This is a genomic window from Micromonospora citrea (assembly GCF_049629545.1).
In the GTDB taxonomy this organism is placed as follows: Bacteria; Actinomycetota; Actinomycetes; order Mycobacteriales; family Micromonosporaceae; genus Micromonospora; species Micromonospora citrea_A.
On the sequence record NZ_JBNADX010000015.1, the window covers coordinates 54,430 to 110,125 of the forward strand.

General features: G+C 73.8%; 53 protein-coding genes, 1 tRNA gene and 2 pseudogenes (3 of these 56 only partly in view). 35 read left to right on the plus strand and 21 right to left on the minus strand.

The genetic code is table 11. The features are described from left to right. Both ACPFP2_RS17475 and ACPFP2_RS17480 read left to right on the plus strand, forming a co-directional pair. Positions 1-209: the 3' portion of an SCP2 sterol-binding domain-containing protein gene (locus ACPFP2_RS17475; protein ID WP_424090236.1), read on the plus strand. Its footprint begins 163 nt before the window's first position; 209 of the gene's 372 nt are visible here — the last part of the coding sequence; its start codon lies off the left edge, out of view; its stop codon occupies positions 207-209. Beyond that, on the plus strand, positions 209-2,269 hold the full coding sequence (locus ACPFP2_RS17480) for a glycogen debranching N-terminal domain-containing protein (RefSeq protein WP_424090237.1): 2,061 nt from the start codon (positions 209-211) through the stop codon (positions 2,267-2,269). The genes ACPFP2_RS17475 and ACPFP2_RS17480 overlap by 1 nt, the downstream gene beginning before the upstream one ends. A gap of 25 nt (positions 2,270-2,294) precedes the next feature. Here the strand turns inward: ACPFP2_RS17480 and ACPFP2_RS17485 are convergent, their stop codons facing one another. After that, the gene (locus tag ACPFP2_RS17485) at positions 2,295-2,669 is read right to left on the minus strand and encodes a VOC family protein (protein ID WP_424090238.1); all 375 of its coding nucleotides are present in this window, start codon (positions 2,667-2,669) and stop codon (positions 2,295-2,297) included. Between the two features lie 84 nt (positions 2,670-2,753). Here ACPFP2_RS17485 and ACPFP2_RS17490 point away from each other — a divergent pair, with 84 nt between their 5' ends. From ACPFP2_RS17490 to ACPFP2_RS17500, 3 genes are all read left to right on the plus strand, one after another. Continuing rightward, a complete protein-coding gene (locus tag ACPFP2_RS17490) occupies positions 2,754-3,503 on the plus strand; it encodes a lysophospholipid acyltransferase family protein (RefSeq protein WP_424090239.1) in 750 nt (249 codons plus the stop codon). A gap of 598 nt (positions 3,504-4,101) precedes the next feature. Next, entirely contained in the window at positions 4,102-4,710 is a 609-nt protein-coding gene (locus ACPFP2_RS17495; protein WP_424090240.1) for an isochorismatase family protein, read from the plus strand. A gap of 5 nt (positions 4,711-4,715) precedes the next feature. Continuing rightward, positions 4,716-5,663, plus strand: a complete 948-nt coding sequence (locus tag ACPFP2_RS17500) for a GlxA family transcriptional regulator (protein WP_424090241.1) — start codon at positions 4,716-4,718, stop codon at positions 5,661-5,663. Here ACPFP2_RS17500 and ACPFP2_RS17505 read toward each other — a convergent pair. From ACPFP2_RS17505 to ACPFP2_RS17520, 4 genes are all read right to left on the minus strand, one after another. Beyond that, positions 5,618-6,337, minus strand: a complete 720-nt coding sequence (locus ACPFP2_RS17505) for a hypothetical protein (RefSeq protein WP_424090242.1) — start codon at positions 6,335-6,337, stop codon at positions 5,618-5,620. The two genes, ACPFP2_RS17500 and ACPFP2_RS17505, sit on opposite strands and share 46 nt — an antisense overlap. A 74-nt stretch (positions 6,338-6,411) precedes the next feature. Then, positions 6,412-7,128 (minus strand): response regulator transcription factor, encoded by a 717-nt coding sequence (locus ACPFP2_RS17510; RefSeq protein ID WP_424090243.1) that lies wholly within the window; start codon positions 7,126-7,128, stop codon positions 6,412-6,414. Further along, positions 7,098-8,273 carry a hypothetical protein gene (locus ACPFP2_RS17515; RefSeq protein WP_424090244.1) on the minus strand — a complete coding sequence of 392 codons (1,176 nt, stop codon included), beginning with the start codon at positions 8,271-8,273 and terminating at the stop codon, positions 7,098-7,100. The genes ACPFP2_RS17510 and ACPFP2_RS17515 overlap by 31 nt, the downstream gene beginning before the upstream one ends. After that, positions 8,263-9,441, minus strand: coding sequence for a sensor histidine kinase (locus ACPFP2_RS17520; RefSeq protein ID WP_424090245.1), 1,179 nt, complete (start codon positions 9,439-9,441; stop codon positions 8,263-8,265). Before ACPFP2_RS17520 ends, ACPFP2_RS17515 begins: the two co-directional genes overlap by 11 nt. A gap of 255 nt (positions 9,442-9,696) precedes the next feature. On the opposite strand from ACPFP2_RS17520, the gene ACPFP2_RS17525 reads away from it, so the two are divergent. After that, complete coding sequence (locus ACPFP2_RS17525) at positions 9,697-10,218, plus strand: hypothetical protein (RefSeq protein ID WP_424090246.1); 522 nt, start codon at positions 9,697-9,699, stop codon at positions 10,216-10,218. 184 nt (positions 10,219-10,402) lie between these two features. On the opposite strand, the gene ACPFP2_RS17530 is transcribed toward ACPFP2_RS17525, so the two are convergent. Together ACPFP2_RS17530 and ACPFP2_RS17535 are read right to left on the minus strand one after the other, a co-directional pair. Continuing rightward, the gene (locus ACPFP2_RS17530; protein WP_424090247.1) at positions 10,403-11,245 is read right to left on the minus strand and encodes an alpha/beta fold hydrolase; all 843 of its coding nucleotides are present in this window, start codon (positions 11,243-11,245) and stop codon (positions 10,403-10,405) included. 44 nt (positions 11,246-11,289) lie between these two features. Further along, a complete protein-coding gene (locus ACPFP2_RS17535; RefSeq protein WP_424090248.1) occupies positions 11,290-11,829 on the minus strand; it encodes a DUF4240 domain-containing protein in 540 nt (179 codons plus the stop codon). Between the two features lie 286 nt (positions 11,830-12,115). On the opposite strand from ACPFP2_RS17535, the gene ACPFP2_RS17540 reads away from it, so the two are divergent. The 3 genes and pseudogenes from ACPFP2_RS17540 (at position 12,116) to ACPFP2_RS17550 (ending at position 13,073) form a co-directional block, all read left to right on the plus strand. Then, positions 12,116-12,463, plus strand: a complete 348-nt coding sequence (locus ACPFP2_RS17540) for a VOC family protein (protein ID WP_424090249.1) — start codon at positions 12,116-12,118, stop codon at positions 12,461-12,463. Positions 12,464-12,516: 53 nt separating this feature from the next. Further along, positions 12,517-12,876 (plus strand): annotated as a pseudogene (locus ACPFP2_RS17545) (NUDIX domain-containing protein); the annotation flags it as partial. Next, positions 12,873-13,073, plus strand: coding sequence for a hypothetical protein (locus ACPFP2_RS17550; protein ID WP_424090250.1), 201 nt, complete (start codon positions 12,873-12,875; stop codon positions 13,071-13,073). The pseudogene ACPFP2_RS17545 and the gene ACPFP2_RS17550, both read left to right, overlap by 4 nt. Before the next feature lie 206 nt (positions 13,074-13,279). On the opposite strand, the gene ACPFP2_RS17555 is transcribed toward ACPFP2_RS17550, so the two are convergent. Beyond that, positions 13,280-13,352, minus strand: a tRNA-Arg gene (locus tag ACPFP2_RS17555). A 155-nt stretch (positions 13,353-13,507) separates the two neighbouring features. On the opposite strand from ACPFP2_RS17555, the gene ACPFP2_RS17560 reads away from it, so the two are divergent. Continuing rightward, positions 13,508-14,179, plus strand: a complete 672-nt coding sequence (locus tag ACPFP2_RS17560) for a hypothetical protein (protein WP_424090251.1) — start codon at positions 13,508-13,510, stop codon at positions 14,177-14,179. Between the two features lies 1 nt (position 14,180). Here ACPFP2_RS17560 and ACPFP2_RS17565 read toward each other — a convergent pair whose 3' ends face one another. Then, complete coding sequence (locus ACPFP2_RS17565; protein ID WP_424090252.1) at positions 14,181-15,224, minus strand: alpha/beta hydrolase; 1,044 nt, start codon at positions 15,222-15,224, stop codon at positions 14,181-14,183. 95 nt (positions 15,225-15,319) lie between these two features. Continuing rightward, on the minus strand, positions 15,320-15,742 hold the full coding sequence (locus tag ACPFP2_RS17570) for an HPF/RaiA family ribosome-associated protein (protein ID WP_424090253.1): 423 nt from the start codon (positions 15,740-15,742) through the stop codon (positions 15,320-15,322). Positions 15,743-16,133: 391 nt separating this feature from the next. Between ACPFP2_RS17570 and ACPFP2_RS17575 the strand changes: the two genes are divergently transcribed. The 3 genes and pseudogenes from ACPFP2_RS17575 (at position 16,134) to ACPFP2_RS17585 (ending at position 19,779) form a co-directional block, all read left to right on the plus strand. Further along, entirely contained in the window at positions 16,134-16,949 is an 816-nt protein-coding gene (locus tag ACPFP2_RS17575; protein WP_424090254.1) for a single-stranded DNA-binding protein, read from the plus strand. Positions 16,950-17,089: 140 nt separating this feature from the next. After that, a pseudogene (locus ACPFP2_RS17580) lies at positions 17,090-18,058 on the plus strand (cobalamin biosynthesis protein); the annotation flags it as partial. A 176-nt stretch (positions 18,059-18,234) separates the two neighbouring features. Continuing rightward, positions 18,235-19,779, plus strand: a complete 1,545-nt coding sequence (locus tag ACPFP2_RS17585) for a cobyric acid synthase (protein WP_424090255.1) — start codon at positions 18,235-18,237, stop codon at positions 19,777-19,779. A 35-nt stretch (positions 19,780-19,814) separates the two neighbouring features. On the opposite strand, the gene ACPFP2_RS17590 is transcribed toward ACPFP2_RS17585, so the two are convergent. Next, entirely contained in the window at positions 19,815-20,216 is a 402-nt protein-coding gene (locus tag ACPFP2_RS17590; protein ID WP_424090322.1) for a rhodanese-like domain-containing protein, read from the minus strand. A 112-nt stretch (positions 20,217-20,328) separates the two neighbouring features. Here ACPFP2_RS17590 and ACPFP2_RS17595 point away from each other — a divergent pair, with 112 nt between their 5' ends. From ACPFP2_RS17595 to ACPFP2_RS17610, 4 genes are all read left to right on the plus strand, one after another. Continuing rightward, positions 20,329-20,991, plus strand: a complete 663-nt coding sequence (locus ACPFP2_RS17595) for a uridine kinase family protein (protein ID WP_424090256.1) — start codon at positions 20,329-20,331, stop codon at positions 20,989-20,991. Positions 20,992-21,027: 36 nt separating this feature from the next. Then, complete coding sequence (locus tag ACPFP2_RS17600) at positions 21,028-22,380, plus strand: dipeptidase (protein WP_424090323.1); 1,353 nt, start codon at positions 21,028-21,030, stop codon at positions 22,378-22,380. Between the two features lie 144 nt (positions 22,381-22,524). Beyond that, positions 22,525-22,731: a hypothetical protein gene (locus ACPFP2_RS17605; RefSeq protein WP_088975693.1), complete on the plus strand. Its 207-nt coding sequence runs from the start codon at positions 22,525-22,527 to the stop codon at positions 22,729-22,731. A gap of 120 nt (positions 22,732-22,851) precedes the next feature. After that, on the plus strand, positions 22,852-24,444 hold the full coding sequence (locus ACPFP2_RS17610; protein WP_424090257.1) for an ATP-dependent DNA ligase: 1,593 nt from the start codon (positions 22,852-22,854) through the stop codon (positions 24,442-24,444). A gap of 74 nt (positions 24,445-24,518) precedes the next feature. On the opposite strand, the gene ACPFP2_RS17615 is transcribed toward ACPFP2_RS17610, so the two are convergent. Next, a complete protein-coding gene (locus ACPFP2_RS17615) occupies positions 24,519-25,337 on the minus strand; it encodes an SURF1 family protein (protein ID WP_424090258.1) in 819 nt (272 codons plus the stop codon). Between the two features lie 172 nt (positions 25,338-25,509). Here ACPFP2_RS17615 and ACPFP2_RS17620 point away from each other — a divergent pair, with 172 nt between their 5' ends. Both ACPFP2_RS17620 and ACPFP2_RS17625 read left to right on the plus strand, forming a co-directional pair. Next, positions 25,510-26,886, plus strand: coding sequence for a cobyrinate a,c-diamide synthase (locus ACPFP2_RS17620; protein WP_424090259.1), 1,377 nt, complete (start codon positions 25,510-25,512; stop codon positions 26,884-26,886). Then, positions 26,883-27,452 carry a GNAT family N-acetyltransferase gene (locus ACPFP2_RS17625; RefSeq protein WP_424090260.1) on the plus strand — a complete coding sequence of 190 codons (570 nt, stop codon included), beginning with the start codon at positions 26,883-26,885 and terminating at the stop codon, positions 27,450-27,452. Before ACPFP2_RS17620 ends, ACPFP2_RS17625 begins: the two co-directional genes overlap by 4 nt. A gap of 114 nt (positions 27,453-27,566) precedes the next feature. Here ACPFP2_RS17625 and ACPFP2_RS17630 read toward each other — a convergent pair whose 3' ends face one another. Then, positions 27,567-29,699: a transglycosylase domain-containing protein gene (locus ACPFP2_RS17630; protein WP_424090261.1), complete on the minus strand. Its 2,133-nt coding sequence runs from the start codon at positions 29,697-29,699 to the stop codon at positions 27,567-27,569. 148 nt (positions 29,700-29,847) lie between these two features. Between ACPFP2_RS17630 and cobC the strand changes: the two genes are divergently transcribed. From cobC to cobA, 3 genes are read left to right on the plus strand one after another with little or no spacing between them, the layout of a single operon-like run. Next, entirely contained in the window at positions 29,848-30,969 is a 1,122-nt protein-coding gene (cobC, locus tag ACPFP2_RS17635; protein ID WP_424090324.1) for an Rv2231c family pyridoxal phosphate-dependent protein CobC, read from the plus strand. Beyond that, positions 30,969-32,039, plus strand: a complete 1,071-nt coding sequence (gene cobT, locus ACPFP2_RS17640; protein ID WP_424090325.1) for a nicotinate-nucleotide--dimethylbenzimidazole phosphoribosyltransferase — start codon at positions 30,969-30,971, stop codon at positions 32,037-32,039. The genes cobC and cobT overlap by 1 nt, the downstream gene beginning before the upstream one ends. Then, the gene (gene cobA / locus ACPFP2_RS17645) at positions 32,036-33,259 is read left to right on the plus strand and encodes a uroporphyrinogen-III C-methyltransferase (RefSeq protein WP_424090262.1); all 1,224 of its coding nucleotides are present in this window, start codon (positions 32,036-32,038) and stop codon (positions 33,257-33,259) included. Before cobT ends, cobA begins: the two co-directional genes overlap by 4 nt. A gap of 238 nt (positions 33,260-33,497) precedes the next feature. Here cobA and otsB read toward each other — a convergent pair whose 3' ends face one another. Together otsB and ACPFP2_RS17655 are read right to left on the minus strand one after the other, a co-directional pair. Then, positions 33,498-36,059 carry a trehalose-phosphatase gene (gene otsB / locus ACPFP2_RS17650; RefSeq protein ID WP_424090326.1) on the minus strand — a complete coding sequence of 854 codons (2,562 nt, stop codon included), beginning with the start codon at positions 36,057-36,059 and terminating at the stop codon, positions 33,498-33,500. Between the two features lie 100 nt (positions 36,060-36,159). Continuing rightward, positions 36,160-37,560, minus strand: coding sequence for an alpha,alpha-trehalose-phosphate synthase (UDP-forming) (locus tag ACPFP2_RS17655; protein ID WP_424090263.1), 1,401 nt, complete (start codon positions 37,558-37,560; stop codon positions 36,160-36,162). Between the two features lie 322 nt (positions 37,561-37,882). On the opposite strand from ACPFP2_RS17655, the gene ettA reads away from it, so the two are divergent. The 4 genes from ettA to ACPFP2_RS17675 all read left to right on the plus strand — a co-directional run bounded on the left by ettA (position 37,883) and on the right by ACPFP2_RS17675 (position 41,421). Then, a complete protein-coding gene (gene ettA, locus ACPFP2_RS17660) occupies positions 37,883-39,559 on the plus strand; it encodes an energy-dependent translational throttle protein EttA (protein WP_424090264.1) in 1,677 nt (558 codons plus the stop codon). 13 nt (positions 39,560-39,572) lie between these two features. Further along, entirely contained in the window at positions 39,573-40,019 is a 447-nt protein-coding gene (locus tag ACPFP2_RS17665) for an acyl-CoA thioesterase (RefSeq protein ID WP_424090265.1), read from the plus strand. Continuing rightward, entirely contained in the window at positions 40,016-40,705 is a 690-nt protein-coding gene (locus ACPFP2_RS17670; protein ID WP_424090266.1) for a hypothetical protein, read from the plus strand. The genes ACPFP2_RS17665 and ACPFP2_RS17670 overlap by 4 nt, the downstream gene beginning before the upstream one ends. 131 nt (positions 40,706-40,836) lie before the next feature. Continuing rightward, positions 40,837-41,421 carry a YbjN domain-containing protein gene (locus ACPFP2_RS17675; RefSeq protein ID WP_424090267.1) on the plus strand — a complete coding sequence of 195 codons (585 nt, stop codon included), beginning with the start codon at positions 40,837-40,839 and terminating at the stop codon, positions 41,419-41,421. Positions 41,422-41,475: 54 nt separating this feature from the next. Here the strand turns inward: ACPFP2_RS17675 and ACPFP2_RS17680 are convergent, their stop codons facing one another. The 3 genes from ACPFP2_RS17680 to ACPFP2_RS17690 form a co-directional block, all read right to left on the minus strand. Next, positions 41,476-41,898, minus strand: coding sequence for a globin (locus ACPFP2_RS17680; protein WP_424090268.1), 423 nt, complete (start codon positions 41,896-41,898; stop codon positions 41,476-41,478). Positions 41,899-41,961: 63 nt separating this feature from the next. Beyond that, on the minus strand, positions 41,962-43,359 hold the full coding sequence (locus ACPFP2_RS17685) for an MFS transporter (RefSeq protein WP_424090269.1): 1,398 nt from the start codon (positions 43,357-43,359) through the stop codon (positions 41,962-41,964). A gap of 247 nt (positions 43,360-43,606) precedes the next feature. Beyond that, positions 43,607-44,662 (minus strand): mechanosensitive ion channel family protein, encoded by a 1,056-nt coding sequence (locus ACPFP2_RS17690; RefSeq protein WP_424090327.1) that lies wholly within the window; start codon positions 44,660-44,662, stop codon positions 43,607-43,609. Between the two features lie 321 nt (positions 44,663-44,983). On the opposite strand from ACPFP2_RS17690, the gene ACPFP2_RS17695 reads away from it, so the two are divergent. Beyond that, positions 44,984-45,529 (plus strand): HNH endonuclease, encoded by a 546-nt coding sequence (locus ACPFP2_RS17695; RefSeq protein ID WP_424090270.1) that lies wholly within the window; start codon positions 44,984-44,986, stop codon positions 45,527-45,529. A 38-nt stretch (positions 45,530-45,567) separates the two neighbouring features. On the opposite strand, the gene ACPFP2_RS17700 is transcribed toward ACPFP2_RS17695, so the two are convergent. From ACPFP2_RS17700 to ACPFP2_RS17710, 3 genes are all read right to left on the minus strand, one after another. Further along, positions 45,568-46,383 carry a class F sortase gene (locus tag ACPFP2_RS17700; RefSeq protein ID WP_424090271.1) on the minus strand — a complete coding sequence of 272 codons (816 nt, stop codon included), beginning with the start codon at positions 46,381-46,383 and terminating at the stop codon, positions 45,568-45,570. Positions 46,384-46,395: 12 nt separating this feature from the next. Then, positions 46,396-46,872 (minus strand): hypothetical protein, encoded by a 477-nt coding sequence (locus tag ACPFP2_RS17705; RefSeq protein ID WP_424090272.1) that lies wholly within the window; start codon positions 46,870-46,872, stop codon positions 46,396-46,398. 229 nt (positions 46,873-47,101) lie between these two features. Next, complete coding sequence (locus ACPFP2_RS17710) at positions 47,102-47,578, minus strand: Lrp/AsnC family transcriptional regulator (RefSeq protein ID WP_424090273.1); 477 nt, start codon at positions 47,576-47,578, stop codon at positions 47,102-47,104. A 146-nt stretch (positions 47,579-47,724) separates the two neighbouring features. Between ACPFP2_RS17710 and ACPFP2_RS17715 the strand changes: the two genes are divergently transcribed. Continuing rightward, a complete protein-coding gene (locus tag ACPFP2_RS17715; protein WP_424090274.1) occupies positions 47,725-48,627 on the plus strand; it encodes a tryptophan 2,3-dioxygenase in 903 nt (300 codons plus the stop codon). 14 nt (positions 48,628-48,641) lie between these two features. Beyond that, entirely contained in the window at positions 48,642-49,919 is a 1,278-nt protein-coding gene (gene kynU, locus ACPFP2_RS17720; protein ID WP_424090275.1) for a kynureninase, read from the plus strand. Further along, entirely contained in the window at positions 49,916-51,250 is a 1,335-nt protein-coding gene (locus tag ACPFP2_RS17725; protein ID WP_424090276.1) for an FAD-dependent oxidoreductase, read from the plus strand. The genes kynU and ACPFP2_RS17725 overlap by 4 nt, the downstream gene beginning before the upstream one ends. A 20-nt stretch (positions 51,251-51,270) precedes the next feature. Further along, positions 51,271-52,752: a 2-hydroxymuconic semialdehyde dehydrogenase gene (locus ACPFP2_RS17730; protein WP_424090328.1), complete on the plus strand. Its 1,482-nt coding sequence runs from the start codon at positions 51,271-51,273 to the stop codon at positions 52,750-52,752. A gap of 56 nt (positions 52,753-52,808) precedes the next feature. Further along, positions 52,809-53,603, plus strand: coding sequence for a 2-keto-4-pentenoate hydratase (locus tag ACPFP2_RS17735; RefSeq protein WP_424090277.1), 795 nt, complete (start codon positions 52,809-52,811; stop codon positions 53,601-53,603). Positions 53,604-53,640: 37 nt separating this feature from the next. Further along, positions 53,641-54,573 (plus strand): acetaldehyde dehydrogenase (acetylating), encoded by a 933-nt coding sequence (locus ACPFP2_RS17740; RefSeq protein ID WP_424090278.1) that lies wholly within the window; start codon positions 53,641-53,643, stop codon positions 54,571-54,573. Beyond that, positions 54,570-55,696, plus strand: partial view of a 4-hydroxy-2-oxovalerate aldolase gene (gene dmpG, locus ACPFP2_RS17745; protein ID WP_424090279.1) — the 5' portion only. It continues 1 nt past the right edge of the window; 1,127 of the gene's 1,128 nt are visible here — the first part of the coding sequence; the start codon lies at positions 54,570-54,572; the stop codon is cut by the window's right edge — 2 of its three bases fall inside, at positions 55,695-55,696. Before ACPFP2_RS17740 ends, dmpG begins: the two co-directional genes overlap by 4 nt. After that, on the plus strand, positions 55,694-55,696 hold the 5' portion of the coding sequence (locus ACPFP2_RS17750; protein ID WP_424090280.1) for a 2-keto-4-pentenoate hydratase. Its footprint extends 771 nt past the window's final position; only the first 3 of its 774 coding nucleotides appear in the window; the start codon lies at positions 55,694-55,696; the stop codon falls past the right edge of the window. The genes dmpG and ACPFP2_RS17750 overlap by 4 nt, the downstream gene beginning before the upstream one ends.

Here is a 55,696-nt window from a genome sequence, read left to right on the forward strand (position 1 = left end):
AGGACCGCGAGGCGGACACCGTCATCGTGATCAGCCCGGCGCTGTTCGAGGAGATGGCCGCCGGCCGTGAGCACGGGCTCGCGGCGGTGCTGCGGGGCGACATGACCGTGACCGGTGACGCCCGGTTGGTGGTCCAGATCGAACGGATCTTCCCCGGGCCGCCGGACTCCAAGGGACCACGACGGCTCTTCCACGCGGAGGTGCACTGATGGGGCAGAGCAACACGATCCGGATCCTGGACGGCAACACCTTCGTCGTGTCGGAGGACACCGGCGACATCGAGGCCACCCCCAGCGAGCCGACCGGCCTGTTCTCCATCGACACCCGGTTCCTCTCCCGCTGGGTGCTGACCGTCAACGGTGAGCGCCTCAACTCCCTCTCCTACGACGACCTCCAGTACTACGAGGCCAGGTTCTTCCTCGTACCCGGGATGGCCACCCACTACGTCGACGCCAAGTTGTCGATCATCCGGGAGCGGACGGTCGGTGGGAGCTTCCGGGAACAGGTGACCATCCTCAACCACGACGAGCGGCCGGTGGACCTGGAGATCCGGATGGACGCCGGCTCGGACTTCGCCGACCTGTTCCAGGTCAAGGACGAGATCCTGAACAAGAAGGGCGAGATCTACGCCGAGGCGGGGCCGGACCGGCTGCGGCTGGGCTACCGGCGGGGCAGCTTCATCCGGGAGACGGTCATCTCGTCGTCCGAGTCGGCCCGGTACGACCGCAACGGCTTCTCGTACAGCGTGCACCTGGAGCCGAACGAGCAGTGGGAGACCCGCATCGACGTGCAGACCCACGCGATCGGCCCGGGCGGGCGCGACCTGCGGATGGGGCTGCGGGTGCACGGCACCGAACGGCTCGCCCTCCAGCACGACCTGGAGGAGTGGATCGCCAAGGCGCCCAAGGTGAACACCGAGCACGAGGATCTGGCGGCCACCTACCGGCGCAGCCTGGTGGACCTCGCCGCGCTGCGCTTCTCGCCGCTCTCCCTCGGCGGCCAGACGCTGCCCGCGGCCGGCCTGCCCTGGTTCATGACGATGTTCGGCCGGGACAGCATCCTGACCTGCCTCCAGGTGCTGCCCTTCGCGCCCGAGATGTCCAAGACCACGCTGCGGATCCTGGCCTCGCTGCAGGGCACCCGGTTCGACGACTTCCGGGACGAGGACCCGGGCCGGATCCTGCACGAGATGCGTTACGGCGAGACCGCCGCGTTCGAGGAACAGCCGCACTCGCCGTACTACGGTTCCGTCGACGCCACCCCGCTCTTCGTGATCCTGCTCGACGAGTACGAGAAGTGGAGCGGGGACGTCTCCCTGGTCCGGGAGTTGGAGCAGGAGTGCCGGGCCGCGCTGAAGTGGATCGACGACTACGCCGACCTGGTCGGCAACGGTTACATCTGGTACGAGCGGCGCAACACCGACACCGGCCTGGAGAACCAGTGCTGGAAGGACTCCTGGGACTCGATCTCGTACTCCGACGGGACGCTGCCGCCGTTCCCCCGGGCCACCTGCGAGGTGCAGGGGTACGCGTACGACGCGAAGGTGCGCGCCGCCCGGATGGCCCGGGAGTTCTGGGGCGACCCGGCGTACGCCGACCAGTTGGAGCGGGAGGCCGCGCAGCTGAAGGAACGCTTCAACCGGGACTGGTGGGTCGAGGACGGGGAGTACTACGCGCTGGCCCTGGATCCCGACGGCCGGCAGTGCGGCATCCTCAGCTCCAACGTCGGGCACCTGCTGTGGAGCGGCATCGTCGACCACGACCGGGCCGAGAAGATCGCCCATCATCTGGTCGGGCCACGGCTCTTCACCGGTTGGGGGGTGCGCACCCTCGCCGAGGGGGAGATCCGCTACAACCCGATCGGCTACCACAACGGCACGATCTGGCCGTTCGACAATTCCTTCATCGCCTGGGGTCTGCGCCGGTACGGCTTCACCGAGGAGGCCGCCACCATCGCCAACGGCATCCTGGACGCGGCCCGGTACTTCGACGGGCGGCTGCCGGAGGCGTTCGGCGGTTACCCCCGGGAGCAGACCAAGTTCCCGGTGGAGTACCCGACCGCGTGCAGCCCGCAGGCCTGGTCCACCGGCACCCCGCTGCTGCTGCTGCGGACCATGCTGGGGCTGGAGCCGCACGAGGGGCACCTGGCCGTGGAGCCGGTGCTGCCGGTGGGCATGGGACGCATCGAGGTGCTCGACATCCCGGGCCGGTGGGGCCGGGTGGACGCCTTCGCCCGGGGCCGGCTCGACCTGCACAAGCTCGCCGACTGACCGCCGGTCTGCTCCTCTGCTGGCCTCAGGGCTGGTGGGGGAGCAGGCAGAACTCGTTGCCCTCCGGGTCGGCGAAGACGGTCCAGCGCGGCAGTTCACGTACCACGGTGGCACCCGCCTCCAGCACGGCGGCACGCTCCTCGGCGTCGCCGACCAGGTCCAGGTGGATCCGGCCGGGTCGGGGCAGTTCGGTTCCGTCCCGCACCGGTGAGATCCAGACCTGGGGCCGGTGCCGGTGGTGCGGGTCGCGCAGCAGGACCGCCTCGCCCGGGGTGAGCGACCGGTCGGCCAGCCTCGCCTCGTCCTCCGGCGTCACGGGCAGGCCGGTGACCAGGCTCCAGAACGGCGCCAGCAGGTACGGGTCGCGACAGTGGATCACGATGGCGTGCAGCTCCGGCATGCGCCGACGGTATCCGCCGCGCCCCGCCCGGCGCGGGCGTTCGGCCCCTACGGGTGCGTAACCTACGCGGGGTAAAGTTACGGGATGCCGGAACTCGTGTACCCACCCGTGATCACCGCCGCCAAGACCATGTTCCGGGTCCTCGACCTGCGACTGACCGTCGAGGGCAGCCACCACGTCCCCCGTACCGGCGGGGCGGTGCTGGCCAGCAACCACGTCAGCTACCTGGACTTCATCTTCTGCGGTTTCGGGGCGCACGAGTCCCGCCGGCTGGTCCGCTTCATGGCCAAGCACGAGGTGTTCGCGCACAAGATCTCCGGTCCGCTGATGCGCGGCATGAAGCACATTCCGGTGAACCGCGCGGCAGGCGCCGGGTCGTACAACACGGCGGTGGACGCGCTGCGCCGCGGCGAGGTGGTGGGGGTCTTCCCCGAGGCGACGATCAGCCGGTCGTTGACCGTCAAGGAGCTCAAGAGCGGGGCCGCCCGGATGGCGCAGGCGGCGGAGGTGCCGCTGCTGCCGGTGGCGCTCTGGGGCACCCAGCGGATGTGGACCAAGGGCCGCCCGAAGGACCTGACCCGCCGGCACACCCCGATCACCATCCTGGTCGGCGAGCCGATGGACCCGGCCGACTACCCGGACGCCAACGCCATGACGGCCGAGCTGAAGATCCGGCTCTCCGCGCTGGTGGACCGCGCCCAGCAGGAGTACCCGGAGAAGCCCGCCGGCCCGGAGGACGCCTGGTGGCAGCCGGCGCACCTGGGCGGCACCGCCCCGACCCCCGCCGAGGCCATCGAGCTGGACCGGCGCGGACGCCGCACCGCCACCTCCTGACCCGTCCAAGGACGCCGCCCGCCGGCCACTCGTCCGGCGGGCGGCTCACTCGGGACCGCTCACTCGGCCCGGACGCCTCACCCGGGGGTATCGACCCGAGCCGGGGCCGCTCACCCGTCTGCGGCGGCCCCAGCCGTCAAGGATCACGGCCGGAACCGCAGCCGGTACGGTCCCCAGGTGCCCCGGCCGGGTGGTGTACGGACGCTACAGACTTGATCTCACAGATGAATCACCCCCGGCCCCCGCCGGTGCCGGTGCCGGTGCCGGTTGCCGGATGTGGGACACCGGTCTCCGGATGTGGGGGCCAGCCTCCGACGGACGCTGATCCAGATGTGCCATCAGGTCCGTAGCGTCCCGACGTCTCCACCGCTCCTCCGGGCGGTCGCCTCCCCGCCGGGTCCGGAGCGACCCCCGTCGGCAGGGCGAGCGGGTGATCGCCCCCGGCCGGGTCCGGCGTGCTCCGTCGGCGGGCGACCGGGCGGCCGGCCCCGGGCTGCCGGGCCCGGGCTGCCGGGCCCGGGTGCGATGGCCGGATCGTTCCGCATCCGGGCATGATGGTGCCTGCCGCCCCGGCGTCCACCCGGCCAGGATCTCTTCCATGAGCAGAGCAGCACTCGTCGTCATCGACGTCCAGGAGTCCTTCCGTCAGCGCCCGATCTGGGCCCACGGCTCCAACCCCGACATCGTCGGCCAGGTCGGCCGGCTGGTCGACGCCGCCCGCCGGCGCGACGACCTGGTCGTCTGGGTCCTGCACGCCGAGCCCGGCAGCGGGACGGTCTTCGACCCGGCCTCCGGACACGTGCGGCTGATCGACGGGCTGTCCGTCCGGCCCGGCGAGCCGACCCTGGTGAAGACCTCGCACAACGCCTTCACCACCACCAACCTCCAGCAGATCCTCACCGTGGCCGGCATCCGCGACCTGACCGTCTGCGGCATCCGGACCGAGCAGTGCGTCGAGACGACCACCCGGGTCGGCTGCGACCTCGGCTACCGGATGACCTTCGTGACCGACGCGACGGTGACCTTCCCGACCCCGCACCGGGACCTCCCCGCCGACGCGAGCCTGGCGGAGATCCTCGCCGACCCGCGCACCCTGTCGAACGAGCAGATGATCGCCCGCACCGAGTACGCGCTCGCCGGTCGGTTCGCCGTCGTACGTACCGTCGACGAGGTCACCGGCGTGGTGCCGGCCGGCGCGGGAGCCTGACCAGCGTGGCCCGGGTCGTCTTCCTGCTGGTGCCGCAGCTGCACCTGCTGGACCTCGCCGGCCCGGCGCAGGTCTTCTCCGCCGCCGCCGACCTCGGGTACGACTACCGGCTGCACTACGTCGCCGAGCGGGACGCGGTGCCGACCGTGCAGGGCGTACCGCTGGGAGCCGTCACCGAGTGGCCGGAGCTGGCCGTCGACGACCTGGTGGTCGTACCCGGCTGGCGGTACCGCGCGCACGGCCCGGCGGGGCCGGTCGGCCGGGACGACCTACGGCGCCTCGCCGACCACCACGCCCACGGCGGCACCGTGGCCAGCGTCTGTGCCGGCGCGTTCGCGCTCGGCCGGGCCGGCCTGCTCGCCGGCCGGCGCTGCACCACCCACCACGACCTCCAGGACCACCTGGCCCGCGTCTTCCCGACCGCCCGGGTCGTGCGCGACGTGCTCTACGTGGTGGACGACCGGGTGGTCACCTCCGCCGGCATCGCCAGCGGCATCGACGTGGCGCTGCACCTGGTGGCCACCCGGCACGGCCCGGCGGTGGCCGCCCGGATCGCCCGCACCCTCGTCGTCCACACCCGGCGCAACGGCCACGAACAGCAGGCCAGCGCGATGATGCGGTACCGGTCGCACCTGTCCGACGCGGCCCACCGGGTGCAGGACCTGATCGACAGCCGGTTCTCCGAGCCGCTGCCGCTGGCCGACCTGGCCGCCACCTGCGGGGTGGCCGAACGCACCCTCACCCGGCTGTTCCGCCGGGCCACCGGGCTCACCCCGCTCGGCTACCAGCAACTGCTCCGCCTCGAACGGGCCGAGCACCTGATCGGGCACGGCGCCACCGTCGAGTCCGCCGCCCGGGCGGTCGGCTTCACCGACGCGCGGATGCTGCGCCGGCTCCGCGCCCGCGGTCACCCACCGACCGCGTCCCACGCCGACGTGGCCGGCGTCCGGTAGTAGTCGTCGCGGGAGAGGAACTCCACCGGCAGCGAGCCGGGGAGCGCGACCCGGGACTGCCCGGCCAACGGCACCGGCCCGGCCCGGCGGACCAACTCGTCGTGCTCGGGCGGGGAGAGCTCCACCAGTTCCGGGCGGGTGATCCGGAACCGGGCCACCGACCGGCGGACCAGCCGGGCCAGCTCCACCACGGTGGGACCCGGCCCGGCGAGGGCCAGCGCCGGCTGCTGGATGGTGCGCAACGAGTCGCAGACCATCAGCATCTCCGGTTCGGACCCGCCCGGCACCGTGGTCGGCGACGGCAGCTCCAACCGGGACGGCCACTGCCAGCGGATCTGCCCACTGACCAGGCGGGACGGCCAGAGACCGCGCCGGTGCCGGGCGCTGCTCCGGCCGTCCCGCCCGGCGACCACGGACAGCTCCGCGCCGGCACAGACGTACGCCAACCGCCGGTCGGTGACCGTGACGGTGGCCGGCGCGGGCAGCACCCACTGCCGCCGGGTGCCGGTGGGGCTGAGCAGGCAGCCCGCCACCGACGCCCGGACCCGGCGGAGCACCTGCTCACCCGGCTCCGGGACGAGTTCGTCGTCGCGGTTCAGCATCGGCCGGCACTCGTCGTCCGGCGCGTCGAACCGGTGCGGTGCGATGAAGAAAGGGGTCGCGTCCTCGCGCATCGGCATCACCTCCGGGCGGTTGGTCCGTGCCTGATGAGCCTGGTCGAACCGGCCTTGTGCTGTCATGACACCCGTTAGGGGGTCGGCCGGTCGGCCGACGCCTGCGACCGGTAGATACCGATCTCCTCCGGTCGGACGAGTCCGTCCTCGATCGCGCGGGCCAACAGCGCCGCCTTGGTGGCCGCCGGTCGCCCCGCCCGGGTGTACTTGATCCGCGCCCGGTCGACGTACTGCTTGACGGTGTGCTCGCTGATCCGCATCCGGCGGGCCACCGACGCCTTCGACATCGACTGGAACCACAGCAGCAGCGCCTCGCGCTCCTTGTCGGACAGTGCCGGCCGGTCCGGCCGTGGGTCACCGACCATCGCCCCGGCCAGCGTCGGCGGCACGTACGGGCGGTCGCTGGCGGCGGCCAGCACGGTCGCCACACAGTGCTCCCGCCCCTCGTGCTTGGCCAGGAACGCCGCTGCCCCCGCGTCCAGCGCGGCCAGCATCGTCGCCGGATCGGTGTGTTCGGAGTAGACGACCACCCGGTGCCCGCCGGCGCTCAGCTCGGCCAGCTTGTCGATCACCATCCGCCCGTGCAGGCGCAGGTCCAGCAGGACCACGTCGGCCTCCGGGGCGGCCCGCAGCACCTCGTCCGGGTCGTCCCCGGTGGCCAGTACCCGCAGCCTCGGCTCGGTGTCCAGCCAGGCACGTACCCCGTCAATGACCACCGGGTGGTCGTCCACGATGGCCACCCCGACCGGCCGTTGCCCACTCACGTCCTGCGCCACCGGGTCTGCGTCCATCTGATCTCCCCGTCCCGCTCGTCCGTGTGCTCCACCTGGCCGTCGTCGGCCGGCACCCCGGTCGTCCCCGGGCCGGCCACCTCCGGGGTGACCAGGCTGACCGCCACCTCGTCCGGGCCGGCGACCACGGTCAGCCGGGCCCACCCCGACGCCTCCGCCAGCGCCGCGGTGGGCGGATCGACCAGCCGGCGGCGGACCTGAACCGGCAGCGGCGGGGGCGTGCCGACGGTGACCATCTCGATCGGCAGGCCGTTGCGTTCGGCCAGGTCCGCGGCGGCGCGCAGCTCGTGCAGCAGCGGATCCGGCACGTCGTCGGACTCGGCGATCAGCCGCCGCAGCCGGCCCGCCGCCAGCACGCAGCGGCGCTGCACCAGCGGGTCGGCCGGGTCGGCGCGCCCGTCGGCCAGCTCCGCCAGGACCGTTCCGGCGGCGCCGCCGGCCAGTGCGAGCCGCTCCCGCCGCTCCCGCCGGGCCCGCTCGGCCGCCTCCCGCTCGGCGGCCACCGCGAGGCCGGCCGCCGCCGCGTCGGCCCGGCTCCGGGCCAGCGTGGCGATCACCGCCGCGCCGGCGAAGACCGCCACCGGCAGCGACGACGTGCCGTAGACGTACATGGCGTACCGGGTCAGGTCGGCGGGGGCGGTCGCGTCGTGGCCGAGCAGCGCCGCCAGCGCGATCAGCGAGTGGGCGGCGAGCAGGGTGAGCAGCCATCCGATCCGCCGCCCCCAGGCCACCACCACGAAGAACCAGCCGAGGGTGCCCCACACCCAGTTGGCCGCGGTGAAGAGCTGCCCCGGGCCGGCCGCCACGAAGACCGCCGCGTCCACCACCAGCAGCACCACGACCAGGGGCAGCGTTGGCGGGAGGGCCCCGCGCAGCAGGCGGGCCCCGGCGTACCCACCGACCGCCGCGGTCACCAGCCAGCCGCCGGCCACCACCGCGGGCGCGGCCAGTTCGGCGCGGGCGCCGACGAGCGCCGGCAGCCCGATCGCCACGTGCCAGACCCCGGCGATGGCCACCGCCGCGATCCGGGCGCCCCGGTCGGAGGCCCGACCGACGTCCACCACCGGACCGTCGTCCGGCCGCGCCCGCGCCGGCCCCAGCGGAGGTACGACCACCGCGGCAGCGGTGTCGAGATCAGCGGACATGCGGCCATTCCAACCGGATCCGGGTGCCCCGGCCAGGGGCGGAGGTCACCTCTGCCCGCCCACCGACCTCGGTCACCCGGGCGCGGATCGACTCGCGCAGCCCGTACCGGTGGGCGGGGACGGTGGCCGGGTCGAACCCGGGGCCGTCGTCGACCACCTCGACCACCACGAGGTTCCCGGCCCGGGACAGGCGGAGGGTGACGGCCGCGCCGGGGGCGTGCCGCGCGACGTTCGCCAGCGCGGCGGCGGTGGCGTCGGCCAGCGCCGCCGCCACCTCTGCCGGCACGCCGCACGGGGCCAGCTCGACATGCGGCGACAACTCCGCCCGGGCCTCGACGACCGCCTGCAGCCGCTCGTCGAGCGCGACCGGGCCGGCGGCCGGTGCGCTGCCGTCTCCGACGAGCCCGACGAGGGTACGCAGGTCCGCCGCGGCCCGCCGCCGCAACGCGGGCGAGCCGTCCGGCACCGCGCCCAGCCCCACCATGGTCAGGGTGGCCAGCACCGTGTCGTGCAGGTCCCGGTTCTGCCGCCGCTCCGCCTCCCGGGCGGCGCGGGCGACCAGCGCGTCGCGGCGCAGCCGCTGGTAGTCGGCGAAGGCGCGGTCCGCCCGACCGATCCACCGGCGCATCACCCCGGTCATCAGCGCCGCCAGGCCGGTCTGCCCCAGCAGGGTCGCCGCGTGCGCGCCCGCCTCCGTCGGGTCGCCCGCCGCCCACGCCCCGGTGGCGTACCCCGCGGTGACGAGCAGGCCGGCCGGAACCGACCAGCGCGCCGGTGCGGTGGCCTGCGTGTTGATCACCGTGGTGCTGGCCAGCACCGCGATCCAGCTCCCCTCACCGGGCAGCACCTCCGGCGCGACCAGGGCGGGCATGAGCAGGCAGGCCGCCACGGTGAGCGCGAGATCCCCGGCGACCAGCCCGGTGCCGATCCCGACCCGGAAGGCCCGGACGGCGTAGAACACCGACCAGCCGGTGAGCAGCACGACGACCGTGACCAGCAGCCCGGTCCGTACCGGTGGGGTGCGCACCGCCAGGGCGGCCACCGCGCCGGCCAGTCCGCAGGTGAGCCGCAGCAGCGCCGGCAGAGTGGTGAAGATGAGGTGGAACGCGCCCCCGGCCGGCCGATCCGGCAGCGACGGCGGCGAGGTCGGAGCGGGTACGGCCGACATCGGGGGAGGCGTCCTTCGGGCAGCGGCCAGTCCAGGTCCGCGCGGCAGTGGATCGACGCAGGAGAATACCACGCGGACGGCGGCCATCGTGACCGACAGTGCACGTCACGACACCGGACGGTCGTCCGGCGCCCGACGTCTCCGACCGGTGTGACGCCTGCGCCGCTGCCGGCGCTGAGGGGCACGGAAGGTGTTGATCCGGAAGGCGCCCCGGATCGCACCGCTGCTCCGTCGCCCCCAGAACCGGAGAGGTCCATGCTCGAAACCGCCCTGGCGAAACTGCTCACCCTGAAGGCCGGCGCCACGGTGCTCGCCGTGACCGCCACCGGCGGGGTGGCGGTCGCCGCCGCGAACGGCGCCCTGCCCAACCCGCTGACCGAGGCCGGCGCGAAGCCGTCCGCGCACGCCACCGGCACCCCCGACGACAAGGAGGAGAAGACCGGCGCGACCGGCGCGAAGGGAACCCCGTCGCCGTCGCTGGTCGGTCTCTGCCGGGCGTACGTCGCCAAGGCCGCCGACAACCCCGGCAAGGCGTTGGAGAACCCCGCCTTCACCGTGCTCGTCACCACCGCCGGTGACAAGGAGAAGGTCGCCGCGTACTGCGACACGCTGCTCGCCACCGAGAAGGGCCGGCCCTCCGGCCGCCCCTCGACGCGTCCCTCGGTCACCCCGAGCCGGCCGGCCGGCAAGCCGGACGCCCGACCCGGCGCCCCGGAGACCCCGCGCGCCGAGAACCCGGGCGGCGGCCACCGGCCGAGCACACCACCCACCAACTGAACTCCGACGCCGGGCGGGGCACCTCCCCACACTCCCCCTCGCCCCGCCCCGGCGTCGGCCAGGCCGCGTCGCCTCGGACGGCACCCACCCCCCTCGGGTCGACCGAACGACGCGTGCCGACCCTGTGCCCCTACGGGCACGCCGGGGCGGCGGCCGGTCCCGCGGCCGCCGCCCCGCTGACCTCTCAGCCGGTGCGGTGGCGGAGCCACTCCAGCGCGGCCTCGCTGCCGTTCAGGACCGAGATGTGCCCGTCCTGCGGACCCAACCGCAGCTCCGCCGACGGACAGCGGCGGGCCAGCCAGGCGCTGTGCGCCGCCGGCACCAGCCGGTCCCGCTCCCCGTGCAGCAGCAGCACCGGCACGGTGACCTGGGCCGGGTCGAAGCCCCACGGCGTGACGTAGGCGATGTCGTCGTCGACCAGCCCGCCCGGGCCACCCTGCACGGCCGGACCGACCACACTCTCCAGCCAGGACCACGGCCCCCGCAGCGCGGCCAGGTCGGCGGGGGTGAACTCCGGGTCGTACTCGACGCCGGAGGTCTCGTACCGCTCCTTGGCCTCGCGCCCCTCGACGGCCGCCCGCAGCGACGCCACCCCCGAGGCGGTCATGCCGGCGAACCAGTCCAACCCCTCGGCGTCGTACGGCGCCGGACCCGCCCCGCCCACCACCGCGAGCACCCGGTCCGGCAACAGCGCCGCGCAGGCCAGGGCGTGCGGCGCGCCGCCGGAGTGGCCCATCGTGGCGAACCGTGCGATGCCCAGCGCGTCGGCGACCCGGGCGGTGAACTCCGCCGCCGAGGCCACGTCCCGCCCCGGGCGGCGGGTCGACCCGCCGTAGCCGGGCCGGTCGTACGACACCCAGCGCAGACCCAGCCGGTCGGCGGCGGCGAAGAGCGGCGCCGGTGGGGCGCCGACGTTCGGCGTGCCGTGGTGCCAGAAGACGGCGAGCCGGTCGCCGGCGTCGTCGCCGGAGTCGTAGACGTGCAGGGTGTCCCCGCCCGGCAGCGCGAGCTCGGTCTCCGTCACCATGCGGCCGAGCCTAGGTCGCGGCACCGACAGTCCGGCCGAGCCCGTCACTCCTCCGGCCAGCCCACCGGGTTGCTGACCGACTCCCGGGAGATGCCCGAGCCCGTGTCGGGCCAGTCGCCGAAGCGCTCGGAGTGCAGGTGCGCGAAGAAGTAGCACATCTGCTCGCAGTCGGCGTCCAGCACGGCCATCGCCGGGTCGGCGCGCACCGCCTCGTAGAACTCGCGGCCGAGGGCGACGATCCACCCCCGGCAGTAGAGGAACCCGTCGTCGGAGCCGTCGGTCACGTCGTGGACGTCCTGCCGGTCGATGTCGTACAGCTTCCGCTCCACCACCCGGTCGAGGTCGGTCAGCTCGCGGCTCGACAGGTCGGCACAGAGGGCGCGGAGACGGGCGAGGAACGGGTCCAGCCAGGCGTCCAGGGCGTACGGGTCGACGTCGTCGGCCTCCGGGTCGCGGGTGGCCACGGCCCGGCGCAGCGCCACCGGCTCCGGCCCGAGCGACGCCCAGGCCGCCTCCACCAGGGCCCAGAACCGGGCCTCGTCCTCCACCGTCGGCACCCGCGTCAAGTCAGCAGTCTCGGTCACGCGGCGGAGGGTAGCGAGCCGGACCGACACCGGAGCCGGCCGGGAGTCGGGCCTTCCGCACGTATCTCCCGGCCAGCGATGACGCCGCCCCCGCCACGAGGCGAGACTGAGACGTGCGGCCGTCCTTCATCGACGCCGGGCCCGTCACGCTCGCGGCCTTCCACCCCCAGCGCACCGGCCCCTGTCGGACCTCGTCGGTAGCCTCCCGCGCACTAGTCCATCGGCGTCGGAGCCACCGGATGTGCGGCGTCTCCCGGACGGCTCCGACACAAGCCAGGAGGATCGTGTGATCAAGCCCCCGTCGAACATGGTGACCTGGTTCCAACTTCCAGCGGACGACACGCGCCGCGCTTGGGGCTTCTACGGAAGGGTCTTCGGCTGGAGCCCGGAGAGCGCTTATGCGGGAGCAACTCAGGCGGGCGCCATCAATGGCGAGATCGCAGAGCGTGGCGCAGACCTGCCGCATCCCCGACTTGTGATTCGGGTCGACGACCTGGATGAGAGTCTGCGAAGGATCAAGGAAGCCGGCGGGAGAGTGCTGGTCGACCGTACCGAAATCCCCACCATCGGTATGGTCTACGCCACGTTCATCGATACCGAGGGCAACAGCGTGAATGTCGTCTCCGATCTATGAGGACCGCCTTCTCTCGCCTGAACTGCTGATGCAGGGATCTACAAGCCCTCGCGCGTGAGATGCGCGAGGAGCTCGGTGTTCACATCGTGGCGGAGTCCGCTTCACGGTTGGGCGACTTGCATGCCGGCAGTGGTGAGGACGCCGTTCACGTGGGCGTCTGGCACATCGGAGACTGGGTCGGCTCTCCCACCAACCGTGCACCTGACGAGCATGACGACATCGCATGGGTCGGGATCAGCGAGTTGGGCAGCCTTCCCCTCGTGCATGACGACCTGGCGGCATTGGTTGGTTCTCTGCCCGAGCCTGACCGGCTGCCTCGTCGCGACGAAGCACGGACAGCCGCATCGCCGAGCGGTCCGGAGAGATGCACCCAGACAGATCGCCTCTCGGCAACCGAGGAGTACGCGGCATGAGCGGCAAGCGGCGTCGGTCCCACGGCGAGGGATCGGTCTTCAAGTACCGGGACGGCTTCGCGGCGGTGCTCGAAATCGGCTGGGGTGAGGTCAAGCGGTCGCGGAAGTGGGTCTACGGCAAGACGGAGCGGGAAGTGCTCGACAGGCTGGTCGACCTGTGCACCGTAACGCCGCCAAGTCGGTCCGTCCGCCTGTGATGAGGCAGGTCGAGCGGCGCGCCCTGGGCGTGGGTGAAGCCAAGCGGTTGCTCGATGTGCTGCAAGGTCACCGCCTGGAAGCGCTGTACGTCTGCGGGCCGCCGTGGACGAGGCCGCAAAGCACCAATTCGGCTGACTCGGCTGTACGAGAGCCTGGTGATCGACGGGCCCGGGCGCGTAAAGCCGCTGACCTGTGGTGGGGAGGGTGCGCCCGGCAGGATTCGAACCTGCGGCCTTGGGATTAGAAGTCCCCTGCTCTATCCGCTGAGCTACGGGCGCGCAACATGCAACTCGCGCCAAGAGGGTACCGCCGCACCCCCGCCCGGCGGGGGAACGGGTGGCCGTCCCGGCACGGTGATCAGCGTCGCACGCCTCCGCCGCCGTGGTCACCAGGGTTCCGCGCCGGACCTCACCCGCCCCGTACCCTCGGTGCCGTGCTGCTGGAACCGGATGCCGAGAACGACGTCGCCTACGAGCTGTGCCAGTTGCTCGGGCGGGCGATCCTGCCGATCCGCCCGGCCGGCGACGGCCCGGCCGGCACCGCGTTCCTCTTCCGCCATCCGGCCGGGGAGTACCTGCTCACGGCGGCGGACGTGCTGGCGTACGCCGAGGTCGCGGAGATCGGGTTGCGGCCGAGCGTGACCGAGCCGGCAGGGGTGGCCGCCGACACGCTGGCCCTGCCCGGCCCGTGGTGGGCACACCGGCCGGAAGGCGGGGTGGCGGTCCTGCCCACCGACAGGCTCCACGACCGGGCGGCGCGGGAGGGCTGGCGCTGGCGTACCCAGTCGGTGCCGGACGCGATCGCGGCCGGCGCGGACGACGTGGGCCGGATGGGCGCGGAGCCGGTCTCGGCGATCGTGCTCGCGCTCGGTGTCCGCGACGACGGATCACGGCCGCTGGAGGTGGCGGTCGAGCGGGTGGTCCGCGCGGGTGACGGGCTGCGGCTCACCGGCGAGCTGCCGGCCGGCTACGTCGGCGCGCCGGTCTTCGGCGTCCGGGCCGACGCGGCGGGCGAGGTCGGGCTGCGCTGCTGGGGTGTGGTGCTGCCCGGCGAGGGCGGCCACCCGGTGGCCGCCCTCGACCGGATCGTCACGGGCCTGGGCTGACTCACCCGCCCTGGGCCGCTGTGGCGGGCTCGTCCGCGTCGGCCGGGGAGCGGCTGCCGGGCACCGTCGCGGGCGAGGTCGGGTCGGCCTCTGTCGGGCCCGCGCCGAGGAACGCCTCGGCCCACCGGCCGACCTCGGCGAAGACCTGCTCGCGTACGGCGGGGCCGGAGAGCGTCAGGTCGTGCATGCCGCCGTCGAAGCGGGCCAGGGTGACGTGCCGGCCGAGCCGGGGCGCCCAGCGGACCATGTGCTCGACGTCGAGCACGGCGTCGGCGAGGGCCGCCGAGTCGTGCCACTTCGTGCCCTTGAAGCTCCGGGTCGAGCAGGCCAGCAGCACCGGCACGGGGATGTCCAGCCCGGCGCGCAGCTGCCGCTGGGCGGAGCGGATCGCGCGCAGCCAGCCGGCCCGGACGGGGAACCCGGCCAGCGGCTTCCAGGTCAGGTCGTACGTCCACTCGCCGCGGTGCTCGGCGTGCAGGCTCTCGCCGTACACGGTGCCCAGGCCGAAGGGGAGGACCCGGTGCGGCGCGCGGCGGCCCAGGCGGGAGACGGCGGCCGCGAGGGGGCGACGGACCATCCAGGGGGCGTTGATGTCGAAGAAGGGGCTGTTCAGGAAGAGCCCGTCGACCAGGCCGGCGTCGCGTCGGGCGTGCGCCCAGAGCGAGATGATCAGGCCGCCGGTGGAGTGGCCCATGGCGAGTACGGTGTCGTGGCCGTCGTCCTCGCGGATGATCTTCGCGGCGGCGTCCAGCTCGGTAAAGTAGTCGCTCAGGTCGCGGCAGAAGTTCGGGGTCTGGTGCGCCAGCAGGCTACGGCCGTACTTGCGCAGGTCGAGGGCGTAGAAGTCCCACCCGCGCTCGGCGAAGAAGTCGGCCAGGTGGGTCTGGAAGAAGTAGTCGACGTAGCCGTGCACGTAGAGCACGGCCCGCCGGGTCGGGCGGTCGGCACGCCGCCGCACCAGGGTGGCGACCACCGCACCCTCGTCGTCGGTGCCCAGGTCGATCGTCTGCCGCTCGTACGGCGGCCCCAGCACGTCCGGTTCCACGAGGGCGACGGTACGCCCGGAAGCTACCGGGCGGTAGCCCCCGGTCCGCCCCCGCCCGCCCGAACCGGACGAACGGGGACGAACCGGTGTGCCGCTCAGGCCGTCTCGGCGTCGACCCGGTCGAGGGCGGCGGCGGGGTCGGCCGCCTGCCCGGGACCGGGCTGCCCGATCTCCCGAATGTGCTTGTTGTGCCGGGGCTCCTGCTTCGTCTTCGCGTCGTTGAGCCGTCGGCGCAGGTCGTCACGGGCGTCGTTCAGCGCCGCGCGCAGGTCCTCCTCGCCGGAGGTGGTCACGATCTTCTGTCGGCCGGCGATCCAGCACTCCAGCGTGACCTTCTGCCCCCGCGCCTCCCGGTCCTTGACCGACACCTCCAGCTCGGTGGCGTCGGCGTGGAACGCGGCCAGCCGCGCGTCCAGGGTCGCGAACTGCTCCACGATCCAGTTCCGGTCGCCCTGGGAGAAGCCGGCGCCGACGCGCAGGCACTCGGCGACGGTCGCCGGGTTGGTCACCGCGCTCATCGCCGCACCTCCCGCTCGGTACGGACGGAGCCGGTCGTACGCGGGCTGAGAATCATCTCGCTGACCTTTCTCATCTGACCTCGTGCCGTGCGGCGCTCGGTCGACGTGCCGTGGTGGCCGTGGTGGTGGCCGCCTCTGGTTGATCAACTCCTTACCCAGTCGGGATCCTCCTCACTCCCGGTGATCCCGTACCTCGATCCTGGTCGCCCCCGACGCCACCACCCAGGGCCGGTCGGCCCTAGCAGATCAGGACCTTGATCAGGTTTTTGTCCACAGGCGGATCCGTCGTCCACAGGGCGGCCGTGCGCTGCTGCGCCCGGACCCGCGTACCGGCCAGGCTCGGCGGCGAGTCGACTCACCACGGCAGGCCCTGGACCCCTGGGAGGGGACGATGTTCGATACGTACGTGACGATTGTCGGTAATGTTCTGACAGCTCCGGAGTGGCGGCGTACCACGCAGAGCAACACCCTGGTCGCCAACTTCAAGGTCGCCTCGACCGCCCGCCGTCTCGACCGGGACAGCGGCCGGTGGGTGGACGGCAACAGCCTCCGCGTCCGGGTCAACTGCTGGCGCAAGCTGGCCGAGGGGGTGGCCGCCTCGGTGATGGTCGGCGACCCGGTGGTGGTGGCCGGCCGCCTCTACACCCGCGACTGGACCGACGACGCGGGCAACCACCGCACCCTCTACGAACTGGAGGCGATCGCGGTCGGGCACGACCTGTCCCGAGGCCGGGCCCGCTTCCTGCGCAACCGCCCCACCATGACGACCAGCGCCGTGGAGGACGCCGAGGCGGCCGTCCGGGTGCACGGCGAGCCGACGGAGCCGGTGCCGCACGGACAGGCCCCCACCTCACCGGAGGACCGGCCGTTCGACGAGGACTTCGAGTTCGCCGGGTTCGCCGTGCCGCACGCCGGCCACGGGCTGCCCGACGGTCCCGGCTCGCCCGGCGACGACCTGCCCGGCGGCGTCGGCGTCCCGGCCGGCGACGAGCTGACGGGCTCCGGCTTCGACGGCACGGTCGACCCGTTCGACGACGAGGACGACCGGGCCCTCGACGACGACCTCGCCCCGGAGCCGGGCGACCGGTCAGCCGACGGCGCCGACGTGCAGCAGCCGGGCGAGCTCGACCCGGCGTCGACGGATGCCGCCATCGGCCGGTCCGGCCGAGGGCGACGCACCCGGGGTCGGGCGCCGGTGCCGGCCTGAGCCGGTGACCGGAGCCCGGTGACGTGCGCGGTCGTGGCACCGGCGATCCGGGGCGGGCGACGCGGGACGGGGGGCGGGGTGGCGACGGCGACGTGGCCACCCCGCGTACGGCTAGGCTGGCCGGCCGGAGGTGGTGACAGGTGCGTCAGGCGACCGCCGCGGCGAACGCGACCGGACTGCTGGTGGGGTACGCCCTGGACAGCCTGCTCGGTGACCCCGCCCGATGGCACCCGGTGGCCGGGTTCGGTCGCGCCGCCGGTGCCCTGGAGCGGCGGATCCATCGCCCCGACCACGCCGCCGGTGCGGCCTTCACCGCGCTCGCGGTGGGTGCCCCGGTGCTGCTCGGCGCAGCCGCCGCCGTGGCCACCCGACGTCGCCCGCTGGCCCGCGCCCTGCTGATGGCGGCCGGCACCTGGACAGTGCTCGGCGGACGTACGCTGCGCCGCGAGGCCGGGCTGATGGGGGCGGCCCTGCGGGGCGGCGACCTGCCCGCGGCACGCGGCCGGCTGGGCAACCTCTGCGGCCGGGACCCGTCCGCCCTCGACGAGCCCGAGCTGGCCCGGGCCACCGTCGAGTCGGTCGCCGAGAACACCTCCGACGCCGTCGTGGCGCCCCTGCTCTGGGGAGCGGTCGCCGGCCTGCCCGGCCTGCTCGGCTACCGGGCGGCCAACACCCTCGACGCCATGGTCGGCCACCGTTCCCCCCGGTACGCCCGCTTCGGCACCCCCTCGGCCCGCCTCGACGACCTGCTCAACCTGGCGCCCGCTCGGCTGACCGGCCTGCTCACCATCGCCGTGGCCCCGGTCGCCCACGGCGACCGGAGTCGGGCCTGGCGCGTCTGGCGACGGGACCGCAACGACCACCCCAGCCCGAACGCCGGTCAGTGCGAGGCGGCCATGGCCGGCGCCCTCGGCGTCCGGCTCGGCGGGCGCAACGTCTACTTCGGCCGTTCTGAGGTGCGCCCGTTCCTCGGTGACGGGCCCCGGCCCGAAGCGCGGCACCTGAAGCGGGCCGCCCGGATCTCCGGCGCGGTCGGCCTCGCCGCACTCGGCATCGCGGCGGCCTGGCCGCTCACCGGGGGCAGGCTGGTGGGCGTCGTGGGCCGACGCGGAGCGGCCGTCCTCGCCGCCACCGTCGCCTCCGCCCTCGGCGGCCCGGGAGCCGCAGTGACCCGTGCCGGCGGTCCGGGTGTCGTCGGCACCGGCCGCACCGCCGGTGCCGGCCTGCCCGGGGCGGTCGGGCCGGCGAAGCCCGATGCCGCCGGCCCGCGGCGGGGGAGGGGCCGGTGAGCGGCGGTCTGCTGGTCGCGGGCACCACCTCCGACGCCGGCAAGAGCGTGCTCACCGCCGGCATCTGTCGCTGGCTGCACCGGCGCGGGGTCAAGGTCGCGCCGTTCAAGGCGCAGAACATGTCCAACAACTCCGCCGTGGTGGTCGGGCCGGACGGCCGGGGCGGCGAGATCGGCCGGGCCCAGGCGATGCAGGCGGCCGCCTGCGGCCTCGCCCCGGACCTGCGGTTCAACCCGGTGCTGCTCAAGCCGGGCAGCGACCTGGCCAGTCAGGTGGTGCTCCTCGGCGAGGCCGTCGACACCGTCACCGCCGGCAACTTCCGGCAGCTGCGCCCCCGGCTCGCCGAGACCGCGTACGCGGCACTGAACGAGCTGCGCGCAACGTACGACGTGGTGATCTGCGAGGGCGCGGGCAGCCCGGCCGAGATCAACCTGCGCGCCGGCGACTACGTCAACATGGGGCTGGCCCGGCACGCCGGCCTGCCCACGATCGTGGTCGGGGACATCGACCGTGGCGGCGTGTTCGCCGCCATGTTCGGCACGGTGGCCCTGCTCGACCCGGCCGACCAGGCACTGATCGCCGGCTTCGTGATCAACAAGTTCCGGGGCGACCTCGGTCTGCTCCAGCCGGGGCTGGACATGCTGCACCGGGTGACCGGCCGGCCCGCGTACGGGGTGCTGCCCTGGCACCTCGACCTCTGGCTCGACGCCGAGGACTCGCTGGCCTACGGGCGGGTGCTCGGCCGGCCCGCCGCCCCGCACGGCACCGACTGGCTGGACGTCGCCGTCGTCCGGCTGCCCCGGATCAGCAACGCCACCGACGTCGAGGCGCTCGCCACCGAGCCCGGCGTCCGGGTCCGGCTGACCGTCGAGCCCGCCGAACTGGCCGCCGCCGACCTGGTCGTCCTGCCCGGGTCCAAGTCCACCGTCGCCGACCTGGCCTGGCTGCGGGAGACCGGCCTGGCCGACGCCGTCACCGCGTACGCGACGGCCGGCAGGCCGCTGCTCGGCATCTGCGGCGGCTTCCAGATGCTCGCCCGGGCCATCCACGACCCGGTGGAGAGCCGCCGGGGCAGCGTCCCCGGCCTCGGCCTGCTCCCCGTCGAGATCACCTTCGACCCGCGCAAGACCGTCCGGCAGTCCGTCGGCACCGCCTCGGACGCCGTCCCGGTCCGCGGCTACGAGATCCACCACGGGTACGTCTCGACCGCCGACCCGGCCCTGACCCCGCTGCTCACGTACGCCGACGGCGGCGGCGAGGGAGCCCGGCTCGACGCCGTGTACGGCACCCACTGGCACGGGGCGTTCGAATCCGACGAGTTCCGCCGGCGCTTCCTCACCGAGGTGGCCCGCACGGCGGGGCGGCACGGGTTCCGGGTCGCCCCGGACACCGCCTTCGCCGCCGCCCGGGAACGCTCCCTGGACCTGCTCGGCGACCTGGTCGAGGAGCACCTGGACACCGACGCCCTGTGGCGGCTGATCGAGTCGGGGCCGCCGGCCGACCTGCCGTTCATCCCACCCGGCGCCCCACCGGCCGCCTGACCGGGCGCCCCACGGGGGGCAGCGGGTCGCTGACGTCAGGGGCGGACGTCGGCGGGGCCGTCGTTGAGCGGCAGGCCCGCCTCCCGCCACCCCTGCACCCCGCCGATCATGTCCGTCGCGTTGCGCAGCCCCAGCGCCTGCAGGCTCGCGGCGGCCAGGCTGGAGCTGTACCCCTGCCGGCACACCACGACGATCTCCCGGTCGTAGCCGGTCGCCTCGGGAATGCGCCACTCACTGGCCGGGTCGAGCCGCCACTCCAGCACGGACCGCTCGATGACGATCGCGCCGGGCAGTTCGCCCTGCTCGCGGCGCTGTGCCTCGGCGCGGGTGTCGACCAGCAGCGCGCCCGCGCGTACCGCCTCGACGGTCTCCAGCGGGCTCAGCCGGCGCAGCCCGGCACGAGCCTGTTCCAGCAGGGCGTCCACGCCCGGACTCATCACGTCATTGAGCACGTCCAGATCATGCCGGTCACCGGCGTCGGCCCACCGGCGAACGCCGCCACCGGCGGTGGAACCCAACTCACGGGGGACACCCACTAGCGTCACGTCCGTGACGGTGGCGGTGGCGGTGGTCGAGGCGTACGCGACGCTGGCCCGGCGGGTGCTGGCCCGGCCGGCGCGGCTCGGGCGTACCCGACTGGTGGCCGTCGACGGGCCGAGCGGTGCGGGTAAGAGCGTCTTCGCCGCGCGGCTCGCGGACGCCCTTGCCGAACTCCCGGACGGCGCGCGTCCACCGGTGGTGCACACCGACGACCTGCTCGACGGCTGGGACGACCAGCTCACCTTCTGGCCCCGGCTGGAGGAGTGCGTGCTGGCGCCGCTGCGGGCCGGCCGGCCGGGCGCGTACCACCGGTACAGCTGGGTGCGGCGGGCCTTCCTGCGCCGGGCGGTGCCGGTGCCGGTAGCCCCGGTGCTGCTGGTGGAGGGGGTGAGCGCGGCGCGCGCGGCGATCCGGCCGGAGCTGAGCCTCGCCGTCTTCGTCACCGCGCCCACCGGCCTGCGGCTGAGCCGCGCGGTGACCCGGGACGGGGCCGCGATCCTGCCCGAGCTGCGCCGCTGGCACGCGGGCGAGCGCACCCACTTCGCCGCCGACGCCACCGCCGCGCACGCCGACCTGGTGGTCGACGGCGCCCCGTCGCTGCCGCACGCCGACCGCCGCTACTACGTGCGGCTGACCGGCCCGGACGCGGGCTCGGACGGTACGAGGCGGTAAGGCCGGCATACGATGCCGGTCATGACCACTCCGATCATGTCCGAGTCCGAGATCCGGGCCGCCGTCGAGCGGGAGCTGCCCGGACTCCGCGCCGACCTGGAACGCCTCGTCCGCATCCCCGGCATCGCCTTCGAGGGCTTCGACCACTCGCACGTGGAGCGGTCCGCGGAGGCGGTCGCCGAGCTGCTGCGCGGGTGCGGCCTGGACACGAGGATCGTGCGCTCCGGTGGCCAGCCCGCGGTGATCGGGAAGAAGCCGGCCCCGGCCGGCGCGCCCACCGTGCTGATGTACGCCCACCACGACGTGCAGCCGGTCGGGGACCCGGCGCTGTGGGAGTCCGACCCGTTCGAGCCGGTGGAGCGCGACGGCCGGCTCTACGGCCGGGGCGCCGCCGACGACAAGGCCGGCATCATGGCGCACGTGGCCGCGCTGCGCGCCTTCGGCGACCAGCTCCCGGTCGGCGTGGTCCTGTTCATCGAGGGCGAGGAGGAGTACGGCTCCGACTCCCTGGAGCGGCTGCTCGCCGAGCACCGCGAGGAGATCGCCTCCGACGTCATCGTGATCGCCGACTCCACCAACTGGGACGTCGGCGTGCCCGCCCTGACCACCTCGCTGCGCGGCATCGTCAACTGTTTCGTCGAGGTCCGCACCCTGGACCACGCCGTGCACAGCGGAATGTTCGGCGGCGCGGTGCCGGACGCGCTGACCGCCCTGGTCCGGCTGCTGTCGACGCTGCACGACGACGCCGGCGACGTCGCCGTGGAAGGGCTGGTCGGCCGGGAGGGCGCCGCCGTCGACTACCCGGAGGACCGGTTCCGCGCCGAGGCCGGTCTGGTCGAGGGGGCGTCGCTCTTCGGCACCGGACGGATCACCGACCGGCTCTGGACCAAGCCGGCCCTGGCGGTGCTCGGCGTCGACGCCCCGGCCACCGGCGAGGCGCCCAACGCGCTGGTCCCGTCGGCAAAGGCCAAGCTGAGCGTACGGCTGGCGCCGGGTGACGACCCGAAGCGGGCGTACGACGCGCTCCGCGCGCACCTGGAGAAGCACGCCCCGTGGGGCGCCCGGGTCACGGTGAGCTTCGAGCACGACGGCGACCCGTGCGTCATCGACGCGACCGGGCCGATGTTCGACGCCGCCCGCTCGGCCTTCCGTACCGCCTGGGACGGCACCGATCCGGTCGACATCGGCGTCGGCGGCTCGATCCCGTTCATCGCCACCTTCCAGGAGATGTTCCCGCAGGCGGCGATCCTGGTCACCGGCGTGGAGGACCCGCACGCCCGGGCGCACGGCCCGAACGAGAGCCTGCACCTCGGCGAGTTCGCCCGGGTCTGCCTGGCCGAGGCGTTGCTGCTGGCGGGGGTCGCCGAGGCGGGACGCCGGGCCGGTTAGGCCCGCACCGCCCGCGCGGGTCCGGCCGTCCCGACCGGGCGGCCGGACCGGCGCGCGGGGAGGAAAGGTCGCGGAACCGTAACTTCGGGGTCGATGTCGGAGTTTGCGGTGTGTCGGGCGCGCGGCTGTTATAGCCTCTCGAACATGCGTACGAACGACGTGATGGCGCGGCTCGAAGCCGCCGTGAGTGCTCTGGGGGACGTCGACGTCTCCGCGTGGCCCGAGGACACGCTCAAGGAACAGCTCGGCGAGCTCTCCGCGGCGCTGGTCGCCCTCGACGGCGTGCTCTCCCGGGTCGCCGACGAGGTCCGCGCCCGGGGCCTGCGCATCGAGGAACCCGTCTCCGCCTGACCCGCCCTGACCGTCCGCCCGGTCAGGTCGTCACGCGTCGCCACCCTCCGGGTGGACCGAACTGCCGCAAGACGGCCCGGGTACGGCAATGCCCGGGTGGTGTCGGGGGTGGCTGGCAGGATGAGGTCCGTGCGGTTCCTCGACCTGGCAGCCACCTCCGCAGCCGTCGGCGCCACCAGCGGCCGGCGGGCCAAGGTGGAGCTGCTCGCCGCCGCCCTGCGGTCGCTCGATCCGGCCGAGGTGCCGGCCGGCTCCGGCTACCTCGCCGGTGAGCTGCGCCAACGACAGACCGGCGTCGGCTGGGCCAGCCTGCGCGACCTGCCGCCCCCGGCCGCCGAGCCGACCCTGACCGTCGGCGAGGTCGACGCGGCGATCGACCGGATCGCGGCGGTGCGCGGGCCGGGTTCCCAGGCCCACCGCCGGGAGCTGCTGGGCGCGCTCCTCGCCGCCGCCACCGCCGACGAGCAGCGGCTGCTGGTCGGGCTGTTCAGCGGCGAGCTGCGCCAGGGGGCGCAGGCCGGGCTGCTCGCCGAGGCGATCGCCCGGGCCGCGGAGGTGCCGGTCGCCGCCGTACGCCGTGCCCTGCTGCTCGCCGGTGACCTGCGCGCCGTCGCGACGGCCGCGCTCGGCGGGGGCGCCGCCGCGCTGGCCGCGTTCGGGCTGCGGGTGGGCCGTCCGCTCGCCCCGATGCTGGCGCAGAGCGCCCCCACGGTCGACGCGGCACTCGACGCCACCGGCGCCCCGGCGGTGGTCGACGTCAAGCTGGACGGCATCCGCATCCAGGTGCACCGCTCGGGCAGCGACATCGCCGTGTTCACCCGCAGCCTGGACGAGATCACCGCCCGGGTGCCGGAGGTGGTCGCCGCCGTCCGCGCGTTGCCGGCCCGCGAGCTGGTGCTCGACGGTGAGGCGATCGGGCTGGACGCGACCGGCCGTCCGCTGCCGTTCCAGCAGACCTCCAGCCGGGCCGCCCGCCGTGCCACGCCCAGCACCACCGGCGCCGCCCCGGTGGCCCCGGCGGTGCTCGCCGCCGCCGAGACCACCGGCGAGACGGTGCTGACGCCGTACTTCTTCGACCTGCTGCACCTCGACGGCGTGGATCTGATCGACCGGCCCGGCCGGGAGCGGTGGGCCGCCCTGGCCGGCGCGGTCGACGAGTCCCTGCTGGTCGGCCGGGTGGAGGTCGACGACGCCGAGCAGGCGGGCGCGGCCTTCGCCGCGGCGCTCGACGCCGGTCAGGAGGGGGTGGTGGTGAAGGCGCCGGAGGCGCCCTACGACGCCGGCCGGCGTGGCGCGGCCTGGGTGAAGGTCAAGCCCCGGCACACCCTCGACCTGGTGGTGCTGGCGGTCGAGTGGGGCAGCGGCCGCCGGCAGGGCTGGCTGTCCAACCTCCACCTCGGCGCGCGTGATCCGGGTACGGGGGATTTCGTCATGCTCGGCAAGACGTTCAAGGGGCTCACCGACGAGCTGCTGCGGTGGCAGACCGAGCGTTTCCTCGGCCTCGCCGTCGAGCGCGGCGACTGGGTGGTGCGGGTCCGTCCCGAGCAGGTGGTCGAGATCGCCTTCGACGGGGTGCAGACCAGTACGCGGTACCCGGGCGGGATGGCGCTGCGCTTCGCCCGGGTGGTGCGCTACCGGGAGGACAAGACCGCCGCCGAGGCGGACACCATCGACATGGTCCGGGCGATCCACGCCGGGCGGGCCGGCGGCTGAGGGCCCCCGCGCCCGGCGGCCCGCGACCGGGCCGGCGCGGCACCGCTCACCCGCGACCCCGGCGGGCTGTGAGGTCAGGCGGGCGTGGCCGGTTCGGCGGCCCGGTCGACCGGCGGCCTGGGCTTGTCCAGCCCGGCCGCCCGGCGGGCCTCCCGCCGCGCCACCCAGCCGTAGCCGACCAACGTCATCGCCGCGAAGATCCACCACTGGACGACGTAGCCGAGGTTCTGCCAGTTGTTGGCGTGCCCGATCGGCACCGCCTTGAAGGCCGGGTCGTTCGCCGGCGTCTGCTCGTCGAGCAGCAGGTACGCCCCGTGCACCGGGTAGGGCAGCTCGCGGGCCAGCTTGTCGACGGTGACCCGGCGGGTTTCCAGCCGGCCGTCGCGCCGGCCCACCCCGCTGCCGCCGGTCTCCGTGGGGTGCACCCGGCCGATCACCGTCACCTCGCCGGTGGGCAGGGCGGGCACCTCCGGCGCGGTCAGCGCGCCGGCACCCGGGGCGGGCGGGATCCAACCCCGGTCCACCAGCAGGGCGCTGCCGTCGGCGAGCACCAGCGGGACGAGCACCTCGAAGCCGACCGTGCTGTCCACCGTCCGGCCCCGGACCAGGATCACGTTCGACGGGTCGTACCGGCCGGTGGCGGTGACCCGGCTCCACTCGGCCTCCTCGGCCGGGGCGGGCCCGGTCGTGCCCGCGCCGTCGGTGGGCGCCGGCACCCGGTCACGCAGCGGCGCCGGGGTCCCCCGGCTGCCCGCGTCGATGCGCTCGTTGACCGCGGTGCGCTCCTCGTAGCGGGCCAGCTGCCAGTTGCCGAGCAGGACCATCACCGCGGCGGCGACCAGGGTCAGCGCGAGGATGCCCAGCCAGCGTGGGGTCAGCAGGAACCGGTACACAGCACGAGGCTACCCGTATGACCGCGGCCACTGACCGCGACGGCCCCGGACCAGGGCCGCCCGGAGGCCGCCACGCGTCGGTCCGGGCGGGTATGGTCACGCGAGCGGATCACCGTCCGAGTTCCTCCCGGTCGTCCGTGCGCCACCCCCTGTCTCCTGCGAGGAGTCGATGATGACCGCGGTGCCGCGCCTCGTGCTCAGCGCGCCGTCCTCCGGACACGGCACGAACGCCCTCTCCATCGGCCTGCTCGCCGCCCTCGCCGACCGCGGCGTGGACGTCGCCGGCTTCAAGGTCGGGCCGGACCACGTGGACGCCGCGTACCTCGGGTTGGCGGCCGGGCGGCCGGGGCGGAACCTGGATCCCCGGCTGGTCGGGGCCGACCGGCTCGGGCCGCTCTTCGCGCACGGCGCCGCGGGCGCCGGCCTGGCGGTGGTCCAGGGCACCATGGGCCTCTACGACTCGGTCTCCGGCCGCCCCGAGGCGGAGTCGACGGCCGCCGTCGCCACCGCGCTGCGCAGCCCGGTGGTGCTGGTGGTGGACGTGGCCGCGATGGGGCAGTCGGTGGCCGCCCTGGTGCACGGCTTCCGGTCGTACGACGAGCAGCTCTGGCTGGGCGGCGTGATCCTCACCCAGGTCGCCTCGCCGCGGCACGAGACGATGCTGCGCGAGGCGCTCGACGACATCGACGTCCCCGTCTACGGGGTCCTGCGCCGCCACGAGCTGCCCCCGGTGCTGCCCGCCCGGCGGCACGGGGTGCTGCCGGTCCTCCGGGGCGACGCGGAGGCTACGCGGGCGGTGCGCCGGCTCGGCGAGGCGGTGGCCGGCACCGTCGAGCTGGACCGGCTGCTCGCGCTGGCCCGGTCCGCCCCGGCCCTGGCGGTGGAGCCATGGTCACCGGTGGTCGCGCCGGTCGAGCCGGGCGGTGGTCGGCCACCGCTGGTGGCGCTGGCCGGCGGATCGGGCGGCAGCTACAGCTACGCCGAGACGGCCGAGCTGCTGCGCGCCGCCGGGGCCGAGGTGGTCGCCGTCGACCCGCTGCGCGACGAGGCCCTGCCCGCCGGCACCCGCGCGCTGGTCGTCGGCGCCGGCCTGCCCGAGTCGTACGCCCGGGAGCTCTCCGCCAACCGCCGGCTCTGCATCGCGGTGGCCGAGCTGGCCCGCACCGGCCGTCCGCTGCTCGCCGAGGGCGCCGGCCTGCTCTGGCTGGCCCGCGAACTGGACGGCGCACCGATGTGCGGGGTGCTGGAGGCGGTCGGGACGAGCCGGGACGGCATGGTCGTCGGCTACCGGGAGGCGACGGCCCGTACGGCCAGTGTGGTCGCCGACGCGGGGGCGGCGATGGTCGGCTACAAGCAGCACGCGGCGGTGCTCAGTCCGCGTGCCGGCGAGCACCCGGCGTGGAGCTGGGAGGGCGGCACCCCCGAGGGGTTCGTCTGGCGGGGCGTGCACGCGTCGCAGCTCGGCCTGCACTGGGCGGCTGATCCGGCGATCGCGAGCCGGCTGGTGACGGCGGCCGGGGTGGCCGAGGGCGTCGGGGCGCCGGCGTGATCGGGCAGGTGGCGGTCCGCCGCTTCCCGGAGCTGACGGTCTCCACCCCACGTACCGAGGTGCGTCAGCTGCGGGCCGCGGACGCGAAGGCGGTGGACGAGGTCTTCGCCGACCGGCAGACCCAGCGCTGGCTGCCGCTGGCCGACCCGGCCGGGCAGATCGAGGGGCTGGCCTGGTGCACCGACCTGGCCCGGCAGCGCCGGGACAGCGGCGACGGGGACCACTACGCGGTGCTGCGCCGGGAGGACGACCGGGTGGTCGGCTGCCTCTGGACCCGGCGTACCGACTGGGGTGCCCGGCTCACCGAGGTGTCGTACGCGATCGCCCCGCACGCGCGCGGGTACGGCCTGGCCGCCGAGGCGGTGGACGCGCTGGCCATCGCGCTGATCCTGGAGCACGGCCTGCAGCGGGTGGAGCTGCGGGTGGCGCCGGGGAACACGGCGTCGCGCCGGGTGGCCGAGAAGGCCGGCTTCAGCTACGAGGGCCTGCTGCGCAACGCCGGCTTCGTCCGGGGCGCCCGGGTCGACCTGGAGTTGTGGTCCCTGGTCACCGCCGACCTGCACTGAACCGCCGAGCTGCGCCGGACCGCCACCGAGCTGCGCCGGGCCCGGACAGGGTTCTGCGTCAGGAACCGCACCGTTCCTGACGCAGAGCGCGTGGCCACCCTCGAGGGCCGGCGGTCAGCCGACGATCGCGTCCGACGGCGGGGTGAACTGGCGGACGGGTTTGCCCTTCAGCGCCTCCTTGAGCGTGTTGGCGACCGCCTGGATGGGGATCTGGGACTGCCCGTCGCCGACGGCGTTGAACGGGTTGTCCGGGTCGGAGATGAAGCTGGCCGCCGCGAGTTCCGGGGTGTAGCCGACGAACCAGGCCGACCGGGTGCTGTCCGTGGTGCCGGTCTTGCCGGCCACCGGACGGCCCACCGTGCCCCGGACGCTGTCCGCCGTCGACCAGCCGCCGCAGCTGCCCTTGGCCGGGGTGTCGCCGGTGGGGCAGCGGGCGGCGTCGGTGGCGGCACGGGCCGCGTCGGCGCTGACCACCTGCCGGCAGCGGGGCTTGGCGATCTCCCGCTCGATGCCGCTCGCGGTCCGGTACGTGGCCGGCGTGCCGTCACGGTTGGTGATCGAGTTGACCGGGATCGCCTCGCAGTACCGCCCGTCGGCGGCGACCGTGGCGTAGGCGTTGGCCATCTCCAGCGGGGTGGCGTCGGAGACGCCCAGGGTGAACGCGCCCCACTTCTTGGCCTTGGCCGGGGAGGCGTGCTCCCGGTCCACGTCGGTACGCCAGCGCAGCCCGAGCTGTTCGGCCATGCGCACCGCCCGGTCCGCGCCGACCTGCTCCTCCAGCCAGACGAAGTAGGTGTTCACCGACTTGCCGAAGCCGGACCACATGGTCTGCCGTCCGGTCATCGCCCCGCTGGCGTTGGAGGGCGACCAGCCGTCGTACACCTGCGAGTGGTACCGGTGGGGCGAGTCGAACGCGGTGGACAGGGTCATCCCGGCGTCGAGCGCGGCCAGCATCGGGAACATCTTGAACGTGGATCCGGCCTGGTATCCGGGGAGGCTGCCGCCGCCGAGCAGGGGCGCCACCGTGTTCGGGTAGTTGGCCTTGATGTTGGGGCTGGCCTCCGGGTTGGAGCTGGGCCCGTTCTCGCTGAGGTCCAGCGAGTAGTTGCGGTTGACGGCCATCGCCTTGACCCGGCCGGTGCCCGGTTCGGCGACCACGATGCCGTTGGCGAAGGGGCTGCCCACGTTCTCCTTGGCGCCGACGTTCTTCTCGGCCGCCGCCTGGACCTTGGGGTCGAGGCTGAGCACGATGCGGTAGCCGCCCCGGCGCAGCTTGTCCATCCGCTCCAGCCGGTTCTCGCCGAAGGCGGGTTGCGCGCTCCACCAGTTCTTCACGTAGTCGCAGGCGAAGCCCCAGCTCTGGTACCGCTTGTCGATCGAGGCGCAGTCGTTGGCCGGGTCGGTCACCCGGGTGCGGATCGGTTCGGCCCTGGCTGCCGCGACGGCGTCCGGGGACAGGTAGCCGAGCTGGGCCATCCGGTCGAGCACGTAGTTGCGTCGTCCGGTGGCCTCCTTCTGGTCGGAGCTGATCGGGTCGTACGCCGACGGGGACTTGACCAGCCCGGCGAGGGTGGCCGCCTCGACCGGGGTGAGGGTGGCCGGGGTCTTGGAGAAGAAGATCTGCGCGGCGGCGTAGATGCCGTACGCCCGGTGCCCGAAGTACGCCGAGTTGAGGTAGCGCTCCATGATCTGTTCCTTGGTGAGCTCCTTCTCGATGTCCAGCGCCATCCGCATCTCCTTGACCTTGCGCAGGCTGGTCTGCTGGGTGGCTTCCTGGACCTCCTTCGGGGTCTTGGCGCTGTCCCGCAGCGCCATCCGGACGTACTGCATGGTCAGCGTGGAGGCGCCCTGGGAGACGCCGCTGGAGCGGGCGTTGGCCACGAAGGCGCGGGCGACGCCCTTCGGGTCGACGCCGTGGTGCTGGTAGAAGCGGTTGTCCTCGGCGGCGACGATCGCCTGCTGGATGTGCGGCGACATGTCCGACAGCTTCGTGTACTGCCGGTACTCCTCGTAGAACATGGTCAGGATCGTCTTGCCGTCGGGGGCGTAGAGGTACGACGTCTCGGCCGGCATGGCGGTGCGCAGGATGTCCGTCTTCTGTTCCATGGCGTGCGCGGTGGCCTTCGCGCCGATGCCGGTGACGGCGGCCAGCGGGTAGGCCAGGGCGGCCACGACGAGGCCGGCGATCAGGCCGGCGCGCAGGAGTGGAACGGAACGACCAGCGGCAGCAAGGGGTCGGTTGCTCACGGCCCCAAGTTATGACATTTCCGATTCGGAAATGAGAAGAATTCATAAACGGGCCGGAGGGTCCGGCGGTGGTGACGCGGCCCACGCCGGGATCCGCTGTCCCGTACGGCGGCTTCCCGGCAGGATCGCGGACATGCGTGGGCAACTGATCGGGGCGGAGCCGACCGCCGGAGGGGAGCCGACCCCCGGGCCGGCCGCCACCGAGCCGGACCGGACGCCCGGGGACGAGCCGGATCTCGGCCACCACGGGGACGCCGAGGCGACCCCCGGCCTGGTCGACCTGGCGGTCAACGTCCGGCGCGACGAGATGCCGGACTGGCTGGCCGACCCGCTCACCGCCTCGCTGGCCGACCTGACCGCGTACCCGGACCCGCGGCCCGCCCGCGCGGCCGTCGCGGCCCGGCACGGCCGTCCCCCGGAGGAGGTGCTGCTCACCGCCGGCGCCGCGGAGGGCTTCGTGCTGATCGCCCGCGGCCTGGCCGGAGTACGCCGGCCGGTGGTGGTGCACCCGCAGTTCACCGAGCCGGAGGCCGCGCTGCGGGCCGCCGGGCACGCCGTCGAGCGGGTGCTGCTCGACCCGGCCGACGGCTTCCGCCTCGACCCCGCGCGGGTGCCCGCCGACGCCGACCTGGTCATGATCGGCAATCCGACCAACCCCACCTCGGTGCTGCACCCCGCCGCCGACCTGGCCGCGCTGGCCCGACCCGGCCGGGTGCTGGTGGTGGACGAGGCGTTCGCCGACACCACCCTCGCGCCGGGCGTCGACGGCGAGCCGGAGTCCCTCGCCGGCCGGCGTGACCTGCCCGGCCTGCTCGTGGTCCGCAGCCTCACCAAGACCTGGGGCCTCGCCGGCCTGCGGATCGGCTACCTGCTCGGCGAGGCCGCGCTGCTGGCGCGGCTCGCGGCCGGACAGCCGCTCTGGGCGGTCTCCACCCCGGCGCTAGCCGCCGCCACCGCCATCGCCGCGCCGGCCGCCGTCGCGGCCGAGCGCGCGATCGCCGCCCGGCTCGCCGCCGACCGCGACCACCTGGTCACCCGCCTGTCGGCCCTGCCCGGGGTACGCGTCGCGGGCCGTCCGGCCAGCGCCTTCGTCCTGATCCACCTGCCCGGCGCCGACCGGGTGCGCGAGACGCTGCGCGAGCGCGGCTGGGCGGTGCGGCGCGGGGACACCTTCCCCGGCCTGGGACCCGACTGGCTGCGGGTGGCCGTGCGCGACCCGGCGACCTCCGACGCGTTCACCGAGGTACTGGCCGAGATCCTGGAGGCATGATGCTGGAGACCACCATCGCGGCGATCCGGCCGCCCGACGAGCCGGCGATGGCCGCCGCCCGGGACCTCCAGGCGCGGCTGACCAAACCCGCCGGGTCGCTCGGCGCCCTGGAGGAACTCTCCGTACGCCTGGCCGGGCTGGCCGGGACCTGTCCGCCGCCGCTGCCCGAGCCGGCCGCGGTGGCGATCTTCGCCGGGGACCACGGCGTGCACGCCCAGGGAGTGACCCCCTGGCCGCAGGAGGTCACCGCCCAGATGATCGGCAACTTCCTGGCCGGTGGCGCGGTGGTCAACGCGTTCGCCCGGCAGGCCGGCGCGTCGGTCACCGTGGTCGACGTCGGCGTCGCCACCGCACTCCCGGTAGACCCCGACGCCGACGCCGACGGCCCCCGGCTGGTCGAGGCCAACGTCCGTCGCGGCACCCGGGACATGACCGTCACCGCCGCCCTCACCCGCGACGAGGCCCGCACCGCGGTCGAGACCGGCATCCGCATCGCCGGCGAGTTGGTCGACGCCGGGGCGGGGATCCTGCTCACCGGCGACATGGGCATCGCCAACACCACCCCGTCGGCCGCGCTGATCGCCGCCCTCACCGGGGTTGACCCGGACGCGGCGACCGGACGCGGCACCGGGGTGGACGACGAGACGTACCGGCGCAAGGTCGGCGTGGTGCGGGCCGCGCTGCGCCGCCACGAGCCCGACCCGGCCGATCCGCTGGGCGTGCTGGCCGCCGTCGGCGGCCTGGAGCACGCGGCGCTGGCCGGCCTGATCCTCGGCGCCGCCGCGCGCCGCGTGCCGGTGCTGTTGGACGGGGTGATCGCGGCGAGCGCCGCGCTCGTCGCGGCGGCCCTGGCCCCGGACGCGGTCGGCGCGATGGTCGCCGGGCACCGCTCGGCCGAACCGGGCGCCACCGTCGCGCTGCGGCACCTCGGGCTGGATCCGCTGATCGACCTCGGGCTGCGCCTCGGCGAGGGGACCGGGGCGCTGCTGGCGCTGCCGGTGGTCACCGGCGCGGTGCGGGTGCTGCACGAGGTCGCCACCTTCGACTCGGCGGGGGTCTCGGAGAAGTGACGGTCAATCCCTACCCTCTCGGCCTGCGGCTGGCGGGCCGGCGGGTGGTCGTGGTGGGCGGGGGAGCGGTCGCCACCCGCCGGGTGCCGGCGCTGCTCGACGGGGGCGCGGACGTCTTCCTCGTCGCCCCGGAGCTGACCCCCGCCCTGCACGCGCACGTCGACGCCGGGCGGGTGCACTGGGCGCCGCGCCGGTTCGTCCCGGACGACCTCGACGGGGCCTGGCTGGTGCAGGTCGCCGTGGACGACCCGCTCGCCGCCGCGTCGGTCAGCGCGGCCGCCGCCGAGCGGAAGATCTTCTGCGTACGCGCCGACGACCGCGCCGCCGCCACCGCCTGGACCCCGGCGGTCACCCGGCACGGACCGGTCACCGTCGCGGTGCTCGGCGGTGGGGACCCGCGCCGGGCGATGAGCGTCCGCGACGCGGTACGCGACCTGCTGAACGTCCGCACCGGTCTCGCCGAGGTGGCCCCGCAGACGCCCACCGGGGCCGCTCCCGGTCGGGTGGCGCTGGTCGGGGCGGGCCCGGGCGACCCGGAGCTGATCACCGTCAAGGGCTGGCGGCTGCTCACCGAGGCGGACGTGGTGGTCGCCGACCGCCTCGTCCCCGGGCTGCTCCTGGACGAGCTGCGACCCGACGTGGAGCTGGTCGACGCCTCCAAGATCCCGTACGGGCCGTCGCGTGCCCAGGAGGAGATCAACCGGATCCTGGTCGACCGGGCCCTCGCGGGGAACTTCGTGGTGCGGCTCAAGGGCGGCGACCCGTACGTCTTCGGCCGGGGCGGCGAGGAACTGCTGGCCTGCGCCGAGGCGGGTGTGCCGGTGACCGTCGTACCGGGGGTGACCAGCGCGATCGCCGTGCCGGCGGTGGCCGGCGTCCCGGTCACCCACCGGGCGGTGGCGCACGAGTTCACCGTCGTCTCCGGGCACGTCGCGCCGGACTCGCCGGCCTCGCTGGTGCAGTGGCCGGCCCTCGCGGGCCTGCGCGGCACCCTGGTGGTGCTGATGGGGTTGAAGAACCTCGCCGCGATCGCCGACACCCTCACCGGGCACGGCAAGGACCCGGCCACCCCGGTCGCGGTGATCCAGGAGGGCACCACGGGCGCCCAGCGCAGCCTGCGCTCGACGCTCGGCGCGGTGGCGGCGGACGTGGTCGCGGCGGGCCTGCGCCCGCCCGCGATCGTGGTGATCGGCTCCGTCGTCGGGGCTCTGGACACCTGAGGTTTTCCTCGGTCGCGGTGGGGGTTCCGCCGGAGCCCGCTCGCTCCGGGCGGTCAGGCTTGATCCCTGCGCGAGCGGGCTCCGGCGGAACCCCGTCGGTGGTCCGGGTCCGACCGTGCGTGTCGGTCCGCCCGTCTCGGGCCTGGTGATCTGCGTCCCGGCGTCCGTCGGCTGCGGGGTCCGCACGTGCGACGGCGGCCCCGGACCGGGAGGTCCGGGGCCGCCGTCGTCGGTCAGGTCACTGCTTGAGCATGTTGTCCAGGAGCAGGGCGCAGCGGATCAGGCCCAGGTGGCTGTACGCCTGCGGGTGGTTGCCCAGGCCGCGCTCGGCGAGCGGGTCGTACTGCTCGGGGAGCAGGCCGGTCGGACCGGCCGTGTCGACCATCTGGGCGAACAGCTCCTCGGCGTCGGTGCGGCGGCCGGTGCGCAGGTACGCCTCGATCAGCCACGCCGTGCAGATGTGGAAGCCGCCTTCGCGGCCGGGCAGGCCGTCGTCCCAGTGGTACCGGTAGACGACCGGGCCGCTGCGCAGGTCCGCCTCGATCCGCAGCACGGTGGAGAGGAAGCGCGGGTCGTCGCCCGGGAGCAGCCCCGACAGGCCGATCCAGAGCGAGGAGGCGTCCATGTCCTCGTCGCCGTACGCGACGCTGTACGCCTCGACCTCCTCGTGCCAGCCGTTCTCCAGCACGTTCGCGCCGATCCGGTCGCGCAGCTCGACCCACTCGGGTCGGTCCTCGCCGCCGTGCTGACGCATCACGTGCAACGCCCGGTCCACGGTCATCCAGCACATCACCTTGGAGAAGATGTGGTGCCGGGGCGGCAGGCGGGCCTCCCAGATGCCGTGGTCGGGCTCGTGCCAGCGGCGGCGCACCGCCTCGACCATGTTCTCCAGCACCCGCCACTCGTCCTCGCGCACGCTGCCGCGCGCGTCGGCCACCGCGGCGATCAGGTCGGCGATCGGGCCGAAGACGTCGAGCTGGAGCTGGTGGTTGGCGAGGTTGCCGACCCGGACCGGCCGGGAGCCGGCGTACCCGGGCAGGGTGTCGATGACCGCCTCGGCACCCAGCTCGTAGCCGTCCACCGTGTAGAGCGGGTGCAGCCGCTCCGGGTGCCCGCCGGTGCGCTCGATGCAGCCGTCCACCCAGCGCAGCAGCGCCTCGGCCTCCTCGATCGAGCCGAGGTCGACCAGCGCCCGCGCGGTCATCGCCGCGTCGCGCAGCCAGCAGTACCGGTAGTCCCAGTTCCGTACGCCGCCCAGTTCCTCGGGCAGCGAGGTGGTCGCCGCCGCCAGGATCGAGCCGGTCGCCTCGTGGCAGAGCCCGCGCAGCGTGAGCGCGCTGCGGGCGACCAGGTCCCGGGCGGTGCTGGGCAGCCGCAGCGAGGCCACCCAGTCCTTCCAGGGCTGCTCGGCGGCGGCCTGCCGGTCGTGGATCGAGTCGGTGTGGTGCTCCAGGCTGTGCGTGCCGAAGCGCAGCTCCAGCACGACCTGACCGCCGGCCGCGCGCAGGTCGACCACGGCGCGGGCGGTCTCGTAGCCGCCGTCGTTGCTGATCTCCCACTCCACGCCGGGGGCGTAGAGCGCGGCCGGCTCGTTGGAGCCGAGCACCAGCAGGCCGTCGTCCATCGGCTGCAGCTGCGTGGCGACCTGGCCGAACTCGGGCCGCGGGGCGAACTCGACGCGGGCCTTGCCGGAGCCGGTGAGCACCCGTACCAGGGTCGAGTCGCCGGTGACGACCGCCGGGCCGTCCGGGGTGGTCTCCCGGGCGGGCAGGTCGAGCCAGTCGGTGACGGTGAGGCCGGACCAGCGGGTCTCCACGGTCATCGTGCCGCTGCGGTAGCGCTGCCCCAGCGGGATGCCGCCGCGCTCCGGGCCGATGGTGAAGTGCCCGGCGGGGCTGCCGCCGACCAGGTCGGCGAAGATCGCCGCCGAGTCGGGCTTGGGGTGGCAGAGCCAGCTGACCTTGGCCTCGGGGGTGAGCAGGGCGACGGTCCGGCCGTTGGCGAGCATCGAGTGCCGCTCGATCGGGACGGCCCGCTCGCCGAAGAGCCAGTGCCGGCGGGTCTCCAGCAGCAGCCCGAGTGCCCGGGCGGCGTCGATCGGCTCGGGGACCCGGTAGTGGGCCTGGGTGTCCCCGGGGCCGATCTTGATGCCGACGTCCGGGCCGTGCAGGTTGCCGAAGGCGTTCTCGTCGGTGACGTCGTCGCCGATGAACAGCACCGCGCTGGCCGAGAGCTGGGTCCGCAGCTGGTCGACCGCGGTGCCCTTGTGGGTCGCGACCACCGACAGCTCGATGACCTCCTTGCCCTGGGTGACCGTGACGTCCTCCCAGGTGGCGGGGCCGCTGCGGACCGCCTCTATGGCGGCGGCGGCGACCTGCGGGTCGACCCCGCGGGTGTGCATCGCGACGCTGGCCGGCTTGCGCTCCAGCCGTATGCCCGGGTGGGCGGCGGCGATCTCCCGCAACGCGTCGCGCAGCCGGGTCCGGACGGCGACCAGCTCGGGGGAGAGCCGCTCGACGAAACCGATGTCGAACTCGGAGCCGTGGCTGCCGACCAGGTGGACCTCGCTGGGCAGCCGGGACAGCGCCGCCAGGTCGCGCAGCGCGCGACCGGAGACCACCGCGACGGTGGTCTGCGGCAGCGCGGCGAGCGCGCGGACCGCGGCGACCGCCTCCGGCAGCGGTACGGCCTTGCTCGGGTCCTCGACGATCGGCGCGAGCGTGCCGTCGTAGTCGCAGGCGACCAGGAGCTGCGGCACCCGGGCGATCCGCCCGATGGCCGCGCGCAGCTCGGGGTCCATCGTCCCCGCGGGCGGGGTCACGATGTCGGTGGCGGGGGCGTTCACAGAGTCACCTCGGTTCGCGACTGCGGGGCTCGCAGGATCGGCTCACTCCTCAGGGTCACGGGGCCTCCACCCCGTGCGTGCCGAGCTCGGTGAGGAACGATTTCGCCCAGTGCCCCACGTCGTGGGTGCGCAGATGACGTTGCATGATCCGCATGCGTCGACGGGCCTCCGGCTTCTCCACGTGTACCGCGCGCAGGAGAGCGTCCTTGACGGCGTCGGGGTCGTGCGGGTTGCACAGGAACGCCTGACGCAGCTCGGTGGCGGCGCCGGCGAACTCACTGAGCACGAGCGCGCCGCCCTGGTCGGCGCGCGATGCCACGTACTCCTTGGCCACCAGATTCATTCCGTCTCGCAGCGGGGTCACCATCATCACGTCGGCCGCGACGTACATCGCGGCCAGTTCGGAGCGACTGTACGACTGATGCAGATAATGCACCGCCGGCACGCCGACCCGTCCGAATTCGCCGTTAATCCGACCAACCTCGCGTTCCACCTTGACGCGAAGTGCCTGGTAGTGCTCCACGCGCTCGCGGCTGGGTGTGGCGACCTGCACCATAACCGCATCCGGAACTGTCAACTTTCCGTCAGCGAGAAGTTCGCGGAAGGCCTTGAGCCGTAGCTCGATGCCCTTGGTGTAGTCCAGCCGGTCGACGCCCAGGATGATCGTCTTCGGGTTGCCGAGCTCCTCGCGGATCTGCTTCGCCCGGGCCTGGATCGCCGCGTCCTCGGCCAGCCGCTCCATCTCCCGGGTGTCGATGGAGATCGGGAACGCCCCGGCCTTCACCTGCCGGCCGTCCACCTGGATCATCTGCCCCTCGTAGCGCAGGCCGAGCAGGTGCCGGGCCAGCCGGACGAAGTTCTGCGCGGCCAGCCGCTGCTGGAACCCGACCAGGTCGGCCCCGAGCAGGCCGCGCAGGATCTCGGTGCGGAACGGCATCTGCATGAACAGCTCGATCGGCGGGAACGGGATGTGCAGGAAGAAGCCGATCTTCAGGTCGGGGCGCAGCTCGCGGAGCATCGCCGGGACCAGCTGGAGCTGGTAGTCCTGCACCCAGACCGTCGCGCCCTCGGCCGCGACCTCCGCCGCGGCCTCCGCGAACCGGGCGTTGACCAGCCGGTACGCCTCGCGCCAGCGGCGCTTGTAGGCGGGCGTCTCCACCGCGTCGTGGTAGAGCGGCCAGATGGTGGCGTTCGACTGACCCTCGTAGTAGCGCTCCAGCTCCTCGGCGCTCAACGGCACCGGGTGCAGGCGGATGCCCTCCAGGTCGAACGGCTCCGGGGCGGCGCCCGTGCCGCCGGCCCAGCCCACCCAGGTGCCCCGGTGCTCGGCGAGAACAGGATGCAGCGCGGTGACCAGCCCGCCCGGGCTGCGTCGCCACTGCCGTCCTTCGGGTGTGCTCACCTCGTCGACCGGCAGTCGGTTCGCCACTACGACAAAGGAGCTACGGACGGTCACGATCGGCCACCTCCGGGTGCTGACGGGTCCACCGCGATGAGCGTACTGAGCGTAGCTGCGGCGTCTGGTGCCCCGTGCCGGAGTCACCTACCCGTCCCACGACCGCTCAACCCGAAGCGTGATCTTGACGACAGCCGCTGCCTGCGGCGGCACGCGGCGCAGCGCCGGGCGGGGTGATGTGGGCGCAGCGGGGCGTACCTGTCAGGATTGACGACGGCGTGCGCGCGGCCGGCCCCGGGCCGGCGGCGGCGGGCGGAAGAAGTCGCCGTCCGCGTCCGCGCCCGCAAGCTCGCGATCGCAACCGACGGAGGTAGCCCGCACCGTGGCCCAGTTCATCTACGTCCTGGAAAAGGCGCGCAAGGCGCACGGCGACAAGGTCGTGCTCGACAACGTGACGCTGAACTTCCTGCCGGGGGCCAAGATCGGTGTGGTCGGTCCGAACGGCGCCGGTAAGTCCAGCCTCCTCAAGATCATGGCAGGGTGGGACCGGCCGAGCAACGGCGAGGCCCGGCTCATGCCCGGCTTCACCGTCGGCATGCTCGCCCAGGAGCCCCCGCTCAACGACGCCAAGACCGTCCTCGGCAACGTCGAGGAGGCGGTCGCCGAGACCAAGGCCAAGCTGGAGCGGTTCAACTCCATCGCCGAGCAGATGGCGACCGACTACTCCGACGAGCTGATGGAGGAGATGGGCAAGCTCCAGGAGGAACTGGACCACGCCGACGCCTGGGACATCGACTCCAAGCTCGAACTGGCCATGGACGCGCTGCGCTGCCCGCCGCCGGACGCCGACGTGACCCAGCTCTCCGGTGGTGAGCGTCGCCGGGTGGCGTTGTGCAAGCTGCTGCTGGAGGCCCCCGACCTGCTGCTGCTCGACGAGCCCACCAACCACCTGGACGCGGAGAGCGTGCAGTGGCTGGAGCAGCACCTGGCCAAGTACGCCGGCACCGTCGTCGCCATCACCCACGACCGGTACTTCCTCGACAACGTGGCCAACTGGATCCTGGAGCTGGACCGGGGCCGCGCCTACCCGTACGAGGGCAACTACTCCACCTACCTGGAGAAGAAGGCCGCCCGGCTGGCCGTCGAGGGTCGCCGCGACGCCAAGATGAAGAAGCGCCTCTCCGAGGAACTGGAGTGGGTCCGCTCCAACGCCAAGGCGCGGCAGACCAAGTCCAAGGCCCGCCTCGACCGGTACGACGAGATGGCCGCCGAGGCGGAGAAGACCCGCAAGCTGGACTTCGAGGAGATCCAGATCCCGCCGGGCCCGCGCCTGGGCAGCACGGTCATCGAGGCGCACCACCTCAGCAAGGGCTTCGGCGACCGTCTGCTGATCGACGACCTGTCCTTCTCGCTGCCGCGCAACGGCATCGTCGGCATCATCGGCCCGAACGGCGTCGGCAAGACCACCCTGTTCAAGACCATCGTCGGGCTGGAGCAGCCGACCGGTGGCGAGGTCAAGGTCGGTCCCACCGTCTCGCTGTCGTACGTCGACCAGAACCGGCAGGGCCTCGACGGGGACAAGACCGTCTGGGAGGTCGTCTCCGACGGGCTGGACCACCTCATGGTCGGCAAGGTCGAGATGCCGTCCCGGGCGTACATCGCCGCCTTCGGCTTCAAGGGGCCGGACCAGCAGAAGCCGACCAAGGTGCTCTCCGGCGGCGAGCGCAACCGGCTCAACCTGGCGCTGACCCTGAAGATCGGCGGCAACGTGATCCTGCTCGACGAGCCGACCAACGACCTGGACGTGGAGACGCTCTCCAGCCTGGAGAACGCGCTGCTGGAGTTCCCCGGCTGCGCCGTGGTCATCTCCCACGACCGGATGTTCCTGGACCGGGTCGCCACGCACATCCTGGCCTGGGAGGGCGACGACGAGAACCCCTCCAAGTGGTTCTGGTTCGAGGGCAACTTCGAGGCGTACGAGAAGAACAAGGTCGACCGGCTCGGCGCCGAGGCCGCCCGGCCGCACCGGGTGACCTACCGCAAGCTCACCCGTGACTGAACGGTGCTGACCCTTGGCTGACCGGTTCATCTACCACTGCACGCTGCGCTGGTCCGACCTGGACGCGTACGGCCACGTCAACAACGCCCGCTTCCTCACCCTCTACGAGGAGGCCCGGGTCGCGATGATGTTCGCCGGTGGCCGGGCGTGGGGCGTCGACTCGTTCTCCGACGGAGTGGTCATCCGCCGGCACGAGGTCGACTACCTGCGCCCGGTGGACTACGCGCTGGGCCGGGCCACCGCGGAGGCGGCCCCGAGCGTCCGCATCGAACTGTGGGTGGAGGAGATCCGGGCCTCCCGGTTCACCGTGGCCTACGAGCTGTACGACGGCGACGTGCTCGCCAGCACCGCCCGGTCGGTGCTGGTGCCGTTCGACCTGGCGGCCAAGCGGCCCCGGCGGATCACCGACGACGAGCGGACCTTCCTGCTGTCGTACGCCCCGTCCGGCGGTGCGGCGTGAGCGGGGCGCCGGCCGTGACGCCGGGGCACGGGCTGGACGGCGTCGCCGACGCGGGGGCCTTCCTGTCCCGGCTGGTCCGGTTCGACCCGGCCGTCGTGGTCCGGCTCCGGCCGGTCGACGGGGCCGGGCGTACCGCCCTCTGGGCCCGGCTGCCCTGGGACGTGCTGGTGGCCCGTACGGTGGCCGGCCGGGCGCCGGGTGACGTGACGGTCGCCGCAGCGGACCTGCTGGCCCGGTTGGAGTCCGCCGACGGCGCGCTGCCGACCCGCCGGGACGAGCGGTGGCGCTGGCCCCTGCCGCCGGCGGCGAGTCGCCGGGTGGAGGCGCTGCCCGCCGGTGAGCTGCGCCGGATCGCCGAGGCGGCGGCGGGCACCCTGCGCAGCGCCACCACCCACGGGGTCGGCGGGCGTGCGGTGGGGCAGCGGATGCTGCGCGACGCGCTGCTCGACCACGTCGCGGTGACGGTGACCCCGGACGACGCGCCGGGGGAGCCGGTCGAGGTGAGCCAGCGGCTGGTGCAGGCTCTGGTCCGGATGGGGTTCCTCGGGCCGGCGGACGCGCCCGGCGAGGTCCAGGTCCGGGTGGCCGGTCGATGGGTCGGGCTGGTCGGACCGTACGGAGCGGCGTGGTTGCGGAAGGTTTCCGATCTTGCCGTTCGGCCCGTCGGAGATCATCCGAAAGTATGACCCGTGCTCATTCTTCTGGGCTGGGGCTGGCGTTGGGGGGGTGCTTCCGCCCGGCTGTCCGGGTACCGTCCATCCTCGGATCCAACGCACCGTAGGCGTCCGGATCCGCTGGGGAGTGAGGTGCGCGAGCGATGCCGTGGTGGTCATGGCGCCCTGGTCCCGCCAGTGGCGGCGACCCGGAAACTCGAAGCGGGACCACAGTGGACAGCACCGTCCGGGTCGGACCACCGTCCCCCCGGCAGCCGGGAGACGACTGCAAGTCCACCGACCGGTCGGTGACCGTCGACATGCCGGTCACCGTGGCCCCGGTCACCCTGCGCCGGGTCTGTGACGCCCTCGACCTGCTCGACGTGCGCTACCTGGCCGACGGTGACGGGAACCTGTTGGCCATGTGGGAGCGGCACGCGGTGCTGGTCACTCTGGAGGGTCCGGAGGACGAGATCCTGGTGATGCGGGCACGTCCACACGCGACCGTCCCGCCGGACTGGGCGGACCGGGCGTACCGGGTGGTCAACGAGTGGAACCACACCCGCCGGTTCTGCAAGGCCTACATCGGCGACCCGACCGAGCGAGGTCAACTGCCCATCTACGCCGAACTCCAGGTGCCGCTCGGCGCCGGCACCCACGACGCGCTCCTGGTCGAGATGCTCGACTGCGGCGCGGCCGTGGCGACCACCTTCGTCGACTGGCTGCACGACGAGGGCGCGCTGCTCTGAGCCGTCCCCGGGGGCCGGTGCGGGCCGCCCGCCGACGATCCGCCGGGGCGACGCCTACCCGGCCGGATCCTCCATGACGTTCACCAGGAAGTAGGCCGCGCGCTCCAGGTAGTCCCAGAGCGCCCCGGCGATCTCGGGCGGCAGGTCCAGCCGGTCGACGGCCCGCCGCATGTGGTGCAGCCAGGCGTCCCGCTCGGCGGCGCCGATCCGGAACGACGCGTGCCGCATCCGCAGCCGCGGGTGCCCGCGCTGGGCGGAGTAGGTGTGCGGGCCGCCCCAGTACTGCATCAGGAAGAGCGTCAGGCGGTCGGCGGCCGGCCCGAGGTCCTCCTCCGGGTACATCGGCCGCAGCAGCGGGTCGGTGGCGACGCCGGCGTAGAACTCGTCGACCAGCTTGCGGAAGGTGGGCTCGCCGCCGACCGCTTCGAAGAGGGTCATCGACGGCTCGGTACGGTCGGATTCACCTGCGGGATTCACCGTTCCATCCTGCCAGGTGCCCCGGGCCGCCGGTCGCCGCGTACCGGCCGGGGCGGCTGCCGATCACGTCACAGCGTGGCTGCGGCGGCCCCGTTCGCCGGTGCGGCCCTCCACGGCCGGCTGCCCGTCGCGGCACCGGGGGCTGGCGGGGGAGTGGGGCCGGTCACCGGCCGGCTCCTCGGAGTTGGCCCGGTCGGCCGCCTCGACGGCCGCCTCGACGGTCTGCCGGTCCGGCCAGCGCAGCGCGGTGAACAGCATCAGCAGGACGCCGCCGGCGCTCCACAGGCCGACCACCGTCGGGATGGGGAAGTGATCGGCGACGAGCCCGGTGATCAGCACCGCGCCGCCCTGGATGACCTGCATGCCGGTGGCCATCACGCCGAAGGCGCGGGCCCGGAAGCCGTTCGGCAGGGCACGGACGAAGAGGCCGTTGGCGGTCGGCAGCAGGCCGGCGACGGCGAAGCCGCAGGTCGCCGCGAGCAGGGCCACCACCAGCGGCGGCGGGTCGAACAGCGCCGGCACCAGCGCCAGCGGCGCGGCCACCGCCAGCGGGCGCATCAGGGTGAGCCGGCGGGCCGGCGCGACCGCCCGGCCTACCAGCAGTCCACCGAGGATGAAGCCGACCGGGTTGGCCGCCATGATCACGGCCTGTGCCATGCCGGTGTCCATGCCGGCGTCGGTGCGCTCGCCGGCCCACGCCGCCGCCAGCCCTTCGGGGACGATGGAGAAGAGCATGGCGCTGAAGACCAGCACGGCGATGGCCCGCAGGACGGGGTTGCCGAAGACGATCCGGAACCCCTCGCCGGTCTCCCGGAGCAGGTGGGTACGGTGCGCGGCGGTCATCGCCGACGCCCGCTCGCGTACGCCCCAGCGCACCAGCACGGCCGACACGGCGAACGTCGCCGCGTTGATCAGCAGCGCGGCGGTGGTGTTCCAGGCGGCCACGGCCGCGCCGAGCAGGTAGCCGACCACCTGGGCGGCCTGGCCGAAGCTGGCGTTCAGCGACAGCCCGACGACCAGTCGGTCGCCGCTGAGGATGGTCGGCATGAGCGCCGACCGGGCGGCCTGGCTCGGCGGGTTGGCGAGCGTGGTGGCGAAGAGCAGGGCCAGGATCGCCCAGACCGGCATGCCCGGCACGGCGATCAGTGTCATCAGCGCCATTCGGACCAGGTCGCAGACCACCATCACCCGCCGGTACGGGTACCGCTCCGCGAGGGCGGCCAGCAGTGGCCCGCCGACCAGCCAGGGCAGGTAGCTGACCGCGAACGCGGCGGCGGAGAGCGCGATCGACTCGCTCTCCCGGTAGACGAGGACGGTGACCGCGGCCTTCGCCACGTAGTCGCCGATCCAGGAGAGGAGGCTCGCGGTGAGGACCGCCCGGTACTCGGGCTGGCCGAACACGTCACGGAAGGTTGCCGGCCCGTCCGGAGAGGGTCGCTCGTCGGACACCGTCGCCTCCATCGAGCCCGCCGACGGCCACTCGTGACGGCCTTGCCGGGGCCCTGTCGTCAGATCTACGGATCAGCGAGGACATGATCACGCTCCGCGGAGCGCGTGCACCGGATTCTGCCCGATCGTCTGAGAACTGGCTAGGGTGAACGGATGGATCGTCGCATCTCCGACTGAACGAACGGACGATACCCGAGGGGTCACGCGGTCGGGAAGCCCCGGATTTCGGGTCATCGCCGCCGGACGGGCCATCGCGAGGTCAGGTCGCTCCGCCCTGGCCCGTGGGCGGAGGGCCGCCGGTGCCGGGGGCGCCGGTGACGCCGCTTGGGGCGGCGGTCGAGGGGACCTGCGGCAGACCCGGATAGAGCCGGGCGGCGGCGATCTTCGCGGTGATGCCCGAGTTCTCCAGCGCCTCGGCCAGCCGGCGGCGCAGCTCCCGTCCGACGGCGAACTGGCCGTCCGCCGTCGTCTTGACCACCGTCCGGATCACCGCCCCGTCCACCGTCATCTGCTCGACGCCCAGCACCTCCGGCTCCTCGACGATCTCCGGGGCCAGTTCCGGGTCCATCGTCATCGAGGCCGCGGCGGTACGCAGCACGGCGGTGGCCTCCTCGGTGCTGGCGAACCCGATCGGCAGGTCCACCACCACGAGGGCCCAGCCCTGGCTCTTGTTGCCGACCCGGACGATCTCGCCGTTGCGGATGTACCAGAGCACCCCGCGTCCGTCCCGGACCGTGGTGACCCGCAGCCCCACCGACTCGACCACGCCGGTCGCCTCGCCCAGGTCCACCGTGTCGCCCACGCCGTACTGGTCCTCGATGAGCATGAAAAGGCCGGCGATCAGGTCCTTCACCAGGCTCTGCGCGCCGAAACCGAGCGCGACGCCGGCGATGCCGGCGCTGGCCAGCAGCGGTGCCAGGTCGAAGCTGAACTCCTTGAGGACCATCAGCAGCGCTATGCCGAAGACGAAGGCGGTGACCATGCTGCGCAGCACCGAGCCGATCGCCTCGGCCCGCTGCCGGCGGCGCTCCGGGACGAACTCCTGCGGGTCGAGCGACGCGGACGGGATCCGCTCGCGCAGCGGCCGCAGCATCGTCGGCACCGCGCCCTCGCTGGTGGTACGGACCAGCCGGTTGATCGTCCGGTGCAGCGCCCAGCGGGCGGCGAACGCCAGCAGCAGGATCAGGACCACCCGCAGCGGCTTGAGCAGGATCCAGTAGCTGCCCTCGGCGAACCAGGTGGAGCCGGTCACCTCCAGCACGCCCTTGCACAGGGTGTCGTTGAGGCAGTCCTGCGACGGCGACGGGTCGATGATCGGCTCGGCGAGGATCGTCAGATCGGTGGGGCTCACCCTGTCTTCGTACCGCAACCGACCCGGCGGTCGGCCGCCGACCCACCGGCTGCCCGGCGGCCGTGACCATCATGATCACCCGTCGCCGAACCGGTCATCTTCACACGACCGGAAGAAGCTTCACCGGGGACCCCGGATTAGTACGTGCAATCCGGGTTCTTATCAGGGACTATTGGCGCAACGGACGTCGGTGATCCCGCCGGCGTCGGTCGTGGTCACCCCCTTGCCCGGGGCACGGCCGGCGTGGCCAGCGGTGGGAGCGGCTGGACCGGGAGGGTGAGCACGATGCCTGACATACGACCCACGGTGGGCTCCGGCGCGCTGGTTCTCAACGCCACCTACGAGCCGCTGTGTGTCGTGTCGGTGCGTCGCGCCGCCATCCTCGTGCTCTCCGCCAAGGCGGTCTGTGTCGCCGACGGCGACGGCGTGCTGCACAGCGCCCGCAACGCCCTCCCCGTCCCGTCCGTGGTCCGGCTGACCCGCTTCGTCCGGGTGCCGTACCGGACCCACGTCGGGCTCTCCCGGCGGGCCATCTTCGCCCGCGACGGCTGGCGGTGCGCCTACTGCCGGGGGCCGGCGGAGACCATCGACCACGTCTTCCCGCGCAGCCGGGGCGGCCGGCACGCCTGGGAGAACGTGGTCGCCGCCTGCGCCCGGTGCAACCACACCAAGGGCGACAAGACCCCGGCCGAGCTGGGCTGGCGGCTGCACAACCACCCCGCCGCCCCGAAAGGGACGGCCTGGCGGGTCCTCGGGCACCGGGCACCCGACCCGCGCTGGGCCGACTGGCTCGACCTGCGCGAGCCGCTGCGGGAGGCCGAGGCGGCCTGAGTCGCTGCGCGGCGCAGCGGGTGGGCGGGTCGGTGCGCTCAGCCCCCGCGCGCCCGGACCAGTGAGGCGTACACCACCACGTTGTCGGCGTAGCCGGTGTCGCCACCGACCCAGCGGCCACCGCAGGTGATCAGGCGCAGGTTGGGACGGCTGAAGTCGCCGTAGATCTCGTCCACCGGCAGCTTCTCCTTGCCGTGTCGCTCCACCTGGTCGACCTCGAAGACGGCCACCTTCCCGTCCTGGCGGGTCACCTCCACCTCGTCGCCGTCGCGCAGCTCCTTGAGTCCGTGGAAGACGGCCGGTCCGGTGGTGGTGTCGACGTGCCCGACGATCACGGCCGGGCCGTACTGGCCGGGGGTCGGGCCCTGGTCGTACCAGCCCGCCTCGTGGGCGCGGGCGGCGTCCGGCACCCCGATGCTGCCGTCCGGGGCGATGCCGACGTGGTGCACCGCCGCCCGCAGGTCGAGCCGGTCGATCGCGATCCCGGTCGGCGGGCTGCCCGGCAGCACCGGGAACTTCCTCGGCGGCGGCCGCAGGCCGGCGATGAACCGGTCCGGCAGCACGCTGAGGCCGGTGACCTGTTCCACGCCGAGCAGGGCGACGATCAGCGCCATCAGGCCGGCGACCACCATGACCGGCAGGCCCGGACTCCGGCCCCGGTGGCGGCCCGGCCGGGACGGGCGTCGGGTAGCCGGTCGTACCGGAGCGGCGTGGGTGACCGGGTCGGCGGTGGTCACACTGGCGGAGACGGCCTGGCCGGCCACCCGGCGGAAGCGGCCGGCCGCGCGGGCGGCGAGCCGGGCGGCGGCCCGGACCCGGCCCGACCGTGGCGTACGCGAGCGTGCGCGAGCCATGGCGGCGTGGGGTCAGGACCCGGTCCCGGCCCGACGGCGGCCCCCGCCGAATACTCCGAGGCCCGCCACCACGGCGACCACGGCCAGGCCGCCGACGAGCAGCAGCGAACCGACTCCCCGGTCACCGGCGGTGCCGCCACCCCCGGTCGCCGGACCCTTGCTCGGCTGGGCCATGTTCAGCACGGTCAGCGTGGTCTGGGCGGTGTTGCCGTCGGGACAGCGCAGGTTGACCGGATAGTCGCCCGGCTCCTTGCCGCCGGGGATGGTGACCGCCCCGGTCAGGAAGCCGTTGTCCGGCCGGACCACGACCCGTCCGAAGGCGTCGGACTGCACGCTGGCCTGCTGGTTGTTGGCGGTGTCGCAACTGGCCCGGATGTTCACCCGGGTCCCGGCCTGCGCGGTGTTCGGGGTGACCTCGACGAAGGTGTTCTCCCCCGCCCGGGCCGGTGTGGCCGTCCCCAGCACGAAGGCCGCGACCAGTGTGAACATCGCCAGTACGGCGGTAAAGGCACGACGGTGCCCGATGAGCCCCCGCATGATTCTCCCCTCCCGGCACGATCGCCGGAATCCTGCGACGGGTGTTCGGGCCTGCATTCCCGCTGGCCCGGTGCCAAACCAACGGACGGTGTCACTGACAGTGGCTTGGGGTGGTGTCCGAGGTACTGCTGCCGCCACCGGAGCGGGGGTGACATCCAGTCACGATCGGTCGGCGCCGGACTCAGCGCCGTCGGGCGGGCGGGGGCGGCGAGTCCGCGCGCGGCGGCAGCGGGCCGACCGGGTGCCATTCCAGCGGGGTGGAGAGCACCATGGTGCTGGACGGCTGGCCGTACGGGGCGAGCCGGTCGATGACCGCCTCGAACCCCTCCATCGACCCGGCGGCCACCTTGAGCATGCTGCACGCGTCCCCGGTGATGCGGTGGATCTCCCGGATCTCCGGCCAGCCGGCCACCTCCGGGTCGTGCAGGATGCAGCGCGGTCCGTAGCAGGACATCCGGATCAGCGCGAGCACGCTGCGGCCGGCCCGGGTCAGGTCGACGTGGGCGTGGTAGCCGGTGATCACCCCGGCCTCCTCCAGCCGACGGACCCGCTCGGCCACCGCCGGCGGGGACAGGTGCACCCGTCGGGACAGTTCGCTGTACGACAGGCGCGCGTCGGCCTGGAGTTCCCGCAGCAGCGCCCAGTCCATGTCGTCCACGCCCGAACTTTACCTCCCTGAAGTCAGATGCCCCGGACGGCTTCCGACTCGAAGGTGATCACCGGTGATGACCGTGGAATCGGCATTCCATCCGCTGATCCGACCGCGGGATCATGTCGTATCCGGCTCAGGGAGGAGACGACAAGGTGGAGCAGACGGACCTGCGGGCGCCCACCCTGACCGCGGCGGTGCGCCCGGCCACCCCCCAGCAACGGGCCGCCAGGGCGGCCCGCAACGGCGGCGAGCCCACGCTCGAGTTCGCCGACCGGGTGCCGTACGACGCGTACGTGCACGCCAGCACCCTGCACCGGTTGCAGCAGCCGCTCAGCGACGACCCGGGCGAGATGTCCTTCCTCATGGTCAGTCAGATCATGGAGCTCTACTTCGGACTGACCTGCCACGAGCTGCGTCAGGCCCAGCAGGACCTGCGCGCCGACCGGGTCTGGGACGCGCTGGCCCCGCTGCGCCGGGCCGCGCTGCACCTCGAAGGGCTCAACGCCGCCTGGCGCGGGCTGCGCTGGATGACCCCGGCCGACTTCAACCGGTTCCGCAACCTGCTCGGCGAGGGCTCCGGCTTCCAGTCCGCGATGTACCGGCACCTGGAGTTCCTGCTCGGCCTGCGCGACCCGGCCCTGATCCGCCCGTTCCGCCGGCAGCCGCAGGTGCACGACGAGCTGCGCGCCACCCTCGCCGCCCCGAGCCTCTGGGACGACGTGCTCGCCCTGCTCGCCCGGCACGGCCACGACCTCCCCGCCGACCTGCTCGACCGGGACGTCGCCGTCGAGCACCAGCCGCACCCGGCGGTCGAGGCGGCCTGGGTGGCGATCTACGACGACGGCGGCCCGGAGAACCAGCTGCGCCTGCTCGGCGAGGCGCTCGTCGAGGTGGCCGAGCAGTTCGGCGACTGGCGGTGGAACCACGTCAAGGCCGTCCAGCGCACGATGGGCGCCAAGGTCGGCAGCGGCGGCTCCGCCGGCCTGGCCTGGCTGCAACGGAGCATGGCCCGGGTGGTCTTCCCGGAGCTGTGGTCGGCCCGGACCGCGATGTGACCCGGAGGACGGACATGCGCATCCCGGAGCAGGAGGCCCACCGGCTCGACAAGGCCGACCCCGGCCACCGCCACCTCTTCCACGTGCCGCCCGCCGACGGCGGCCGCTATCCGGAGGCCGCCTACCTGGCCGGCAACTCGCTCGGCCTCCAGCCCCGGGCCACCCGCGCGGAACTCCTCGCCGACCTGGACGCGTGGAGCCGGCTCGGCGTCGAGGGGCACCTGGAGGCCGAGCGGCCGTGGCTGCCGTACCACGAGCTGTTGACCGGCCCCGCCGCGCGACTGGTCGGCGCGTTGCCGGTGGAGACCGTGGTGATGAACTCCCTCACGGTCAACCTGCACCTGCTGATGGTGAGCTTCTACCGGCCGGTGGGACGGCGGAGCAGGATCGTCGTCGAGGACGCCGCCTTCCCCTCGGACTCCTACGCCGTGCGCAGCCAGGCCCGCTTTCACGGCCTCGACCCGGACACCGCCGTGGTCCGGCTGAAGCCCCGCCCCGGCGAGGAGACCCTGCGGACCGAGGACGTCACCGACTTCCTCGCCGCCGAGGGCGACACGGTCGCGCTGGTGCTGCTCGGCGGGGTCAGCTACCTCACCGGCGAGTTGATGGACATCGCGGCGATCACGGCCGCCGGTCGGGCGGCCGGCGCGGTCGTCGGCTGGGACCTGGCGCACGCCGTCGGCAACGTCCCGCTGGCGCTGCACGACTGGGACGTGGACTTCGCCGCCTGGTGCTCGTACAAGTACCTCAACTCGGGCCCGGGCGCGCTGGCCGGCGTCTTCGTCCACCAGCGGCACCTCGGCGACGCGGACCTGCCCCGTTTCGAGGGCTGGTGGAGCACCGAGGCGGCCACCCGCTTCGAGATGACCCCGGTCTCCCGCCCACCGGCGACCGTGGAGGCGTGGCAGATCTCCAACCCGCCGATCTTCGCGATGGGGCCGGTGCGCACCTCGCTGGAGCTGTTCGACTCCGTCGGCATGCCGGCGCTGCGGGAGCGCAGCGTCCGGCTCACCGGCTTCCTGGAGCGGCTGCTCGACGAGGTCACCGCCGACCGGCCGCTGACCGTGGTCACCCCGCGCGACCCGGCCCGGCGCGGCTGTCAACTCTCGGTGCGGATCGGCGCGGGCAGCGCCGCCGAGCTGACCAAGCGGCTGCGCCACGAGCACGGGGTGGTCGCCGACGCCCGGGAGCCGGACGTCGTCCGGTTCGCCCCGGTGCCGCTGTACTCGACGTACCACGACTGCTGGCGGGTCGCCGACGCGCTGGCCGCGACGGTGGAGCAGAGCCGATGAGCGAACGGGACGAGATCGCGGTGGTCGGGGCCGGGCTGGCCGGCTGCCTGCTGGCCTGCTTCCTGGCCCGGCGCGGCTATCCGGTCGCGCTCTACGAGCGGCGGCCGGACCCGCGTACCGGGCAGGTCGAGCGGGGTCGCTCGATCAACCTGGCGCTCTCCGAGCGGGGGCTCGACGCGCTGCGCCGCATCGGGCTGGCCGATCAGGTGATGGCGGACGCGTTGCCGATGCGCGGCCGGATGATCCACCCGGTCGCCGGGGAGCCGCAGTTCCAGCCGTACAGCGTCGCCGGGGACCGGGCGATCAACTCGATCAGCCGGGGCGCGCTGAACAACGCCCTGCTCACCGCCGCCGACGCGCTGCCGGGGGTGCGGATCGCCTTCGACCACCGGCTGGTCGGTCTCGACCCGGCCGACAGCGAGATGACCTTCGAGACCCCGCAGGGCAAGGTCACCGCCACCGCGTCGGTCGTCCTCGGCGCCGACGGCGCCGGCTCCGCGGTGCGCGGGCAACTCCTCGGGTACGGCGTGCTCGACGAGAGCCTCGACTTCCTCGACTACGGCTACAAGGAGCTGACCATCCCACCGGTCGGCGGCGAGTTCGCCCTCGACCCGGCGGCGCTGCACATCTGGCCCCGCGGCACCTCGATGATGATCGCGCTGCCGAACCCCGACCGCTCCTTCACCTGCACGCTGTTCTGGCCCACCCACGGCACCGCGAGCTTCGCCTCGCTGGGCAGCCCGGCCGCGATCGAACGGCACTTCGCCACCCACTACCCGGACCTGCTCCCGCTCGCGCCCAACCTGGTCGACGACTACCGGCACAACCCGATCGGGGTGCTCGGCACGGTCCGGTGCGCGCCGTGGCAGGTCGACGGGCGGGTGGGCCTGATCGGCGACGCCGCGCACGCCATCGTCCCCTTCTACGGCCAGGGCGCGAACTGCGCCTTCGAGGACGTGGTGGAACTGGACCGCTGCCTGGACGACACCGGTGACGACTGGTCCGCCGCGCTCCCGCTCTACCAGCGGCGGCGGCAGGAGAACGCCGAGGCGATCGCCCGGATGGCGCTGGCCAACTTCGTCGAGATGCGGGACAAGGTCGCCTCCCCCGTGTTCCAGGCCCGCAAGCGCATCGAGCACGCCCTGGAACGGGCCCTGCCCGGCCGGTACGTCTCCCAGTACGAGCTGGTCTCCTTCTCCACCACCCCGTACGCCGAGGTGCGGCGGCGGGTGCGCCGGCAGTACGCGACATTGGCGGCGGTGGCCGTCGGGGCGGCGGCGGTGCTGGCCGGCGTGGTCGGCGCGGCGATCGGACGGGGCAGGCGCGGATGAGCCGCTGGGATCCCCGGCTGATGGCCGGGCACGCGCCGGACGGGCCGGGCCTGCTGCGCCACTTCGTCGGCGGCGAGTTCGTCGACGCCGGGGCGCGGTTCACCAAGCGCAGCCCGGTCACCGGTGAGCCGGTCTTCGAGGTGGTCGAGGCGTCGGAGTCCACGGTGGACGACGCGGTGGCCGCCGCCCGGGCGGCGCTGCGCGGGCCGTGGGGCCGGACGGGGGAGCGGGAGCGCGCCGAGGTGCTGCGCCGGATCGCCGACGAACTGGAGCGCCGCTTCGACGACCTGGTCGCCGCCGAGGTCGCCGACACCGGCAAGGCCATCTCGCAGGCCCGCACCCTGGACGTCCCGCGCGGCGCGGCCAACTTCCGGGCCTTCGCCGAGATCGTGGCGACCGCGCCGACCGAGTCGTTCACCACGGTCACCCCGACCGGCGGTCGGGCGCTCAACTACGCCGTCCGCAAGCCGGTCGGCGTGGTCGCGGTGGTGGTGCCGTGGAACCTGCCGCTGCTGCTGCTCACCTGGAAGGTGGCTCCCGCGCTGGCGTGCGGCAACGCGGTGGTGGTCAAGCCCAGTGAGGAGACCCCGGCCTCGGCGACCCTGCTCGCCGAGGTGATGGCGGCCGCCGGCGTGCCCGACGGGGTGTTCAACCTGGTGCACGGCTTCGGCCCCGGCTCGGCGGGGGAGTTCCTCACCCGGCACCCCGGCGTCGACGCGATCACCTTCACCGGCGAGTCGGCCACCGGCGGCGCGATCATGCGGGCCGCGGCGGACGGGGTGAAGGCGGTCAGCTTCGAGTTGGGCGGCAAGAACGCCGGGTTGGTGTTCGCCGACGCCGACCTGGACGCGGCGGTCGCCGGCTCGGTGCGCTCCAGCTTCACCAACGGTGGCCAGGTCTGCCTCTGCACCGAACGCATCTACGTGCAGCGTCCGGTCTTCGAGGAGTTCACCGCCCGGCTGGCGAAGCGGGCCGGCGAGCTGGCGTACGGCTGGCCGGCCGACGAGGCCACGGTGAACATGCCGCTGATCTCGCACGGGCACCGGGACAAGGTGCTCGGTCACTACGGGCTGGCCCGCGCCGAGGGCGCCGAGGTGCTGACCGGGGGCGGGGTGCCCCGCTTCGGCGACGCCCGCGACGGCGGCGCGTACGTGCAGCCGACCGTGCTGACCGGGCTCGGCCCGCAGACCCGGACCAACACCGAGGAGATCTTCGGCCCGGTGGTGCACGTGGCGCCCTTCGACGACGAGGACGAGGCGTACGCGCTGGCCAACGGCACCGAGTACGGCCTGGCGGCGACGGTCTGGACCCGCGACGTCGGCCGGGCGCACCGGGCCGGGGCGCGGCTGGACGCCGGCATCGTCTGGGTGAACACCTGGTTCCTGCGTGACCTGCGCACCCCGTTCGGCGGGGTGAAGGCCTCCGGCATCGGCCGGGAGGGCGGCGTGCACTCCCTCGACTTCTACTCCGAACTCACCAACGTCTGCGTGGACCTGTCGTGACCGCGCGCAGCGGGCAGAATGCACGACGTCGTGAGCGAGCGCAGCGAGGAGCGGGGATGACAGTCGACATCGAAGCGGCCAACCGGGAGCTGGCCGAGGCCCGGACCAGCGGCAAGCCCTGCGCGCCGCTGCGGGGGCGGCTGCTGCCGGAGGGGGACGTCGAGTCGGCGTACCGGGTGCAGCAGCTCCAGGCGCGGGCCTGGCAGGGCCGGGGCGAGCGCCGGGTGGGCGCGAAGATCGGGCTGACCTCCCGGGCGACGCAGGACAGCTTCGGCGTCCACCAGCCGGACTTCGGGCTGCTGACCCACGTGATGGCGGTTCCCGACGGCGTCGAGGTGCCGATCGACCGGCTGATCCAGCCCAGGGTGGAGGCGGAGGTCGCCTTCGTGCTCGGCCGGGACCTGACCGAGGAGCGGGTCACCACCGTCGACCTGATCGGCGCGGTCGACCACGTGCTGCCGGCGATCGAGATCGTCGACTCGCGGATCGCCGGCTGGGACATCTCCATCGTGGACACCGTCGCCGACAACGCCTCCAGCGGCATGTACGTGCTCGGCACCACGCCGCGCCGGCTGGCCGACGTCGACCTGCGGCTGGCCGGCATGGTCCTGGAGCACGCCGGGGAGCCGGTCTCGGTCGGCGCCGGGGCGGCCTGCATGGGCAGCCCGCTCAACGCCCTGCAGTGGCTCGCCGGCACGCTCGCCCGCGCCGGGGACCCGCTGCGCGCCGGGGACGTGGTCCTCTCCGGGTCGCTGGGCCCGGTGGTGCCGGTCGTCCCGGGCGGGGCGTACGAGGCGCGGATCTCCGGGCTCGGCTCGGTGCGGACCTGCTTCTCCCAGGGGCTGTCGTGAACGCGGGCCCCGCGGTCGCGTACGAGGAAGGTGCGGCATGAGTGTCGGGGTGGCGGTGATCGGGTCGGGCAACATCGGCACCGATCTGATGATCAAGGTGTTGCGACTGGGTGGAAGCCTGCGGATGGTCGCCATGGCCGGCATCGACCCGGCCTCGGACGGCCTGGCCCGGGCCCGCAGGCTGGGCGTCGCCACCACCGCCGACGGGGTGGACGGACTGGTCGCGCTGCCCGAGTTCGCCGACGTCGAGCTGGTCTTCGACGCCACCTCGGCCGGGGCGCACCGGCACAACGACGCGGTGCTGCGCGCGCACGGCCGGACCGTGGTCGACCTGACCCCGGCCGCCGTCGGCCCGTACGTGGTGCCCCCGGTCAACCTGGACGAGCACCTGCACGAGCGCAACGTCAACATGGTGACCTGCGGTGGGCAGGCGACCGTGCCGATCGTCGCCGCCGTCGGCCGGGTCACCCCGGTGGCGTACGGCGAGATCGTCGCCTCGATCGCCTCGAAGTCGGCGGGGCCGGGCACCCGGGCCAACATCGACGAGTTCACCGAGACCACCGCCCGGGCGATCGAGGTGGTCGGCGGCGCGGAGCGCGGGAAGGCGATCATCGTGCTGAACCCGGCCGACCCGCCGCTGCTGATGCGCGACACCGTCTACTGCCTCTGCCCGGACGCCGACGCCGACCGGGCCGCCGTCGCCGCCTCGGTGGCGGACATGGTGGCGACCGTGCAGGAGTACGTGCCCGGATACCGGCTCAAGCAGGACGTGCAGTTCGACCGGGTCGACACGTACGTGCCGTCGCTGGGGCGCCACCTCACCGGGCTCCAGGTCTCGGTGTTCCTGGAGGTCTCCGGGGCCGGGCACTACCTGCCCGCGTACGCCGGGAACCTGGACATTATGACGTCGGCCGCGCTGCGTACCGCGCAGCGGCTGGTGGCCCTGCGCGCCGAGGTGACGACCCGATGACCGACCTCTACATCCAGGACGTGACGCTGCGCGACGGCATGCACGCCATCGCCCACCGGTACACCGTCGACCAGGTCCGGACCATCGCCGCCGCGCTGGACGCGGCCGGGGTGGCGGCGATCGAGGTGGCGCACGGCGACGGTCTCGCCGGCTCCAGCGTCAACTACGGCCACGGCGCGGCGAGCGACGCGGACTGGATCGCCGCCGCCGCCGAGGTGATGACGAACGCGAAGCTGACCACCCTGCTGCTGCCCGGCATCGGCACCATCGCCGACCTGAAGGCGGCGAAGGCGCTCGGGGTGACCAGCGTCCGGATCGCCACGCACTGCACCGAGGCCGACATCTCCGCCCAGCACATCTCCTGGGCCCGGGAGAACGGCATGGACGTCTCCGGGTTCCTGATGATGTCGCACATGAACGACGCGGCGGGGCTGGCCGCGCAGGCCAGGCTGATGGAGTCGTACGGCGCGCACTGCGTCTACGTCACCGATTCCGGTGGCCGGCTGCTGATGTCGGACGTGGCGCAGCGGGTGGACGCGTACCGGCAGGTGCTCCGGCCGGACACGCAGATCGGCATCCACGCCCACCACAACCTGTCGCTCGGGGTGGCCAACAGCGTCGTCGCCGTCGAGCACGGCCGGATCGCCGGCGACGGGCCGGCCGGCCCGGACGCGCCGCACGGCCGTACCGTCCGGGTGGACGCGTCGCTGGCCGGGATGGGCGCCGGGGCCGGCAACGCGCCGCTGGAGGTCTTCGTCGCGGTCGCCGAGCTGCACGGCTGGAAGCACGGCTGCGACGTCTTCGCGCTGATGGACGCCGCCGACGACGTGGTCCGCCCGTTGCAGGACCGGCCGGTCCAGGTGGACCGGGAGACCCTCTCCCTCGGGTACGCCGGCGTCTACTCCAGCTTCCTGCGCCACGCCGAGCGGGCGTCGGCGAAGTACGGGGTGGACGTCCGCTCGATCCTGGTCGAGCTGGGCCGCCGGCGGATGGTCGGCGGCCAGGAGGACATGATCGTGGACGTGGCGCTCGACCTCGCCGGTCGGCGCGAGGAGGAGGCTGGCGTGAGCGGGAAGAGCGAGCCGGGCGCGGTGCCGCGATCGCGGACGGAGGTGGCACGGTG

Bases quoted from the DNA above. Each gene is read 5' to 3' on its own strand.
- ACPFP2_RS17480 (WP_424090237.1), top strand. From the start codon at position 209: ATGGGGCAGAGCAACACGATCCGGATCCTGGACGGCAACACCTTCGTC.
- ACPFP2_RS17485 (WP_424090238.1), bottom strand. From the start codon at position 2,669: ATGCCGGAGCTGCACGCCATCGTGATCCACTGTCGCGACCCGTACCTG.
- ACPFP2_RS17490 (WP_424090239.1), top strand. From the start codon at position 2,754: ATGCCGGAACTCGTGTACCCACCCGTGATCACCGCCGCCAAGACCATG.
- ACPFP2_RS17495 (WP_424090240.1), top strand. From the start codon at position 4,102: ATGAGCAGAGCAGCACTCGTCGTCATCGACGTCCAGGAGTCCTTCCGT.
- ACPFP2_RS17505 (WP_424090242.1), bottom strand. From the start codon at position 6,337: ATGCGCGAGGACGCGACCCCTTTCTTCATCGCACCGCACCGGTTCGAC.
- ACPFP2_RS17510 (WP_424090243.1), bottom strand. From the start codon at position 7,128: ATGGACGCAGACCCGGTGGCGCAGGACGTGAGTGGGCAACGGCCGGTC.
- ACPFP2_RS17515 (WP_424090244.1), bottom strand. From the start codon at position 8,273: ATGTCCGCTGATCTCGACACCGCTGCCGCGGTGGTCGTACCTCCGCTG.
- ACPFP2_RS17520 (WP_424090245.1), bottom strand. From the start codon at position 9,441: ATGTCGGCCGTACCCGCTCCGACCTCGCCGCCGTCGCTGCCGGATCGG.
- ACPFP2_RS17525 (WP_424090246.1), top strand. From the start codon at position 9,697: ATGCTCGAAACCGCCCTGGCGAAACTGCTCACCCTGAAGGCCGGCGCC.
- ACPFP2_RS17530 (WP_424090247.1), bottom strand. From the start codon at position 11,245: ATGGTGACGGAGACCGAGCTCGCGCTGCCGGGCGGGGACACCCTGCAC.
- ACPFP2_RS17550 (WP_424090250.1), top strand. From the start codon at position 12,873: ATGAGCGGCAAGCGGCGTCGGTCCCACGGCGAGGGATCGGTCTTCAAG.
- ACPFP2_RS17570 (WP_424090253.1), bottom strand. From the start codon at position 15,742: ATGAGCGCGGTGACCAACCCGGCGACCGTCGCCGAGTGCCTGCGCGTC.
- ACPFP2_RS17575 (WP_424090254.1), top strand. From the start codon at position 16,134: ATGTTCGATACGTACGTGACGATTGTCGGTAATGTTCTGACAGCTCCG.
- ACPFP2_RS17590 (WP_424090322.1), bottom strand. From the start codon at position 20,216: ATGAGTCCGGGCGTGGACGCCCTGCTGGAACAGGCTCGTGCCGGGCTG.
- ACPFP2_RS17600 (WP_424090323.1), top strand. From the start codon at position 21,028: ATGTCCGAGTCCGAGATCCGGGCCGCCGTCGAGCGGGAGCTGCCCGGA.
- ACPFP2_RS17605 (WP_088975693.1), top strand. From the start codon at position 22,525: ATGCGTACGAACGACGTGATGGCGCGGCTCGAAGCCGCCGTGAGTGCT.
- ACPFP2_RS17610 (WP_424090257.1), top strand. From the start codon at position 22,852: ATGAGGTCCGTGCGGTTCCTCGACCTGGCAGCCACCTCCGCAGCCGTC.
- ACPFP2_RS17620 (WP_424090259.1), top strand. From the start codon at position 25,510: ATGACCGCGGTGCCGCGCCTCGTGCTCAGCGCGCCGTCCTCCGGACAC.
- cobT (WP_424090325.1), top strand. From the start codon at position 30,969: ATGCTGGAGACCACCATCGCGGCGATCCGGCCGCCCGACGAGCCGGCG.
- otsB (WP_424090326.1), bottom strand. From the start codon at position 36,059: ATGGACCCCGAGCTGCGCGCGGCCATCGGGCGGATCGCCCGGGTGCCG.
- ACPFP2_RS17675 (WP_424090267.1), top strand. From the start codon at position 40,837: ATGCCGTGGTGGTCATGGCGCCCTGGTCCCGCCAGTGGCGGCGACCCG.
- ACPFP2_RS17685 (WP_424090269.1), bottom strand. From the start codon at position 43,359: ATGGAGGCGACGGTGTCCGACGAGCGACCCTCTCCGGACGGGCCGGCA.
- ACPFP2_RS17695 (WP_424090270.1), top strand. From the start codon at position 44,984: ATGCCTGACATACGACCCACGGTGGGCTCCGGCGCGCTGGTTCTCAAC.
- ACPFP2_RS17700 (WP_424090271.1), bottom strand. From the start codon at position 46,383: ATGGCTCGCGCACGCTCGCGTACGCCACGGTCGGGCCGGGTCCGGGCC.
- ACPFP2_RS17705 (WP_424090272.1), bottom strand. From the start codon at position 46,872: ATGTTCACACTGGTCGCGGCCTTCGTGCTGGGGACGGCCACACCGGCC.
- kynU (WP_424090275.1), top strand. From the start codon at position 48,642: ATGCGCATCCCGGAGCAGGAGGCCCACCGGCTCGACAAGGCCGACCCC.
- ACPFP2_RS17725 (WP_424090276.1), top strand. From the start codon at position 49,916: ATGAGCGAACGGGACGAGATCGCGGTGGTCGGGGCCGGGCTGGCCGGC.
- ACPFP2_RS17730 (WP_424090328.1), top strand. From the start codon at position 51,271: ATGGCCGGGCACGCGCCGGACGGGCCGGGCCTGCTGCGCCACTTCGTC.
- ACPFP2_RS17735 (WP_424090277.1), top strand. From the start codon at position 52,809: ATGACAGTCGACATCGAAGCGGCCAACCGGGAGCTGGCCGAGGCCCGG.
- ACPFP2_RS17740 (WP_424090278.1), top strand. From the start codon at position 53,641: ATGAGTGTCGGGGTGGCGGTGATCGGGTCGGGCAACATCGGCACCGAT.